This is a genomic window from Klebsiella sp. X1-16S-Nf21 (assembly GCF_002837615.1).
GTDB classification, from domain to species: domain Bacteria; phylum Pseudomonadota; class Gammaproteobacteria; order Enterobacterales; family Enterobacteriaceae; genus Klebsiella; species Klebsiella variicola.
Genome location: NZ_PJDK01000048.1, coordinates 1 through 41,767 on the forward strand (window position 1 = coordinate 1; position 41,767 = coordinate 41,767).

A 41,767-nucleotide genomic window follows, 5' to 3' on the forward strand; every position below is an offset into this window, starting at 1 on the left:
CAATCTCAGCGATGCGCTGGTGGACGAGATGGATCGCCAGCTGCGGGCGTTTATCGCGGAGGTTGAGCGGGAGAGCGGTCTGCAGGTGGCCCTGAAGCAGGTAAGCCACTATCCGGCGGCGCCGTTCGATGCTGAATGCCGGCAGGCCATTGCCGATACCGCTCAGCGGCTGGGCTATCCGGCGCGGCCGATCGTCTCCGGCGCCGGGCATGACGCAGTGTATATTAGCTACCTGGCGCCCACCGGGATGATTTTTATCCCCTGCAAGGACGGGATCAGCCATAACGAAATTGAGTATGCCTCGCCGGAGCACGTCGCCGCCGGGGCCAACGTGCTGCTGCAGGTGATGCTTCAGTACGCGCGGCCGGTGTAGACGGTCGTCCTCCCCGGCGACGCGTCTTCCAGCCGTTTATCATGCTGTCGCCCGGGTAAGGCGGTTACGCCGCCGCGACCCGGGACGGCGGATGACGGGGCGGTCAATCACGGCTCCCGCTCCCTGCGACAACCCGCTGGCGGCCAAATTTGCGCGAGCCCACCACGCACAGCACCACGCCCAGCGTAACCGCCAGCATCAAGGGGCTGACGGTTTCGTGCAACAGCGCCGCCGACAGGCCGAGCCCGAAGAACGGCTGCAATAGCTGGAGCTGGCCGACGGCGGCGATCCCGCCCGCGGCCAGCCCTTTGTACCAGAAGATGAAACCGATCAGCATGCTGAACAGCGACACATAGCCGAGCGCCGCCCAGGAGGAGGCCGATATGGCATGCCAGGACGCGGGCTGAACCATCAGCGAGGCGGGGAGCATCAACGGCAGGGCTATCACCAGCGCCCAGCAGATCACCTGCCAGCCGCCGAGCTCCCGCGTCAGCTTTGCCCCTTCCGCATAGCCGAGGCCGCAGGCGATAACCGCCGCCAGCATCAGCAGATCGCCGCTGAGTGAGGCCGCCGCACTTTGCGTCAGGGCGAATCCCACCACCAGCAGGCTGCCCAGCAGCGAAAAGATCCAGAAAGCCCGCCGCGGGCGTTCGCCGCCGCGCAGTACGCCGAAGAGGGCGGTCATCAGCGGCAGCAGGCCAATAAACACAATCGAATGCGCCGAGGTGATGTGCTGCAGGGCCAGCGCCGTGAGCAGGGGAAAGCCGATCACCACCCCTGATGAGACGATGATCAAGGGCACAAGCTGCGCCAGGCGCGGGCGTTTCTGGCGAAAGCCGACCAGCAGCGCGACGGCAAGCAGCCCGGCGATGGAGGCGCGCAGAAAGGTCAATAAGAACGGATCCATATCCTGCACCGCCAGCCGCGTCGCGGGCAGCGACCCGCTAAAAATAATCACCCCCAGTAAACCATGAAGCCATCCGGACCAGGGACCGGGCACCGATTTATCCATTGTTGAATCTACCACGTTAACCTCGCGTTATCAGATGTGCTGTGCCCGCTTGAGCATCGTCTGCGGCGATGGTAATGTGCCCAATCTAATACAATCAAATTATTGTCATAGATACATTTCACGATGAAAGCCCGATATAAAGCCGTTGTCGACCGATATGCCCAGGCGATCCGCAGCGGGCAACTGCCCGCAGGCACCCGTCTGCCGACGCACCGTACCCTTGCCGCCGGGGAGCGCATCTCGCTGGCCACCGCCACGCGCGTCTACCGTGAACTGGAAGAGATGGGGTTGGTCAGCGGCGAAACCGGCCGCGGCACCTTCGTGCGCGACCTCTCGCTGCCGCCGGGGCACGGGGTCGATCAGCAGGTGGTGGCCGCCGATGTCGTGGATCTCAATTTCAACTACCCTTCGCTGCCGGAGCAGGGCGATGCGCTGCGCGAGGCGCTCAGGCAGCTGGCGATGGCGGGCGATATTGACTCGCATCTGCGCTATCAGCCTCATGCCGGGCGGCTCGCCGAGCGCGAAATTATCGCCCGCCATTTGACCTGCCAGCACTTTACGCCGGATGCGGAAAATGTCCTGATCGTCAACGGCGCACAGCACGGGCTGGCAGTGACCGTCATGGGGCTGTTACGTCCGGGGGATGTGGTGGCGGTGGATGCGCTGACCTATTCGGGCTTCAAGGTTCTGGCGGCGCTGTATCATCTGGAGCTGGCGGCGATCCCCTGTCGACCGGAGGGGCCGGACCTGCAGGCGCTTCATACGCTGTGCCAGCAGCGGCGGGTGCGGGCGGTGTATACCATGCCGACGCTGCACAATCCGCTGGGCTGGGTGCTCAACACCGGGCAGCGGCAGGCGCTGGCCGATCTTGCGCGCCAACACGATCTGCTGATTATTGAAGATGCCGCCTACGCCCGGCTGGTGAGCCGTCCGCCGCCGCCGGTGATCAGCTATGCGCCGGAAAGAACGGTGTATGTCACCGGTTTTTCAAAAAATATCGCCACCGGACTGCGCGTGGGGGTGGTGATCTCTCCGCCGCGCTATCGCCCGGAGATTGAGCGCGCCATCCGCGCCACGACGTGGAATACGCCGACGCTGATAAGTTCGCTGATCTGCGCCTGGATTGAAGATGGCACGGTGGCCCGCTTTGAAATGCAGAAACGACAGGATGCGCGACAGCGGCAGCAGGTGGCCCGCGAGGTGCTTTGTGGGCTTCCCGTCGTCAGTCATCCCGATTCGTACTTTGTCTGGCTGCCTCTGGGTGAAGAGAGCCGGGCCGATCGACTGGCGAATGCGCTGATGGAACGCCGTATTTCGGTGTCGACCGCCGAGCCGTTCTGCGTCTCCGCCACGATCCCGCAGGCGCTGCGCATTGCGCTCGGATCGGTGCCTTTCGACAGTCTGCGCCAGGCGCTGCTCAGCGTGCGCGACGCCGTTGAGTATGAACAATACCGCTAACCCATCTGCTCCAGCTGGCCGCGCAGGACCTCCACCCCCTGGGCGATGGCGTCAGGGTTAATGGCGTGGAATCCCATGCGAAAGTAGTTATCCGGCGGCGCGGCGCTGAGAAAATGGCGCGCCCCGGGCTCAATCAGCACGCCGGCGTGGGCGGCGCGCCAGGTGAGCTGCTGGGTGTTGATCTGCGCCGGGGTCTGCAGCCAGAAGGCGTTAGCATGTTCGCTCCCCGCCAGCGCGCGACACGACGGCAGATAGCGCTGCAGGGCGGCGTGCAGGCGCTCCCAGCGCTGGGCGGAGTCGTAGTGGTAGCGCCGCAGATGGGTTTCATAATGGCCCTGGGCAAGGAAGTGGGCCATCTGGTACTGAATGTTGGTCGGCGGATGGCGATAGACCAGCCGGCGCAGGGCGCGCGCCTCGTCGATCAGGTCCGGGTCGGCGACCATAAACCCCAACCGCAGCCCCGGTGACAGCGCTTTTGACAGGCTGCTGACATACACCACCCGGCCGCTGCGATCGCTGGCCTTCAGCGCCGGCAGTGGGTTGAGGGTAAAGTTACTCTCCGAGTCATAATCATCTTCAATAATGACTGCGTCATGGCGGGCGGCATGCTCCAGCAGCTGGCGACGCCGCGCACTGCTCATGGTCACCCCGGTGGGCACCTGATGGCCGGGGGTGACATAGTAGTAATCGCAGGGACGCTCATTAAGCACGATCCCCTCTTCATCCACCGGGTGCGGCACCACCTCGGCGTCGGCGAGCAGAAAGGTGTTGATGGCTTCGCGAAAGCAGGGGTTTTCGACGCCAATGCGGGTGGTGGAAGAGAGCAGCAGTCGGGTCAGCAGGTAGAGCGCATTTTGCGAGCCAAGGGTGATGAGAATTTCATCCGGCGCGGCGACAATGCCGCGCTTGGGCAGCACCCGGGTGCGGATCTGCTCGATCAGCATCGGCACATCCTGGTCAATATGGTCGATGACCCACGCCGGGTCGCGCACCCCGCCGTGCAGCCAGTTCGCCGCCGAGCGCCAGGTGGCCAGCGGGAACTGCCGGGTATCGGGCTGGCCGTAGATAAACGGGTAGCGGTAGTGCATCCAGCCCGCCGGTTTGAGGATCGACTCCTGCTGGCTGGGGGTCATCTGCAGCCGGTCGCCCCAGCGTGGTGCAGCGGCTTCGCGCTGCGGTGCACTCTCGACGGCGGCAGGCGAAGCTTCATGATAGTCGGGATGCAGGTAGTAACCGCTTCGTGGGCGGCTAATCAGGTAGCCCTCGTTGACCAGACTTTCAAACACCAGCGCGGTGGTGTTGCGCGAGACGCGAAGCTGGCTGGCCAACTGGCGACAGGAGGGCAGCGGGGTGTCGGCGGCGAAGATCCCGCTGAGAATGGCATTCACCAGCGTCTCTCGCACCTGTTCCTGCAAACCGCGGCCAGGCTGAAAATCAACGTGTAACAGGTGACGGATCATACGGGGCTCCTCTGGCAATAACGCATTGCGACCACCCGTTACACTCAGCAAATTCCATACCACCCTGCCGCCATCTGACACAGCGATGCGGCCCATCTGGCTCTATACGGAATTGAAAAACGCTCCCACATTAAAAACGTATTCAGCCGCCGTGGACCGGAACGTCCCCGGCCACTATTTTGCAGAAACCTTTTCGCGTTCTGGAATGAACCCGTCTGGCCAATCCATCAGGGGTGAAATAATGAAAAAATCATTGGCATCAATGTGTCTGAGCGCTGTATTAACGGTCGCTTTTTCTTATCACGCCGTCGCGGCCGATCTTCCGGAAATAGAAAAATCCGGCACCTTGAAAGTGGCGACGGAAGATGATTATGCGCCGTTTAACTTTATGAATAATGGCCAGGCCGATGGCTTTAACAAAGATATGCTTGAGGAATTACGTAAGTACGCCAAATTCCATGTCGACCAGAGCATATTACCGTGGACCGGATTATTAGCGGCCGTCTCCACCGGGCAATACGATATGGCCTTAACCGGGGCGGTTATTACCGATGAGCGGCTGAAGGTTTTTGATTTCACCCCACCGTGGGCCTCCGCGCAGCACTATTTCGTCAAACGCGCTGGTGATACTTCGTTAAATACGATTGCCGATCTCAGCGGCAAAAAAGTGGGGTTACAGGCCGGGAGCGCGCTGCTGGCGCGTTTGCCGGAGCTGAAGGCGATGCTGGAGAAGACCGGCGGCAAGCTGGGACCGGTGGTGGAGTATCCCTCCTATCCGGAAGCCTACGCCGACCTGGCGAATAAGCGACTGGATTACGTGATTAACGTGGTGATCTCGGTAAACGATCTGGCGAAAGCCAAACCGAAGGTCTTCGCCAAAGGGCTGGCCGTCTCCGGACCGGGCTATATGGCGTGGCCGATCCCGAAAAACTCGCCGCAGCTGCTGGCCTATATGACCAAGTTTATGAACCACATGAAGGAGACCGGCAAGCTCGCCGAGCTGCAGAAAAAATGGTTTGGCGAAACCTATGACAATCTGCCGACCGAGGCGATCACCAGCCCGGAACAGTTTCACAAACTCGCCGGACTGTAATATTCCGCGGCGGGCGACCGCCGCCTGTTGCTGAGAAGGAGGGCCTCATGGATGCAATTTCCTGGCAGTTATTAATCGAAGGCGCATGGACGACCCTCTGGATTTCGGCCATCGCTATCGCCTTCGGGGTGGTGGCGGGCCTGCTGATCGCCCTGGTGAGGATGCTGCGCCTGCCGGTGATCGACCAGCTGCTGGTGGTCTATATCAGTCTGGCCCGCGCGACGCCGCTGGTGACGCTGGTGCTGTTTCTGTTTCTTTCGCTGCCCACGATGGGCATTAACCTCGACAAGAACGTGGCCGCGATTGTGGCGCTGACGCTTAACACCTCGGCGTTTAACGCTGAGATCTGGCGCAACGCTTTCCGCACCTTTCCGCGCGAACAGCGGGAGGCGGCGGAGTCGGTGGGAATGCGCCGCTGGACCTACTTCCGCTACATCATGCTGCCGCAGATGTGGATCGAGAGCCTGCCGGCGCTGGTCAATGAGATGTCCTTTTTGATCAAAGGTAGCCCGGCCATCGCCGTGATTGGCGTGGTGGATCTCACCCGGGTCACCAACCGTATCTCCTCGGTCACCTACGAGCCGCTGTCGCCGATCCTCGCCGCCGGCCTGCTGTATGTGGTGATCATCGGCTGTTTGTTGAAGCTGCAGGGTATCGCGGAACGTAAAGCCAGGCGTCTGGCGCGCTAGGAACGGGAGGCATTATGAATCAGTGGGGCGTTATCTGGTCGGTTCGCGATAGCTTTATTGCCGGGTTATTCGCGACCCTCGAACTGTTTATTACCGCCGCCCTGGCGGCGCTGATTATCGGTATTGCGCTGTGTTATTTTAGCGAATATCAAAAGAAAGTGATTAACCGGATTATTATTGGTTCCGTCAGCCTGATGCGTGCGATCCCTTTTTTGATCCTCGCTTATCTTCTGTATTACGGGCTGCCGCAGCTCGGTATTAGCATGGAGCCGTGGACCGCCGGTTTACTGGCCCTAATTATTTATCATGGCGCCTATTTTTTTGAAATATTGCGCAGCCAGCGGCGGGTATTTTCCGGCGGATATATTGAAGCGGCGATTGCTCAGGGCTTTTCGCGCTATGCCATTTTTCGGCGGATTATTTTACCCAATATCATCTCTTCCGCCTTACCGCTGATCGGCAATCAGCTGATTATTTGCCTGAAGGACACCGCTTTCCTGAGCATTATTACCGTTCAGGAGATCACCGCCGCCGCCAACAGCGTCCAGGCGACCTATTTTATTCCGTTTAACGCCTTTATCGTCGCCATTGGGCTTTACTGGGCGATCAGCATTCTGCTGGAGCTGCTGATTAAGCGCCTGACCGCCTGGGGAGCCAAAAGAGGAATGAGCCATGCCTGAGTCTATTGCCGTAAGCGTCAAAAACGTCTCCAAACAGTTCGATAATGTGGAAGTCCTGCGGGATATTAACCTGACGGTGGAGAAGGGGACCGTGGTGAGTATTCTCGGCTCGTCCGGGTCGGGAAAATCCACACTGCTGCGCTGTATGAACTGGCTGGAACAGCCGGACCGCGGCGAAATTCATATCGGCGGTCAGCGACTGGGGATTGATGAACAGCGCGGCCGGGCGATGTCGCACCGCCAGCTGGCCAAAATTCGCGAGCGGGTGGGGATGGTCTTTCAGAGTTTTAACCTGTGGCCGCATCTGACCGTTCAGCAAAACGTCAGCGAGGCGCTGCTGCACGTTAAGGGCATGAAACGAGACGAGGCGAAGGCCATTGCCATGCAGCAGCTGGAGAAAGTGGGCATGGCGCACAAAGCCGATGTTTACCCGATCACTCTCTCCGGCGGGCAGAAGCAGCGGGTGGCGATCGCCCGTTCGCTGGCGATGTCGCCCGAAGTTATTCTCTTCGATGAACCGACGTCGGCGCTGGATCCGGAGCTGGTTAATGAGGTGTTGGGGGTAATGAAAGCCCTCGCCGCCGAGGGTTACACCATGGTAGTGGTGACGCACGAAATGGATTTTGCCCGCCAGGTATCCAACGAGGTGGTGTTTCTGGAGAAGGGGCTGCTGATTGAGAAGGCGCCGCCGGAGAAGTTCTTCACTCAGCCTGACTCTGAACGCGTCAGGCAGTTTCTGCAAAGCAGCCGTTAGTCCGGCTTGCATCCCTTGCCGGCAGCGCCGGCAAGGGATGCGTCGGGTTTCGCTTAATCCCGATCGATGGCGAACGGCTGCCACGCCTGGCGCACCGGCATCACCTCCACCCGGTTAATGTTCATATGCGCCGGCAACGTGGCGATATAAAACATCTGCTCGGCGATATCGCGCGCGCTCAGTGGCGTGGTGCCGCGATAGAGCTTATCCGATGCCGCCTGGTCGCCTTTGGTACGCACCAGGGTAAATTCGGTCTCGGCAATCCCCGGCGCCAGATCGGTGACCCGCACGCCGGTGCCAAGCAGATCGCAGCGCAGGTTATAGCTGAACTGCTTCACAAACGCCTTGCTGGCGCCATACACATGGCTGCCGGGATAGGGCCACTGCCCGGCGATCGAGCCGATATTGATAATACTCGCCCCGGCGCCATGGCGTATCAGCGTCGGCAGCAGGGCGTGGGTCATCGTCACCAGACCGGTGACGTTGGTGTCGATCATCGTTTTCCAGTCCTCCAGCGCCACCTCCTGCGCCGGCAGCGGCGACAGCGCCAGCCCGGCGTTGTTGATCAGGGTGGTGACATCGGCGAAGGGGGCGGGGAGCGACGCCACGGCGGCAGCCACCGCCTCGCTGTCACGAACGTCAAGCTCAATAATATGCACCGGCACCTGGGCGGCGAGTCTGTCCTGCAAGGCCTTCAGTCGCGGATAGCGGCGCCCGCTCAGCACCAGCGACCAGCCCGCGTCGGCAAACACCTGCGCTGCCGCTTCGCCAAAACCCGAGGTCGCCCCGGTGATAAACACTACGTTGCTCGTTGCCATGTCATTCTCCTGTGCGGTTGTCCCTCCACTATAAAAACGCCGGACGGCAAGGCACAGGGCCAGACGGCGGACGCGGATGTGACACCGTGTCACATCGTTTTTCGCGCACTGGCTCTATCCGTTTTGCGTTGCCGCGGCCAATGATGAAGCCAACCACAACGACATGAGAGAGGGCAGGGTATGAAGCTGGCACTACAGAACGAGGTCGCGGTAAGCAATGATGAAGTTCGGCAGCTGGATCGCGCTTATGTGTTTCATTCATGGTCGATGCAGGGCAATCTCCATCCGCTGGTGATTGCCGGGGCGCAAGGCTGCGAGCTATGGGATTACGAGGGGAATACCTGGCTCGATTTCAGCAGCCAGCTGGTGAACGTCAACATTGGCTATCAGCACCCCCGGGTACTGGCGGCCATGAAGGCGCAGCTGGAGACCCTGGTCACCATCGCGCCCGCCACCGCCAACCTTGCCCGCGGCGAAGCGGCGAAGCGCATCGTCGACCTGGCGCCGGCGGGCTTCAGCAAGGTGTTCTTCACCAACGCTGGGGCAGATGCCAATGAGAACGCGATTCGCATGGCGCGGCTCTATACCGGGCGCGACAAGGTGCTGTCGGCCTATCGTTCCTATCATGGCAACACCGGCAGCGCGATTGCCGCCACCGGCGACTGGCGCCGGGTGCCGAATGAGTTCTCCCGCGGCCATGTGCACTTCTTCAACCCCTACCTTTACCGCAGCGAGTTCAACGCCGCGACCGAGGAAGAGGAGTGCCAGCGCGCGCTGGCGCATCTGCGGCGGATCATTGAATGCGAGGGGCCGACGGCCATCGCGGCGATCCTGCTGGAGTCCATCCCCGGCACCGCCGGGATCCTCGTGCCGCCGGCAGGCTATATGCAGGGTGTGCGCGCCCTGGCCGACGAGTTTGGCATCGTGCTGATCCTCGATGAGGTGATGGCCGGCTTTGGCCGTACCGGCAGCTGGTTCGCCTTCGAGCAGGATGGCGTGGTGCCGGATCTGGTGACCTTTGCCAAAGGGGTTAACGCGGGCTACGTGCCGGCGGGCGGGGTGCTGATTAGCGAGCCGATTGCCCGCTATTTTGACGACCACTTTTTTGCCGGCGGGCTGACCTACTCCGGCCATCCGCTGGCGATGGCGGCGATTGTCGCCACCATCGACGCGATGAAAGAGGAGAAGGTGGTTGAGAACGCGGCCTATATCGGCAACGAGGTGCTGCGCCCCGGTCTCGAGGCGCTGGCGGAGAAGCACGCCATTATCGGCGAGGTGCGTGGTCGCGGCCTGTTCCAGGCGCTGGAGCTGGTGAGCAGCCGTGAACAAAAAACGCCGCTGACTGCCGCCGACATGGCCGCGATCAAAGGGGCCTTAACCGAGGCCGGGCTGTTGGCCTTTGTGGTGGAGAACCGCATTCACGTGGTTCCGCCGTGCACCATTACTGCTGAGCAGGTGGCGCAAGGACTGGCGATTTTTGATGCGGTCTTTGCTCGCTTTGCCAGCCTGGCGAAGTAGGGGAGTGGCATCGGATAACGTTACCTGGCAGTACGCTTGCCGGGCCTAAACGCCAGCCGGACGGTGCCCTCTCCCTCCGGGAGAGGGCCAGGGTGAGGGGAAGCACTGCAGTGTGGTTGTTTATATTATCGGTGGCTTCAGCGCACATTGCGCTCCCGGTTAATTGTCTGCGTTATGTCACTCATGGCGCAGGGAGCGCACAGGGGGCGGCCAGTCGCCGCCGCCCCCTGTACCCCCGGGCTCCGGCCAGCAACATCGCCGCTGCGCGGTGCCTTCGACTTATCCCTGCAGGCTTCGGGTCGGGCCGAGGCAGCGTCCCTGCAAAACACGGCCCTCAGCCCGCATCCATGCGGGCTGCCCCGGCCTGCCGGGAACGTCTCAGCGATGTTGAGGCCGCCAGCACCGGCAGTTTCAGCAGCCCCAGGACCCGCGGTGATTTGGGTTTGTAGGCCGGGTAAGGCGTACGCCGCCACCCGGCGAAATCAAGGATACCGTGCCTGATATCTTGCCCGGCGGCGCTGCGCTTGCATGGGCCTAAGCGCCAGCCGGACGGTTCCCTCTCCCTTCGGGAGAGGGCCAGGGTGAGGGGAAGCACTGCAGTGTGGTTGTTTATGTTATCGGTGGCTTCAGCGTAGTTTGCGCTCCCGGTTAATTGTCTGCGTTATGTCACTCATGGCGCAGGGAGCGCACAGGGGGCGGCCAGTCGCCGCCGCCCCCTGTACCCCCGGGCTCCGGCCAGCAACATCGCCACTGCGTGGTGCCTTCGACTTATCCCTGCAGGCTTCGGGTCGGGCCGAGGCAGCATCCCTGCAAAACACGGCCCTCAGCCCGCATCCATGCGGGCTGCCCCGGCCTTCCGGGAACGTCTCAGCGATGTTGAGGCCGCCAGTACCGGCAGTTTCAGCAACAATGGTGAATAAATTAACGACAGGTCGCACGAATCCCAGGTCGGGTAAGCGGAGCGCCACCCGACAAAACAACGGCGCATCGGGCTAAGGCGCCGGGCAGCGGGGATAGGGTGCGCTCTGTTGCCCTCACCCCGGCCCTCTCCCACAGGGAGAGGGGGAAAACCGGCAGTTTCAGTCGCCGCAAGTGGGTAAATTAACGGCAGGCCGCACGGACCCCAGGTCGGGTAAGCGAAGCGCCACCCGACAAAACAGCGGCGCATCCGCTGACCTCACCTCATCCGGTGTTCTCCGTTGACCAGCGCTTCGCGATCGAAAAAGCGCTGGATCACACCCTCCGCCATAAACGCCGCCCGATCGGACATATGGGCGATGACGTCGGCATCGTGGCTCACCAGCAGATAGGTCATGCCGTGCTCCTGTTTCAGGCGGTTAAGCAGATTGAGAATTTCCGCCTGCACTGACATATCCAGCGCCGAGGTCGGCTCATCCAGCAGCAGGATCTGCGGGCGCAGCAGCAGGGCGCGGGCAATGGCTACGCGCTGCCGTTGCCCGCCGGAGAGCTGGTGTGGATAGCGGCGGACGGCGTCGGCGGCCAGACCCACCTGCTCAAGGGCGGTGGTCACCCTCGGGGCAACGTCGCGGATGCCGTGGATCTGCAGCGGCTCCGCCAGGGTGCGCCACAGAGTATGGTTGGGATGCAGCGAGGCGTACGGATCCTGAAACACCATCTGCACGTTGCGCCGCAGCGCGCCCTGAAAGCGGGCGCCCGGCGCGATGCCCTGGCCCAGCAGTTCTACGCTGCCGCGCCATTCGCGCTGTAATCCGGCGAGCACGCGCAAAATCGTCGATTTACCGCAGCCCGAGGCGCCGATCAGACTGAAGGTTTCCCCGGCGTCGACACAGAAACTGGCGGCAGAGACCGCCGTCTTCGCGCCGAATGTTACCTGCAAATCCTGAAGATTAACGATCGCCATGGGCCGTCTCCGTAAAGTCCTGGGTTCTGTCGAGGGTCGGCAGCATCTGGCCGTAGGTGTGCGCATTTGGCCGGCAGGTCCACAGGGTGCGGGTATAAGGGTGCGTCGCGCTCGGTAGCGCCCGCGCCGGCATCTCATCGACCTGTCTCCCCCGGTACATCACCAGCACGCGATCGCAATGCGCGGCCACCAGCGGCAGATCGTGGCTGATCAGTAGCATGGCCATCTGCCGCTGCGCGCACTGCTCCACCAGCAGCTCGAGGATCTGGTTGCGCAGGCGGGCGTCGAGGGCCGAAGTTGGCTCGTCGGCTATCAGCACCTTCGGGTTATTAAGCAGCGCGAGGGCGATCATCACCCGCTGCCCCATCCCGCCGGAGAGCTCGCCGGGATAGCGGCTGAGGACCGGCAGATCCAGACCGACGGCGGCGATGGCGTCTTTAACCGCCTCGGCGCGCCCACGGCGGCTGAGACGCTGATGCAGGGTTAACGCCTCTTCCAGCTGCGTCTGAATGGACTGCACAGGATTTAGCGCATAGCGCGGATCCTGCAGCACCATAGCGATATCGTTGCCGCGCAGCGCGCGCCAGCCGCGGGCGCTGAGGGTTAGCACATCGCGCCCCAGCACCTCCAGCCGTTCGGCGCTCACCACCCCGGGCTTGCGCACCAGGCCCATCAACGCCCGGGCGGTCATCGATTTGCCGGAGCCAGATTCGCCCACCAGCGCCAGCCGCTCGTTGCCGAGGGTGAAGCTGACGTTGTCCACCACCCGGGCGGTGGGGTAGTCGACGGCGAGTCCCTGGACGGTCAGTCGGATGTCAGTCATGTTGCGGCTCCAGAATATCGCGCAGGCCATCGCCCAGCAGGTTAAACGCCAGGCTGGCGAGCAGGATCGCCGCGCCGGGGATGGCAGCGATCCACCACTGGTCGAAAATCACCTGCATCCCGTCGGCAATCATCGCTCCCCACTCCGCCATCGGCGGGCGGGCGCCCAGGCCGAGAAAGCCGAGACCGGCGGCGGCGAGGATAATGCCCGCCAGATCGAGCGCCAGCCGGACAATCGCCGACGGCAGACACAGCGGCAGAATATGCCCAATCAGTAGCCGCCAGCCGCGGATGCCCAGCATCTCCGCCGCGGCGAGGTAGTCGCTATGGCGCAGGCGCTGAATTTCGCTGCGCGCCTGACGGGCGTAGGCCGGCCAGGTGGTCAGGGCTAACGCCAGCGCGCCGTTGACCAGCCCCGGGCCGAGCATCGCCACGAACGCGAAGGCGAGGATCAGGCGCGGCATCGACATCACCACGTCGGTAAACCGCATCAGTATCCGCTCCAGCCACCCGCCATAGTAACCGGAGAGGATACCTACCAGCAGCCCGACGGGCAGGGTAATGGCGGTCACCAGCGCCACCAGACCCAGCGCCGGGCGGGTGCCGTAGAGCAGGCGCGACAGCAGGTCGCGGCCGTAGCTGTCGGTGCCGAGCCAGTGTCCCGCCCCGGGCCCCTGCAGACGAGCGGCGGCATCCTGCCAGTTGGGATCGTGCGGCGCCAGCCACGGGGCGAACAGCGCGGTCAGTACCAGCAGGATCACCAGGGTCAGGCCGCTGAAGGCGGCGGGTGAGCGGCGCAGACGGCGTAAAAACAGATAAGTCGGCATCAGCGCACCCTCGGATCGGTTAACCGCACCAGCAGGTCGGTCAGGTTATTGATCAGCACAAAACTCACGCCAATCAGCAGCGTGCCGCCCATGATCGCCGTGGTATCCCCGGCGAACAGCGCGGTGGTGAGGTAGCGGCCGATCCCCGGCCACGAGAAGACGGTTTCGGTGAGCACCGCCCCTTCGAGCATGGAGGTCCAGGCGAGAGCGGTCACCGTCAGCAGAGTGCCGCGGATATTGGGCAGGACGTGGCGCAGCAAAATCGTCATCTCTCCGGCCCCTTTGGCCCGCGCCAGCAGAATGTACTCTTTGTTCATCTCGCTCAGGCAGGCGGAGCGGGTCAGGCGGGTGATGCTCGCCAGCGAGTAATAGGCCAGCACCAGCACCGGCAGCGCCAGATGGCCGATGGCATTTTTAAACGCCGCGGTATCGCCGGAGAGCCAGGTGTCGATCAGCGCAAAACCGCTGCGCGGCTCGACGGTATACTGATAAATATCGTCGAGTCGACCCGGGCCCGGCGCCCACTGCAGCCGGGCGTAAAACAGGGCCAGCATCAGCAGGCCGAGCCAGAAAATGGGCACCGAGTTGCCCAACAGGGTAAAGGTGCGCACCGCCAGATCCCACGGCGAACCGGCGTAACGGGCGCACAGCACCCCGGCGACGATGCCCAGTACCGCGCCGACGATCAGCGCCAGGGTCGCCAGCTCAAGGGTCGCCGGGAAGACCGCCAGCAGATCGTGGAGCACCGGCTGGCCGGTGGCGCTGGCGATGCCAAGATCGCCATGAGCCAGGTTGACCAGGTAGTGCCAGAACTGCACCGGCAGCGGCTGGTCGAGACCCAGCTGATGGCGAACCTGGTCATAGGTCGACTGGCTGGCATGGTCGCCGACGATCTGCAGTACGCGGTCGACGGGCGACAGCGCGGAGAGCGAGAAGGTGACCAGCAACAGCCCGAACAGCGTGAGCAGCAGCGTCAACAGCCCCTGCAGCAGGCGGGTAAGGTGAGTGGAAAACGATGGCATGGAAAATGGAAATTCCTGGTATATCAACATGATTCCCGGCGGCGCGACGCCCGCCGGGCCCGGGTGGCGAAACGGTCATCCGGGCAGGCGAGGCCGCCGGACCCGGTGACCAAAACCCGCTTACTTGGTGACGTTATCGTACCAGACCATATCGGCGTTCAGCCCCTGCTGATAGCCCTTCACGTTATCGCGCACCACGATCTGGGTTTTCCCCTGGTCAATAAAGACGTATGGCGAATGCTGCAGCAGGGATTCCTGCATCGTTTTGTACAGATCGAGGCGTTTCGCCGGGTCCGGCTCCGCCACCGCGGCGAGGGTGGCTTTATTCAGCTCAGGGATCTGCCAGCCGTTGAGCCCGGCCACGGTGCTGGACTTACCATCGTTCCAGGCAAAGGCGCTGGCGTTGGAATGCGCATCAAAGTAGTCCGGGATCCACAGGCGGATCGCCGCCTGATGCTGCTTCGCGCGTACCCGGGCATAAACCTGGCTGCCGGCGGCCGGCAGCAGATCCACTTTCACCCCGCCCTGGGCAAAGCTGGCCTGCAGCGACTGGGCGATGGTGATAAACGGCGGTTTGTTCTCCACGTCGAGGGTGAAGTGGGCATCCTTAATGCCCGCTTTATCGAGGATAGCCTTAGCTTTTTGCGGGTCGAAGGTGAACGGATTGGTTTCCAGCGCCCCCGGCAGGCCGGCCGGCAGGAAGCTTTGGTGAATAAAGTACTGGCCTTTCAGCAGGTTTTTGGTGATGCCCTCATAATCGACCAGCCAGCGCGCCGCCTCCCAGAAGGCCGGATTATTCAGCAGCGGGTTGGCGCTGTTGGCGGTATTAAACACCAGATAGTTCTGCTCGGCGGACGGGATGCTCAGCACCTTCACGCCGGGTTTATCCTGCAGGGCGGCAATCTGGTCAGCGCCGAGATCGCGGGCCACGTCGGCATCCCCCTGCTGGATCAGCAGGCGGCGGGAAGCCGGGTCGGGGACGTTTTTAATAATGATGCTCTTGATCTTCGGCGCGCCGGTGGGGGAGCTGGCGTTGGCTTCCAGCACGATGGCCTGATGCGGCTGGTAGACGCGCATTTTATAGGCCCCGCTGCCCGCCGAGTGCATCTTCAGCCAGTCGTTGCCGAAGTCATTATTTTTCGCGTTCGGCGCTACCTGTTTTTCATCAACGATGGAGGCGATAGGGGTGGAGAGAATATTCAGCGCCACCGCCGGGCTGACGTCGGCGGTCCAGTGCAGCGTCAGGGTATGGTCATCAATCTTTTTCAGCTGGCTGGCGATGTTGTCCGGCTGCCAGCCGAGCACGTTGAGAATAAACGCCGGCGATTTATTCAGCGTCACCGCACGGGTGTAAGAGAAAATCACATCTTCCGGGCGCAGCGGATTACCGGAGGCGAATTTAGCATCCGGCTTCAGTTTGATGGTCAGGGTTTTCGCCGCCGGATCGGCCTGCCAGCTTTCGGCGAGGATCGGTACGATTTTTTCAGGGTTGTTGCGGTCCGGCTGCACCAGACGCTGATAGAGGCTGGGGACCGTCTGAATGCTGGAGAGTTCGTTCGCTTCCGCCGGGTCGAGGCTGACGATATCGTCGAGACCCTGGGCGACCACCAGCGTGTTGGGCGGTGTAGCGGCATGCGCGGCGGCGGTGAGCGCCGTCAATACCAGTAAAGGCAACAGTTTTTTGGTCATGTGCAATCCCTGAAAAATGGTTGTTTTAATTTTTTATGCCTCGCTACGTTAGGCCGCTTGCCAAAAGGCGTAAAGTCAAAATAAGGATATCCTTATGCTAAAAATGCATATTCAAGAACGACAGGTTATTGCCGGCCGCGCAGAAGCGTCTTTCTCCGCTTCTGGCTTCTTGCTATAACAAATTGTCTATTGCAAGGAGGTGGGTGTGCCGGAAATCAATGAGTTTGGCCAGCAGGTGAACGACCTTGTTCCTGGCTGGCAGGGGGCGCAAGTCCTGCGGCGGACGGCGTTAAATGGCCGTTTTTGTCGACTGGAGCCGCTGGACGTTGACCGTCATGCGGCGGATCTGTTTGCCGCCTATGCGCTCGGCGACAACAGCGACTGGACGTGGCTGGCGTCTACGCGGCCGGAGAGCGTGGCGGCGACCGCCCACTGGATCGCGGGCAAGGTGAATGATGATGCTCTGGTGCCGTATGCGGTGGTTGACCTGCGTAGCGAGCAGGCGGTGGGCATCGTCAGCTATATGGCGATCGAGCGGGAAATGGGCACGGTTGAGATCGGCCATGTCACCTGGTCGCGACGGATGAAAAACACCCCGCTGGGTACCGAAGCGGTCTGGCTGTTGCTGAAGAACGGCTTTGACCATGGCTACCGTCGGCTGGAGTGGAAATGCGATTCGATGAATGTCGCCTCGCGCCGGGCCGCCGAGCGGCTGGGCTTTAGCTGGGAAGGACGTCTGCGGCAGAGGCTGGTGCGCAAAGGGCGGACGCGCGACAGCGATATGCTGTCCATCATCGACGGCGAGTGGCCTGCGCGCGATGCGGCGCTGCGGGCATGGCTGGCGGCGGAGAACTTTACTGCCGACGGGCAGCAGATCAAACGCCTTGAGTCATTTCGTTAGGCCTGTATGGTGAATGGGCAGAGTGCATCATGCCAACTGCCCATACAAAGGCTATTTCTCGATCATCTGAATAATTTGATCCCGGTTAATGGCATGTTCATTTCCCGCGATATCCTCATAGGTGATTAACCCATTATCGTCATCGACCTCGGGTTTTCCGTGGGTGATAATCATCTCACCATTTTTTTTCTCTAATACATAATTGCTGGAACACCCCGCAACGGTGAACGTTAATAATGCCAAACCGAATACTGCAACGAACTTTTTCATTGTGCTACCTGTTGTAAGAAAGCCACGGTGGGCCGCAGAATATGACAGACTAACCAGTTATCGAAAGTGGGTCATAATTAACACCGAATAAAGTATTAACATGGCGACTAACGTAATAACCACAATACGACGTTCAAGGGGCGTGGCCTTTTTCTTAGATTCATCATCTGGTTTTGTTAACATGATATTATCTCTGTTAGCCCTGTCAGTGCTCCCGATTCCGACACCGGCAGAGGTGAGTTCTCGGCAATATTGTCGGGATGAACGACTTGCTAGTTGTTATTTAATACCCAGAGTTAAAGTAACGATTCCAGTGATAACCATTAAAAGACCCGTTCAGGCATTTTGGCTAACACAACATTAAAAATCTCATTTTATGGCTGAAGCTGGCTATGCCTGCCGCAGACTCTGTTGCGCAGGAAGCACGCTTATTATTTTTTTTTCGCCTGTAACGGATAAAAATACCTGATATTATCAATGCTCCGGGGCTGGAAACGGCAAACCCCGGATGACGTTATTTAATGATCCTCACCAAAATATTAAACAGACGTATTTAATATGATGGGAACAGGCGTTCGCCGCTAAGTTAATATGATGCTATAGGTTCGTCGATTTACAGAATAAAGGTACCTTCAATAACCAGACAGGCTTCGCCTGATAGTTCAACACGTCCGTTATCTTTTATGTGGCAGAAGAGTTCTCCCTTACGGTTGCCACCTTGCTGGGCATGAAGGGTTTTTTTCGCCAGTTTTTCACTCCACAGCGGCGCCAGAAAAGTATGTGCCGAACCGGTGACCGGATCTTCGTTGACTCCCACCTGCGGACCGAACCAGCGAGAACGAAAATCGAAGGTCCGGGATGCGGCCGTGACCACCACGCCACGAGTGTTGAAGGCATTCAAGGCGTTAAAGTCGGGTTTGAGCGCGTCCAGCAGCGCTTCGTCATCAATGACGACAATAATATCGGAGGCTTGCCAGGTTTCACCTGCGTCTTCAGCCAGCCCCAGGGCCTTGAACAACCCTTGCGGCGCGGCGATGGGGGACGGAACAACCAGCGGAAAATCCAGGGTATATTTTCCGTCATGCAGCGTGACGTCCAGCGCGCCGCTGCGAGTGAAAAAACGCACCCGCTCGCGCGCTTGTTGATTGAGCAGCACGCTGGCCGCAGCCAGCGTGGCATGACCGCAGAGATCCACCTCGACGGCCGGGGTAAACCAGCGTAACCCGAAACCGTCAGGCTGCCTGACAACAAAGGCCGTTTCCGACAGGTTGTTTTCCGTCGCAATGCGCTGCAGCACGCTATCTTCAGGCCACGCCTCCAGCAAACAAACCGCGGCGGGATTGCCGGTAAAGGGGCCTTTTGAGAAAGCATCGACCTGATAAAAGCGAATGCGCTGCTGTGAATTATTTTTCATTCATCACCTCAAGGTCATTATAAACCGTATATCGTGTTACCCCCAGGGCCTGAGCCGCCTGCTGCACGCCCCCGCGCATCTTGAAAATACCTTTCGTATGCATTTCAGCGACAATTTTTAAACGCTGCGCTTTTTGTATTTTTTTACCCGGCACTGAATATTTATCAATGATTTCCTGAATTGACTGATCGATCAGCCCACCCAAATTAAGATCGACCGCCTCAGCGGCCTCCGATGGCGATGGCTGCAGCGCGTCAAGGCTTTTGCGTATTTGCTCATAAGGTGAGGGATCGACATTAATACAGAAGGCGATAAGCGGATATCCCTCTTCGCTGTAATAAATTGTCGATGCGCTATTGAGCGTTTTCCCTGAAGCGGTGACGGTTTTATAATCGCTTATGGTTCTCGGCTTGTTGTTATTCGTCTTCTGCAGCAGCAGCGCAAAACCGGTATCTTTTTCCGGACCGGCTAACAAATGATCGCCATTACCCCTGCCGCTAACATGTCCGTTAATGATTTTGATAATAGAATGTTCAGGGGTAGTGAGATTATGCAACACCACCTCCTGATTCGCTGATAATGTCCCCGCCATAGCGTCCATGGCTGCTTCAAGCGGCCCGGCAATCTGTGCAACCTGCTGTGTGTACTCTGATGTCATGGATGATCCTTTGCTTGCATCGTGATCAGGAAGCGATCCCGGAGCGCCATTTTACCATGGGAGATACGCTGACAGGATTAAATTATACGCATAATGTTTAATTATCAACAAAAAGTTGAATTTATAGTTTGGACAGCGTACCTTTTGCTGCAGAAAGCGTCAGCGCTCATGTCGGGTGCGTCTTTATGTTATGGAAATATAATGAGAATTTACGGCGTGATGGCCATTGCCGTTCTGCTGGTGGCCTGCGGAGTCATTCACCCCTTCGGCGACAAAACCGTCTATCAGTCCTATTCAGTATCCGATCGGCCGGGGCTGCAGTGGCGCTATGACTGCATACGCAGCGCCCTGAAGCCGCAAGGCTATGAGGTTGAGCGCATCTTCCCTGAGCAGAATGCGCCAAACTTCTTTGATATTTCGCAGTACGGCACACGAGTCGCCCAGATCGATATGTACCAGGTGGCTGGGGCGAGGACGATAAGTATCACCCTGATATCCGGTGCAAAACAGGTGAATGCTGCTGTTGATAGCATTATTCAGCCGTGCCTTGAGCGCTAAGGGATGCTGGAAAGGTGAGGAGTGTCCTTTCCGCATGGGAAAGGACAAGTGCGGCATAGACGATTAGCGGCGAACCGGCGCGTCGCCAGCGACATAATACGCCGCGGTGCTGCGCGGCAGCGGCTGGCGGCCGCGAATGGCGTCGGCCATCTTCTCGCCGATCATAATGGTGGTGGCGTTGAGGTTGCCGGTGATGATCTGCGGCATAATCGAGGCATCGACCACCCGCACGCCTTCCAGACCGTGGACGCGGCCCTCGCCATCGACCACCGCCATCTCGTCGTAACCCATCTTACAGGTCCCGCACGGGTGGAACGCGGTCTCGGCGTGGTTGCGCACAAACTCATCCAGCTCGGCATCGCTCTGGCATTCTGTTCCCGGACTGATTTCGCGGCCGCGATACTTATCCAGCGCCGGCTGGTTCATGATTTCGCGGGTAATGCGGATGGCGTCGCGGAACTCCTGCCAGTCCTGCTCATGGGACATATAGTTAAACAGGATCGCCGGATGGGCGTGCGGGTCGCGCGACTTCAGGCGCACGTGGCCGCGGCTGGGCGAACGCATTGAACCGACGTGGCACTGGAAGCCGTGCTCTTTCACCGCGTTGGAGCCATTGTAGTTAATCGCCACCGGCAGGAAGTGGTACTGAATGTTCGGCCAGGCGAACTCTGCGCGGCTGCGGATAAAACCGCCTGCTTCGAACTGGTTGCTGGCGCCGATGCCGGTGCCGCCGAACAGCCACTCGGCGCCGATCTTCGGCTGGTTCCACCACTGTAGCGCCGGGTAGAGCGACACCGGCTCTTTGCATTCATATTGCAGATACATCTCCAGATGGTCCTGCAGGTTCTCACCCACGCCGGGGAGATCGTGCACCACCGGGATATCGAACTGCCTGAGCAGCTCCGGGTTACCCACGCCGGAGCGCTGCAGGATCTGCGGCGAGGCAATCGCCCCGGCGCACAGCAGCACCTCTTTGTTGGCCGTCGCTTTTGACGGGATCGTGCTTTCTCCCTCCAGCCACTCGACGCCCACCGCGCGCTTGCCGGCAAAAATAATGTGATCGGTCAGCGCATGGGTGCGGATGGTCAGGTTCGGGCGCCCTCGCGCCTGGTCGAGATAGCCGCGGGCGGTACTGGCGCGACGGCCCTGCGGCGTCACGGTGCGGTCCATCGGGCCAAAGCCTTCCTGCTGGTAGCCGTTGAGATCGTCGGTACGCGGATAGCCCGCCTGCACCCCGGCTTCAACCATCGCCTCGAAGAGCGGATTATTGCCCGGCTTCGGTGTCGTCACGCTCACCGGGCCATCGCCGCCGTGGTAGTCGTTAGGCCCGATATCGCGGGTTTCCGCTTTCCGGTAGTAGGGCAGGCAGTCGAGATAGCTCCAGTGTTCCAGACCCGGCTCTTTGGCCCAGTTATCCAGATCCATCGCGTTACCGCGAATGTAGCACATGCCGTTGATCAGCGAGGAGCCGCCGAGCCCTTTGCCGCGTCCGCACTCCATGCGGCGATGGTTCATGTACGGCTCAGGTTCGGTTTCGTAGGCCCAGTTGTAGCGTTTGCCCTGCAGCGGGTAAGCCAGCGCGGCGGGCATCTGGGTGCGGAAGTCGAACCGGTAGTCCGGGCCGCCGGCTTCCAGCAGCAGGACGGTGGTGTTTGGATCTTCAGTCAGTCGTGTCGCCAGAACGTTGCCGGCGGAGCCGGCGCCAATAATGATGTAGTCAAATTGCAAAAAAACCTCCCGGTTAAAATATGGACTGGAATTTACCCATCTCAACCTGGATGGACTTCACCTGGGTGTAACTCTGCAGCGTCATGACGCCATTCTCGCGGCCAATGCCGGAGTGCTTATAGCCGCCAACCGGCATCTCCGCCGGGGATTCCCCCCAGCTGTTGATCCAGCAGATGCCGGCTTCCAGCTGGTGGATAAGACGGTGGGCACGGTTGAGGTTGGGCGTCACCACGCCGGCGGCGAGGCCGTATTCGGTGGCGTTGGCGCGGCGAATGACCTCCGCTTCGTCGGTATAGCTGAGGATCGACATAACCGGGCCGAAGATCTCTTCGCGCACGATAGTCATCTCGTCGCTACAGTCGGTAAACACCGTCGGGGCGACCCACGCGCCGTTATCGAAACCGTCGCCTTTCAGCGCCTCGCCGCCGCACAGCAGGCGCGCGCCTTCGCGTTTGCCGCTCTCGATATAGCGCAGAACGTTGTCGCGATGGGGGAAGCTGACCAGCGGGCCGAAGTTGGTGTCATCGGCAAACAGATCGCCGGGGCGGATGCGGCCCACGCGTTCGAGGATCTTGTGCTCGAATTCCGCCTTCTGTTTCGCCGGGACAAACACCCGGGTGCCGTTGGTGCACACCTGACCGGAGCTGTAGAAGTTGGCCATCATGGCGATATCGGCGGCGAGGTCGAGGTCGGCATCGTCCGCGATAATCAGCGGCGATTTACCGCCCAGCTCCATGGTGACCTCTTTCAGCGACGAGGCCGCGGAGTTGGCCATCACTTTTTTGCCGCTGGCGACGCCGCCGGTGAAGGAGATTTTGGCGATACCCGGATGTTCGGTCAGATACTGGCCGGTCTCCGCGCCGATCCCCGGCAGGACGTTAAACACCCCGTCCGGCAGGCCCGCTTCGCTGTAAATTTCCGCCAGCTTGAGGGCGGTGAGCGGGGTGACCTCGCTCGGTTTGAAAATCATCGCATTGCCGGCGGCCAGCGCTGGCGCCGATTTCCACAGGGCGATCTGGATCGGGTAGTTCCACGCGCCGATCCCGGCTACCACCCCCAGCGGTTCGCGACGGGTATAGACGAAGGAACTGTCGCGCAGCGGGATCTGGCTACCTTCCAGCGCCGGGATCAAGCCAGCGTAATACTCCAGCACGTCGGCGCCGGTGACGATATCGACGGCGGCGGTTTCGCTGAGGGGTTTCCCGGTATCCAGCGTCTCCAGCCGCGCCAGCTCATCGTTGCGCTGGCGCAGAAGGTCGACGGCGCGACGCAGGATGCGCGAGCGTTCCATGGCGGTCATCGCCGCCCAGATTTTTTGCCCACGCTGCGCGCTCTCGACGGCGCGGTCGACATCCTCGCGTCCGGCAGCCTGAACGGTCGCCAGCACCTCGCCAGTGGCAGGGTTGATGGTCTCGAAGGTGCGACCGCTGGTGGCCGATGTATAACCACCATTAATATAAAGCTGCTGTTCTGCCATTCGGGACATAACGCCTCCTCGGTTATGGGTTCGGTAAATGCTGACGAATAAAGTGGCTGGTCAGCGACTGCGCCAGCGTCTTATCCAGCGGTTTGCCGCTGAGCGCCGCCCGCAGCCACAGGCCGTCTATCAGCGCCGCCAGCCCGTAGCCGGCCTCCTGCGCCTGCTCGCGCGGCAGCTCGCGGCGGAATTCGTACACCAGGTTCGACAGCAGCCGACGGCTGCTGACCTGCTGTAACCGATAAAGCATCGGCTGGTGCATGCTGCTGGCCCAGAAGGCCAGCCAGGCCTTCATCGCCGCGCTGCTGATCTGCGTCTCATCAAAGTTGCCGCCGACAATCGCCTGCAGGCGCTGGCTGGCGCTGCCGTCCGGCAGGGCGTGCAGACGGTTGAGCACCGCGTCGCGCAGCTGGCTGGTGATGTCGCGCATGGTCGCCTCCAGCAGACCATTTTTATCTTTGAAATAGTGACTGATGATCCCCGTCGATACGCCCGCCCGTCGGGCGATCTGCGCGATGGTCGCATCATGCATTCCGACTTCATTTATAGCGTCCAGCGTGGCGTCGATCAGTTGCCTGCGCCGGATTGGCTGCATCCCCAGTTTGGGCATTTTTGCCACTCCATTCATCAGCGTTGGTTAACTATTAAAGCGGTTTTTGATTGGACGTTCAATATAAAATGTGTCTTAATTGTTACGTTATTGAATTTTAATAGTTACAAAAACAGTGGGGATACTGGATGACAGATCTTTCGCAAAACAGAGAAAAGGACAAAATCAATCCGGTGGTTTTTTATACCTCGGCCGGACTGATTTTGTTGTTTTCCCTGATGACGATCTTTTTTCGCGATTTTTCTGCCGAGTGGATTGGGCGCACCCTCAACTGGGTGTCGAAAACCTTCGGCTGGTACTATCTGCTGGCGGCGACGCTGTATATCGTCTTTGTCGTCTGCATTGCCTGCTCGCGCTTCGGCTCGGTGAAGCTCGGCCCGGAGCAGTCCAAGCCCGAGTTCAGCTTGCTGAGCTGGGCGGCGATGCTGTTTGCCGCCGGGATCGGTATCGACCTGATGTTCTTCTCGGTCGCCGAGCCGGTGACGCAATATATGCAGCCGCCGGAAGGGGCGGGGCAGACCATCGAGGCGGCGCGCCAGGCGATGGTCTGGACGCTGTTTCACTATGGCTTAACCGGTTGGTCAATGTATGCCCTGATGGGCATGGCGCTGGGATACTTTAGCTATCGTTATAATTTGCCGCTCACCATCCGCTCGGCGCTGTACCCGATTTTTGGCAAACGGATCAATGGGCCCATCGGCCACAGCGTCGATATTGCGGCGGTGATCGGCACCATCTTCGGCATCGCCACCACCCTCGGTATCGGCGTCGTGCAGCTCAACTACGGTCTGAGCGTGCTGTTCGATATTCCGGACTCGCTGGCGGCGAAAGCGGCCCTGATTGCGCTGTCGGTGATCATCGCCACCATCTCGGTCACCTCCGGGGTGGACAAGGGCATCCGCGTGCTCTCCGAGCTGAACGTCGCCCTCGCGCTGGGGCTGATCCTGTTCGTGCTGTTCATGGGCGATACCTCCTTCCTGCTCAATGCGTTAGTGCTGAACGTCGGCGACTACGTCAATCGCTTTATGGGGATGACGCTGAACAGCTTCGCCTTCGACCGGCCGGTGGAATGGATGAATAACTGGACGCTCTTTTTCTGGGCGTGGTGGGTGGCCTGGTCGCCGTTTGTGGGCCTGTTCCTGGCGCGCATTTCGCGCGGGCGCACCATCCGCCAGTTTGTGATGGGCACCCTGATTATTCCCTTCACCTTTACCCTGCTGTGGCTATCGGTGTTCGGCAACAGCGCGCTGTATGAGATTATTCACGGCGACGCGGCCTTTGCCGAGGAGGCGATGGTCCACCCGGAACGCGGATTCTACAGCCTGCTGGCGCAGTACCCGGCGTTTACCTTTAGCGCGTCGGTGGCGACCATTACCGGTCTGCTGTTCTACGTCACCTCCGCCGACTCCGGCGCGCTGGTGCTGGGGAACTTCACCTCGAAGCTGAAGGACATCAACAGCGACGCCCCGAACTGGCTGCGCATCTTCTGGTCGGTGGCCATCGGTCTGTTGACCCTCGGGATGCTGATGACCAACGGCATCTCGGCGCTGCAGAACACCACGGTGATCATGGGTCTGCCGTTCAGCTTTGTGATTTTCTTCGTGATGGCCGGACTGTATAAATCCCTGAAAGTGGAAGATTACCGCCGGGTCAGCGCCAGTCGCGACACCGCCCCGCGTCCGATGGGCCTCCAGGATCGTCTGAGCTGGAAGAAGCGCCTGTCGCGGCTGATGAATTACCCGGGCACGCGTTATACCAAACAGATGATGGAGACGGTGTGCTACCCGGCGATGGAAGAGGTAGCCCAGGAGCTGCGGCTGCGCGGCGCCGCGGTGGAACTGAAGAGCCTGCCGCCGGAAGAGGGCGAGAACCTGGGCCACCTCGATCTGCTGGTGCACATGGGCGACGAGCAGAACTTTATCTACAAGATCTGGCCGCAGCAGTACTCGGTGCCGGGCTTTACCTATCGGGCGCGCAGCGGGAAATCCACCTATTACCGGCTGGAGACCTTCCTGCTGGAGGGCAGTCAGGGTAACGACCTGATGGACTACAGCAAAGAGCAGGTGATCACCGATATTCTCGACCAGTACGAACGGCACCTGAACTTTATCCATCTGCACAGGGAAGCGCCGGGGAACAGCGTGATGTTCCCGGATGGCTAATCAGGGGATCCCCCGTCGGGAAAAGGCTGACGGGGGCGACGGGCGGTTACGGGTAGTTAAAGGCGTCCGGATGGTTGTCGAGGCTACCGCTGAGGGCGGCAAACAGCACGGTTTTGCCATCGATGGACAGGGCATCGCTGACGTTAAGCCAGGTCAGCTTCTCCTGGTCGGTTTTTTCATCGACCACCGAGTACACGCCCGACATCTGTTGGCTTTTCTCGGACCAGATCACCGCGATACGTTCATGACCGCAGTCGTGGGGTTTGCAGGCGCTTAACACCTGCCAGGATTCGCTACCCAGCTTCACCGTCTGCGCCGGTGAACCGGTGCCGCCGGTGGTTACCCAGGCGGGCAGCTGATGGCCTTTGACCATCTGGTTAAACGACGCCCGGGTGGCGGCATCGTGGGCCAGACTGTTCAACGTGACATCGCCTTGCGCCATGACGCTGGCGGAGGCGGCTAAGGTGATGATAGCGGTAAGCGCTTTAAACATGTTTCCTCCTGGACTTATTCCGTCCTCATAACAAGCCTCTTTATAGTGAGCGTAGGGAATGATTAATGCAAACTCTGACATATTTTCTGTGAATGATTAGAAGCGGTGCGCGCATGGACGTTACGCTAAGCGATATGCCATGATGCGGATTGATTTATTTTCCAAATATATGCCCTTGTGATAAAGCAGTCAGCGAAATGGCATAGTTATTCAGGCGATATAGCATGGCGTATGTGAATCATCTACTGACGTTTATTGAGAGTAATCCGGCGCTGGCGGTGGGGTTTAATCTTATTCTGCTGCTGGTCTCCGGCATATTTGCCCATCTTTTATGCAAGTTCTTGCTGATTAAAGTGGTGCGTAAGGTCTTCTTTAGTAGCCACAAACAGGATGTGCCGCTGGAGAAGGATCGACGCATCGCCGAAAAACTGTCCAATTTCATTCCGGTTATTATCGTCTATTACGTCCTGCAGTTTATGCCGGCGATGCCGGCATCGCTGGTGACGGCGATTAATACCATCTGCGGGATCTTGTTTTTTATTTTTATGTCGGTGTTTTTCAACGAGATGCTGGATATTGTCAACAGCTCTTATCTGCGAAAGACCAAACGTAAAAATCATTCCATTAAGGGCTATATCCAGATAGGCAAAATCTTAGTTCACATCCTGGCGGCGATTATGATCCTCGCCGTGATGTCGAACAAATCGCCGATCATTATTATCTCCAGTCTGGGGGCCGTGGCGGCAGTGCTGATGATCGTGTTCCAGCATACCCTGCTGTCGCTGGTGGCGAACGTTCAGTTGTCGTCTAACGACGTGCTCCAGCTGGGGGACTGGATTGAAATGCCTGACAAGAACCTCAGCGGTGAAGTGACGGACATCGCGCTGCACACCATTACCATCCGCAACTGGGACAATACGATCTCCCGCATCCCGACGAAGAATTTCCTCACCGAGACCTATACCAACTGGCAGGCGATGTTCTCCTCCGGGGCGCGGCGGATCATGCGCAGTATCGCCATCGATCAGCACTCGGTGCGTTTTCTCGACCAGGAGATGCTCTCCTCGATGCTAACCATCCGCGGGGTGAGTGAGCCTTTGGGCACGCTGCTTGACGGCCGGGATCCCGGCGGCGTGGCCGACCGCTGGTTTGTCGATAACGGGCTGACCAACCTGACCCTGTTTCGCCACTATCTGATGCACTATCTCGCCGAGCGACCGGATATTATTAAGGAGATGTACATTGTGGCGAGAACGCTGAAACCGTCGCCGTCGGGCATCCCGCTGGAGATTTACTGCTTCACCTCCTCGACGCTGTGGAAAGACTACGAAAACACCCAGTCGGCGATATTTGAGTACATTACCGCGGTGGCCGGACAGTTTTCCCTGCGACTTTATCAGTATCCCGCCGGGCACGATTTCTGGCGTCTCTCCCAGGAGCACGCCGCCCGGACGGGCCTGCCGCCTTCGGCCGAAGGCTAAGCGCTGATTTGCTGGCGCCAGAGGGCGATCTCCTCCCCCAGCCAGGCGATGAACCGGGCGACTTCCGGCCGGTTCTCCGCCTGCGGGGAGACGGTTAGCCAGTAGTGCCAGGGGTAGGGGACGGTGACGGCGGTGAGCTGCACAAGCTCGCCGCGGGCTATCGCCCCCGCCACCAGCGAGCGCCGCTCCAGCGCTACGCCGGCCCCCAGGCGGACCGCCTCCAGCACCAGATTGGAGTCGTTCAGACGCAGGCCCGCGGGGACGATCGGCTTTTCCAGTCCCGCCTGGCTGCACCAGGCATGCCAGGACTCCATGGAAAAAATAATATCGCTGGCGGCGATCGCCTGCGGGGTGGTCGGCAGGTCGCCGCTGCGATAGTGCGGCGCGGCCACCACCAGTTGTTCATCGGCAAACAGATGCCGGCTTTCCATCCCCTCCCAGTCGCCTTGCCCCATGCGAATGGCCAGATCAATACCCTCCTGTTGCAGGTTAACCACCGCCAGGCTGGTCAGCAGGCGCACCGCGATCTGCGGATGCCGCGCCTGAAAGCGCGCCAGCCGCGGCAGCAGCCAGTGGCAGCCAAAGGAGGGGAGCGTCGCCAGGGTCACTTCCAGGGTGCGGGGTTTGATCTGCACCATGCGCGTGGCGTCGGCGATGTGCTGTAACGCCTCGCGGATTTGCAGGGCATAGAGCCGTCCTTCTTCCGTGATGCGCACCCCGCGGCCGTGGCGGATAAAGAGCGTGACGCCGACCAGCGCTTCCAGCTGTTTGATGTGCTGGCTGACCGCCGAATGGGTCACGCTCAACTCGTGGGCGGCCTGCGTCACGCTGCCGAGGCGCGCCACCGCCTCAAAGCTGCGCAGGCTGGCGACAGGGGGAAAATCTGCCATGGTGGTTTCTCTGTCAGTGAGTCGATACGTTAACGTTACTACCGGGTTAGCGGCTTTTAAAGCCGCTGCAAACAAGCTGAAAAGGAGCCAAATGCTGCCTCAGTCGGTATAGCACAAGGGGAACTGGAGGGCTACCGCGAATCGCCAATCTGTTAGTTTGACTAACCATTGCGGTAAGTATCCCGTGATATTCGCGGCCTCGGTTTTCCAGTAAGGTAAAGCCGCAACCCCTTTATCGCAGGCAGGAGTGACGATGAAACTCATTGGTATGATGGATTCACCTTATGTAAGACGCGTGGCGGTTTCTCTGGCGCTCTATGGCGTGGAATTCGAGAGCCTGCCGCTCTCGGTCTTTAGCGGCTTTGACGAATTTTCCCGTATTAATCCGGTGGTCAAGGCGCCGACGGTGGTGCTCGATAACGGGACGCAACTGATGGACTCCACCCTGATCCTCCACTATTTCGAAACGACCAATCCCACCGGGCGCCGGCTGCTTCCCGCGCATCCCGAGGCGCTGGCCCGCGATCTGCACCTGCTGGGGGTGATCCTCGCCGCCAGTGAAAAAGCGGTCCAGCATGTTTATGAGCACCGTCTGCGGCCGGAAGAGAAGCAGCATCAGCCGTGGATAGCCCGGGTGACCGGCCAACTGCTCGCCGCCTGTCGGGAATGGGACGCCCGGCTGGCAGACCGCGCCGCCGCCGCGCAGCCGGATCAGGTGCTGGTCACCAGCACGGTGGTCTGGTCCTTTATCCAGTTGATGATCCCGGCGGTGGTGTCGGCAGCGGCGTTTCCTCATATCCGCGCGCTGGCGGAGAAGGGGGAGGCGCTGCCGGTATTTCAACAGTATCCGCTGGTTTAACGGCAGGGATGGAGAGGGGCGCCGCAGCGTGGCGCCCTGAAGCAGGAGAGGATCACCAGCCGACAAACCCGCCGTCGACCACCAGGTCTACGCCGGTGCAGAACGAGGCGGCGTCGCTGGCGAGGAACAGCGCCGGGCCGGCCATCTCTTCCACCTTCGCCATTCGCTGCATCGGCGTCTGGCTTTCAAACTCGCGGGTCTGGTGCACCATCTCCGGACGGGTATTCATCGGCGTGGCGGTATATCCCGGGCTGATGGAATTGACGCGGATCCCTTTGCCCACCCACTCCATCGCCAGGCTTTTCGACAGATGGATCACGCCGGCTTTAGAGCAGTTGTAATGTGCCTGGTCGAGGCCGCGGTTAACGATAATCCCCGACATCGAGGCGATATTAATAATCGACCCGCCGCCGGACTCCAGCATCAGTTCCGCTTCAGCTTTGCAGGAGTTCCATACGCCGGTGAGATTGATATCGATCACCCGCTGCCATTGCTCGCTCTCCATCTCCAGCGCCGGATTGGCGTTGGCGATCCCGGCGGCGTTGACGGCGATGTCGAGGCGGCCAAAGCGGTTTTTGGCCAGCGCGACGGCGGCGCGCAGGTCGGCAATCTGGCGGACATCGCCGGTATAAGAACAAGCCTGACCGCCGATGGATTCAATATGGCTGACCGTTTCCGCCAGCCCGCCGTCGTCGCGAAGATCAAAACAGACTACCCGCGCACCCGCGCTGGCGAGGCTGCAGGCGATGGTCTGGCCGATACCGCTGCCGGCGCCGGTGACGAAGGCGACGCGCCCCTGCAGGTTAAACAGCTGCTGTGCAAAATCTTTACCGATCATAATGTTTACTCTCTTCAATATAGTGTCGAACGTCGGGAGCCCTTTTTCCCGAATGGCGGCGCGTAGCGCCTTATCCGGGCAACCTTTCGGCGGTGTTACGTAGCCCCGGTAAGCGTAACGCCACCGGGGGGCCGTCCCGGCGTGGTGGCGCCAATGCGGGACGCCTTATTCGGGCGATGGGGCCCGCTAACCCGCGGGGAATTACGACATAATCAAACCGCCATCGATATTGATGGTCTGCCCGGTGAGGTAGCGTGCGTCGTCGGAGGCGAGGAAGGCCACCAGCCCGGCCACGTCTTCCGGTTTACCGGCGCGTTTCATCGGAATGCCCTCGACCCACTCGGCCATCAGTTCGCCCTTGCCGTAGCGCTTCTGCTCGGTGCTGAGAATTTCGCCCCACACGCGATCGTTGTAATCCCACATTTCGCTTTCAATAATGCCCGGGCAGAAGGCGTTGACGGTGATATTCCACGGCGCCAGCTCGTGAGCCAGGCTTTGGGTAATGCCGATCACGCCCATTTTGCTGGCGGCATAATGCGGCGTGTAGATAAAGCCCTGTCGCCCCTGGCCGGAAGAGGTATTGATCAGGCTGCCGTGATTCTGTTTCACCATATATTTGGCCGCCTCGCGGCAGCACAGCCACACGCCGGTGGTGTTGACCGCCAGCACTTTTTCGAAATCGGCTTTTGGCATCCGGTCGTAGTAATCGATGGTGATCACTCCGGCGTTCTGAATGGAGACGTCAATGGTGCCGAAGCGCGCGGCGGCCTGCTCATACAGCGACTGCACCTGGGCTTCATCGGTGACATCGACCTGCAGCGATAAAATATCCGCCTGATAGCGCTGACGCAGGGTTTCGGCGGTCTCGTGAACGCGCTCGGCGTTGGAGACCATCACCAGATTCGCGCCGTCGCGGGCAAAGCGCTCCGCAATACCTGCGCCGATGCCGCGGCAGGCGCCGGTGATCACCACCGTTTTGTTCTGGAAATCTCGTTGCATATTTTTTCCCTTTCGCTGAGCCGGGCACCAGGCCCGGCGGAAGATGTGAATCGTTGCCGGTTAGCTGGAGGTGGCGCCGTTGGGGGGGATGGCGGCCAGTTTCTCCTCGTGGCGGCGCATCAGGATGACCTTGCTCTGCAACTTCTGCTGGAACTGGTCGACGACCACAGCGGTGACGATCACCACGCCTTTAATCACCATCTGCCAGAAGTCGCTAACGCCCATCATCACCATGCCGTCGGCAAGGAAGACGATGACGAAGGCGCCGATAATGGACCCGGTCACCCGACCACGGCCGCCGGCCAGCGCGGTACCGCCGAGCACGGTGGCGCCGATGGCGTCCATCTCAAACATGTTGCCGGTCATCGGGTGCGCGGTTTGCAGCTGTGATGCGACGATCAGGCCGACAAACGCCGCGCACAGGCCGGAGAAGGCATAGACGAATATTTTCGCTTTCACGATCGGCACGCCGGCGAGGCGGGCGGCAGACTCATTGCCGCCGATGGCGTAGATGTAGCGGCCAAGCGGCGTTTTGGTGGTCAGCCAGTAGCCCAGCACGAGGAAGCCGATCATCAGCCAGATCGGCAGATAGACGCCGAGCAGGGTGCCGGAGCCGAGGGTGGCGAAACCGGTGTTGCCCAGCGCTTCCATGCCATTGAGATTCGGGTAGGTGCTCCCGTCGTTAAACAGCAGCGCGGAGCCGCGGGCGACGTACATCATGCCTAAGGTGCAGATAAACGGCGCCACGCCGAAGCGGGTGATCACCGCGCCGTTGACCAGACCGACCAGCACGCCGAAGATCGCCACGCAGAGGATCACCTCCGGGACATTAAAGAAGAGGATATCGCCGTTCCACAGCGGCAGGCCGTTGGTCAGCAGCGCGCCCGCCACCATGCCGCAGATCCCCGCCACCGCGCCGACGGACAGGTCAATGCCGCCGGTGAGAATGACCAGCGTCATGCCGATGGCCAGCAGGCCGGTGATCGCCACGTGCTGGGTCATGATCAGCAGGTTAGAGGCGGTCAGGAAGTTGGGTACCATCACGCTGAAGAACGCGATCACCAGCAGGAGGGCGATAAAGGTGCGGGCCTTCAGCAGGTACATATAAATCATATATTTCTGGTTCATGATGGATTCCAGCCTGATTAATCTTGAGGTGTTGAAGCCGCGATTAACTGTTCGCGGGTCACCGCGTGACGCGGTAGATCGGCGGTAATGCGGCCATCGGCCATCACCAGGATGCGGTCGGCAAGGGCCATCACCTCATCCAGCTCCGAAGATGAGAACATCACCGCCAGCCCCTGCTGGGCCATTTTGCCGATCAGGTGATAGACGTCGGTTTTCGCGCCGACGTCGATGCCGCGCGTCGGTTCGTCGAGGAACACCACCTGCGGCTGGGTCATCAGCGCTTTACCCAGCACCACTTTTTGTTGATTGCCGCCGCTCAGCGAGGTGATGGGCAATGTGGCGTCGCTGACCTTGATCGCCAGCTGCTGGATCATCTCTTTCACGCAGGACTCTTCTTTCTGCGGATTCAACCAGCGCCAGGCGCGGCGGAACCCCTGCAGGCTGAAATCAGAGAGCGTCATGTTGGCCTGAATCGACATCATCTGCACCACGCCTTCGCCCTGACGGTCCTCCGGCACCAGCGCCAGCCCCTTTTTCAGGCGCTGTTGAAAGCGAGATTTGCCGATGCTTTCGCCGTTAAGATGCACCTCGCCGCGCTGGCAGGGCATCAAGCCCACCAGGCCTTTAAACAGCTCGGTGCGCCCGGCGCCCAGCAGGCCGTAAATACCGATCACTTCGCCTTTGCTGAGGGTGAAGGTGACGTCATTAAGTTTGTAGCCGCCGCTCGGATGCAGCGCGGTCAGCCCTTTGACGTCAAGCACTGCGTCGCCTTTCGGCGCCGGTTGATAATCAAAGTGTTTTTTCTTATCACCGACCATCTGCTCGATGATCCACGGAACGCTGGCGTCGCTGACGTGACGCTCGCTGATAAAACGACCGTCGCGGAAAATGGTGATGTTGTCGCCAATCTCCATCAGCTCTTCGAGGCGATGCGAGATATAGATGATGGTCACGCCGCGGCGTTTAAGCTGCGCGATCACCTTGAACAGCACTTTGACCTCAGACTGGCTGAGCGCCGAGGTGGGCTCGTCCATGATCAGCACCCGGGTGTCTTTCGACAGGGCGCGGGCAATCTCGACTAACTGCTGGTGGCCGATACCGAGTTCACCCAGCGGAGCATAAGGATCGACATCCAGCTCCAGCCGTTCCAGCAGCGATTTGGCCAGCGCGTACTGGTATTTTTCGTTAATGCGTCCTTTCTGAAAGAATTCATTCGCCATGAAGATGTTGTCCATCACATTCATATTGGGGAATAAATTCAGTTCCTGAAAAATAATACTGATGCCCAGTTTTTCTGCCTGATGCGTCGACTGTAATGAAACCGCTTCGCCATCGAGAATAATTTGCCCGGAAGAGGGCGTTTCCACACCGGCAAGCATTTTCATCATGGTGGATTTACCCGCACCATTTTCTCCGATCAGCACGTTGACCTTATTTCGATAGACCCGGTAATTGACATTATCCAGGGCGGTCACGCCGGGATAGACGCGCGAAAGGCCGCGGGTTTCGATAATCACTTCGGACTCAACGGGCTGGAGAGCGACGAGATCGTGCGGCGCCATATTATTGTCCCCCCGCATGAATGATTTTCGCCGGGGTAATTTCCGGGAGAGTTTGCGGAATATCCCAGGCCGAGAAGACGCCGTACACCTCCACGCTATCGCCGGTTTTGACGTTGGCTGTCTGAATCATTTTGACCGCCTGACTGTTGATATTCTTGCTGTACTCGCCGAACAGCACCTGGTCATTAAAGTCCTGATAGCTGGCGCCGCTGTAGCCGTCGCGCAGCTGGGTGCCGCGCAGGGTAGGGCCAATCTGCACCGTCACCTTGCCGACGCTGGCGTCGGACAGGGTCATTTTGCCGCTGCGCGAGGCGGTATCGAGTTTGCTGACGGTGCCTGAAACCTTGACGTAGAAGATGCAGGGGTTTTCATCCTGCGCACGGTAGCCGAGGGTTTTACAGGCGCTATCAATGTCTTTTGCCGCCTTGAGCGCGCTCATCAGTTCCGCCGCCGGACGCGCTTTCGTCACCACCTGCGGTACGATGCTCTGCTGCCAGGTTTTATCCATATTCGCCATATGCGGGTTGGGCGGGGATTTCAGGTCTGCCAGCTCCTGCTGCGAGACGATGCGACAGCCCCCTAGCGCCAGTACGGCCAGCGTCAGACAGGTTTTCTTAAACATAATGCTCTCCTCTGCGCCCCCGCAGGGGCGCAACCACCCGAACTCAGGACTTAATGTTGAAATCCTGGACTTTATCGGCGTTATCCTGGGTAATCAGAATGCCGCGGAACATCACGCGCTGCTTCGCCGGCTTCTCGCCTTTTTGCAGGTAGTTATCCAGATCGGTGACGCCCTGAGCGGCGATGGCCTGCGCCTGCAGCATCACGGTTGCCTGCAGGGTGCCGGCTTTCACGGCGTCGCGCTCATCGTTGCTGCCGTCGATGCCGACGACGATCACATCGCTACGGTTGGCTGCTTTCAGCGCCGCAATCGCGCCGAGGGCTACCGGCCCGTTGCCACAGATGACGCCTTTCACGTCGGGGTGAGCCTGCAGGATGCTGTCCATGATGCGTTTGCCGTCGATCAGGGTGCCTTTGGCATCCTGTTTCGCCACGCTGACCATATCCGGATACTGGTCAATGACCTGATGGAAAGATTTAGAACGGGTGACGCAGTTATTATCGGCGAGGTTGCAGGTCAGCTCGGCGTATTTGCCTTTCTCCGCCATTTTTTCCACGAAGACGTTGGCGACCTCAGAGCCGGCCTGGAAGTTATTGTGGGTAATTTGTTCCAGCGCCACATCATCAACCGGAATTTCGCGGTTAATTAAGACCACCGGAATGCCGGCTTTTTTGGCTTTTTCAATGGCGGCGACGCTGGCGGTGGAATCAGCGTTATCGAGAATAATGCCCTGCACTTTTTTACCAATCGCGGTGTCGATAAGCTCATTCTGCTTTTTGACATCTTCGCCATGGGACAGCACGGTAGTTTTATAGCCGAGCGCCTGGGCTTTTTCGCTGGCGCCTTTGGCTTCCGAGGCGTAATACGGGTTATCCAGCGAGTTGACCATGATCATAATGGTGCCTTTCTCCGCGGCGTGCGCGGCAAAGGAGAAGGCGGTCAGGGTAGCAGCGGTTAAAAGGGTTATACGTAATTTCATGACTCTGTTCCTGTATTTTTATATTCGAACAAATGAGCCCCTGAGCGGGCAGGCTTTTACGGTCTGAAATTTCCCCTGATGTATTCGGGGATAGCGATATCGTTATGGGCCGGGTTTCTCCTGTGATAAGTGAATGCGTGTCGTCGCGCAGTCTGGCGGTCAGGCTGGCGAGTCCGGTTTCCATAATGTTCGGTCGACCGCATGGCGCCACTCCTGCCAGCGCGTTTGTAAACGCTGGTGGCGGGCCATGTCGGGCTGAAAGGTGCTGTGTTCGGTTAAGAAGGCTTGCAGATCGGCGGTCGACCCCGGATGGAGCGCTTTGCGCGCCAGCAACGCCGCGCCGATGGCGGACAGCTCCGGCACGTCGCTGCGCATCACCGGGCAGCCGAGCAGATCGGCCTGGTATTGCATCAGCCAGTCATTGTTGGTCGGCCCGCCGTCCACCATCAACGCCGTCAGGGTGAACTCCTCATGCTGACGCATCGCCACCACCACGTCGGCTATCTGATAGGTGATGGACTCCAGCGCCGCACGGATCAGATGCGCGCGTTTCACCCCGCGACTCAGGCCGCAAATCACGCCGCGGGCGCTGTCGTCCCACCAGGGGGCGCCAAGACCGGTCAGCGCCGGCACGAAGTAGACCCCGAGGGTTGAGTCGACGGAGGCGGGGAGGGTATTCAGCTCATGGGCCAGCTCGGCGGCAGAGAGTTCGCTCAGGCCGGTGCTGTCCGCCATCCAGGCGACGGCATCGCCGGTGTGAGGAATATTCCCTTCCAGGCCCCACACCAGCTGGTCGCCATCGTGCCAGGCGACAGTGGTCGCCAGCGCGTCGATATCGCACTTCGCCGATTTGACCGGGGCCATGACCGAAGAGCCGGTGCCGTAGGTGGCTTTGACGCAGCCTGCCTCGCCGAGCGCGTGGCCGAACAGTGCCGCGTGGGAGTCGCCGATCATCGCCATGATCGGAATACCGTCCGGAATGGCGGCCAGTCCTTTGGTATGGCCGAAGAGGCCGCTCGACGGTTTAATGTCCGGCAACGCCGCGCGCGGAATGCCGAACAGCGTCAGCATCTCGTCGTCCCACTCGCCGCGGTGCAGGTTCAGCAGCTGGGTGCGGGCGGCATTGGAGTAGTCGCAGCAGAAGGCTTCTCCAGCGGTCAGATTCCACAGCAGCCAGCTGTCGATGGTGCCGAGGCAAATCTCACCGCGTTCGGCACGCAGGTGGCCATCGACAGTCGCATCCAGCAGCCAGCGCATTTTGGAGGCCGAGAACAGCGGGGCGATTGGCAGGCCGGTGGCACGCTTAATGTGCTGTTCCTGGCGATCGTGACGCAGTGTGTCGCAGAACGCGGCGCTGCGGGTGCATTGCCAGGTGATCGCCGCGTTAATCGGTTCACCGCTGTCGCGATACCAGCCGATGGCGGTTTCCCGCTGGTTGCTGATGGCCAGCGCGGCGACGTTTTCCGCGCCAACGTGAGCCACCGCGCTGGCGATCACCGCCAGCGAGGCGGTAACCAGCGCTTCGCCCGATTGCTCCACCCAGCCGTCGCGCGGCGTTTGGATCGCCAGCGGCTGCGAGAATTTGACGATAACTTTGCCCCGGCTGTCCAGCACCACCGCTTTGGCGTTGGTGGTGCCTTCATCCAGGGCAATGATGAACTCTTTTGCTGTCGCCTGCATCGTGCTCTCCTCGGTCACTCGGTGTCCTGGAACCGCGAAGACGAGGAATATCTCCCACCGTCTCCTGCGTCTGTGCAGGCCATGTTGTGACATTTCGTTATCATCTTTTTAATCACTGAATATATATTCGATAGTGATTATTTATTTGATACCTTAAGCCACAAACCCGGTGACGGGCTACCGGAAAAATCATCAATTGTGCTGGCAATCACATTTCGCCGATCGGTGAAAGCGGCAGTTGGCGGCTGGAGTGGTTGATTAACTGATTGAATTTAAATGTATTAACAGAGCCAGCCCTGAAGCTAAAAAAGCACGTCAGGGCGGCAGTGAGGAAAAGCAGCGCGGCAGGTTAGTCGCTAACCAGCATGCGAGCGGTAGGATAATCGGTGATTAAAACATCAATGTAGCCGCCGGTGAGGGCGCCTTTGATGGCCGCGACTTTATCGGTACCGCCGGCCAGCGCGACCACGTTCGGGCATTTTTTGACCTTCTCCAGCGCCATACCGATCACCGGATCTTCATCATCGCGTAACACCGGATGGCCGTTTTTGTCGTAGTAGTGCAGGCAGATATCACCCACCGCGCCGCGCGCCGCCAGCACCTGCAGCATATCTTCGTGATAGTAGTTACCGGAGGTTTTCAGCAGTTGAGAGGGTTCGAGAATGCCGATGCCGACGATGGCGATATCCACTTCATCAAAGCGCGACACCACGTCAGCGACGTCTTTGCTGGCCAGCAGCCGGTTGCGCTCCTCCATGGATCCCTCGATGCTCTGTGACGGCAGCAGCCAGGCGTCGCAATTCAGGCGCTGGGCGAGGGTCTGGGTAAGAATCGTCGCCTGCACGTTACCGTTTGGCCCGACGCCGCCCAGCAGCTGGATCACGCCGCTGGCTTTCAGGTTTTGCGCATGAACTTCATCGACCATCGCGCGAATGGTTGAGCTCCACGAGGAGACGCCAATCAGATCTTTTGGCCGCAGCCGGGTTTCCAGATAGTGGGCGGCAGCGGAGCCAATCGCCCGCTTGATGGTATGATCGCTGGCCTCTTCCTCGGTATCCACCACCACCGCCTGCTTAAGGCCGTAGCGATCCTCAAGCCCTTTTTCGAGCTTCAGAAAGATGTTGGACGGCTGAACGACGCTGATCTTGACGACGCCTTCTTTCTGGCAGCGGGTAATGGCGCGGGAGACAAATGACTGAGACAGCGAGAGAAGTTGGGCGATATCAGACTGCTTTCGTCCTTCCAGATAGTAAAGCGTGGCAATCTTAACCAATAGCCGTTGTTCATCCTGCTTAGCCATATTAATCCTCGAAAATCATTTATCGCCTTTCTTCAGGCGGTTAGCTGCAGCCATTATCGTAGTGACTTTTATCATACGCGAAAAAAAATCAGACTTAAGTGTGACAGGCGTCTAACTTTTGCCAATCCTCAAAATCGACTATGGACAAAAACAAAACAGCCAGGCCATAATCGAATAAAGAATCATTATTGAATATATATTCAAGGCGATTTCGAGTCAATGTGTTTATCCGGGCTTCGCCTGGAGCGGGAGGCAGAATGTTCCTGAGTAGGGCGCTGTGGCAGAAGGCTTACCACCCGGCATGGGGATATCTGGTTTTTTTAGTCCTTGCTGGAATAAATATTCCATGCTGAAAATAAATTCAGAGGTGTGAAATGAATCCCTACAGATATGATATTCAGACGCTGGAGCGTAAAGCCCGCGCGGTGCGGCGCCATATTGTGCGCTTAAACGCCAATAGTCCGGCCGGCGGCCACACCGGGGCTGACCTTTCGCAGGTCGAACTGTTAACCGCGCTCTATTTCCGCGTCCTTAACGTCGCGCCGGACCGGCTCGACGACCCGCAGCGCGATATCTACATCCAGTCGAAAGGCCACGCGGTGGGCTGCTACTACTGCGTCCTGGCGGAAGCGGGATTCTTCCCGGTCGAGTGGCTGGAGACCTACCAGCATGCCAACTCCCATCTCCCTGGCCACCCGGTGCGGCAGAAAACGCCGGGCATCGAGCTCAACACCGGCGCGCTGGGTCACGGTTTGCCTGTTGCGGTGGGGCTGGCGCTGGCCGCGAAGAAAAGCAACAGCACCCGCCGCATTTTTTTGATCACCGGCGACGGCGAACTGGCGGAAGGCAGTAACTGGGAAGCCGCCCTGGCGGCGGCGCACTACGGTCTGGATAACCTGGTCATTATTAATGATAAGAACAACCTCCAGCTGGCCGGGCCGACGCGCGAAATCATGAATACCGATCCGCTGGCCGATAAATGGCGCGCCTTCGGTATGGAAGTCAGCGAGTGCCAGGGTAACGACATGGCCTCGGTGGTCGCGGCCATCGAGGGGCTACAGCAGAACGGTAAACCGAACGTTATTATTGCCAACACCACGAAAGGCGCGGGGATCTCCTTTATCCAGGGGCGCCCGGAGTGGCACCACCGGGTGCCGAAAGGCGAAGAGATCGCTCTGGCGCTGGAGGAACTGAAAGATGAGTAATACAGAACACCTGGCTAACGTCATGGTCGAGGCCTTTATCGCCGCCGTGGAAAGCGGCGTCGATCTGGTGCCGGTGGTGGCCGACTCCACGTCGACGGCTAAAATCGCCCCCTTTATTAAGCAGTTTCCCGGTCGGCTGGTGAACGTCGGCATCGCTGAGCAGAGCATGGTCGGCACCGCCGCCGGTCTGGCGCTGGGCGGCAAAGTGGCGGTGACCTGTAACGCCGCGCCGTTTCTTATCTCGCGGGCCAATGAGCAAATCAAAGTGGATGTCTGCTACAACAACACCAACGTCAAGCTGTTCGGCCTTAACGCCGGAGCCAGCTACGGCCCGCTGGCCAGCACCCACCATGCCATTGACGATCTGGCGGTGATGCGCGGCTTTGGCAATATCCAGATCTTCGCCCCCTCCACGCCGCGCGAATGTCGGCAGATCATCGACTATGCTCTTGCTTATCAGGGCCCGGTCTATATTCGTCTCGATGGCAAGGCGCTGCCGGAGCTGCTTGACGAGTCGTATCGCTTTGTTCCCGGCGCCGTGTTGACCCTGCGCGAAGGCGAGGACGTCGCGCTGGTGGCCACCGGTTCGACGGTGCATGAAGTGGTGGAGGCGGCGCAGCAGCTTGCCGACCTCGGTATCCAGGCGAAAGTGGTCAGCGTGCCGTCGATCCGCCCCTGCGATACCGCGGCGCTGCTGGCGGCGCTCCGGCCGTGTGGTTCGGTGATCACCGTCGAAGAGCATAACGTCAACGGCGGGCTGGGTAGCCTGGTGGCGGAGGTGCTGGCGGAAGCGGGGGTGGGCATTGCCCTGCAGCGGTTGGGGATCCCGGACGGGGAGTACGCCGCCGCCGCCGATCGCGGCTGGATGCGCCAGTACCACGGGTTTGATGCCGCCGCCATCGTTGCCCTGGTGCAAAAAAGAGACTGATGGCCTGAACGCCCGTCGCGTGAAGCGCGGGCGTTTACTGCTGCAATGCGCAAAGCGTGATGACCTGCTCCTCCGACGCTATCCAGTGCAAGAGATAGCGTTGCTCCGCAAACTTAAGCGCTAAGGTGCTTGCCGTTATGTCCACGATCTGAAAATCGGCGAACCCCAGCGCGCGCTGATTTGCCGCAGGCGTCGCCTTAAACCCACTCTCTTTTGCCGAAAACGCCAGCGTCAGCGCCAGCGGGAAGGGCAGGCCGCTGCGCAGCAGCGCTGTTTTTTCCGCCGGACTGATAATGCTGTCCTCCAGCTCCGCCGCCATCTGGGGGGTAAACCGGCGCTCAATATCGACGCCCACCGGCCGATCGGCGATCACCGCCAGCGCGCGCTGGGCGCAGTGGCTGATGCTACCGAACCAGGGCGTGGGCCACAGCGGCTGGCGCTGGTCGCCGATGGCGGGAGGCTGTTTCTCCCCCACCTCGCGCAGGGCGTATACCGCGGCGATGCGTCCGGCCAGGTGTTCCGCCTGCCGCTTGCGGCCCCAGCCGGTCAGGCTGGCGTGATAGGGCAGCCAGAACAGATCTTCAGGCTGGAAAGTCGCCGGGTCGAAATCGATCTGCTGCAGCGTATAGCCGGCCAGCGGCAAAGCGGTGCGATGGTGGCGCATAGGGTAAGGTTACCGCGGTTGTCCCCGCCCTTTGTCCAGCAAGGGCGGGGGAGGGAGAAGCCGCTATCAGAAGTGGGTGTTGACGCTCAGGTACCAGGTGCGGCCCGATTCGTTATAGGTCTCGGCGCCGGCGCCGTACATCGTGCCGGTGGCGCCCCCGGTGGTCTGGGCGTTGCCCGCGCGCCAGTGGCGCTTGTCGAAGACGTTATCCACGCCGCCGGTCAGACTGACATATTTGGTGACGTCCCAGGTCGCGCTCAGGCC

40 protein-coding genes are annotated in these 41,767 nt (G+C 59.9%); 14 read left to right on the plus strand and 26 right to left on the minus strand.

Annotated elements, in window-relative coordinates; translation table 11 throughout:
- Positions 1–373 (plus strand): M20/M25/M40 family metallo-hydrolase (locus CW267_RS19915; RefSeq protein WP_133124746.1); only part of this gene is annotated, 373 nt, incomplete at its 5' end.
- A 103-nt stretch (positions 374–476) separates the two neighbouring features.
- On the opposite strand, the gene CW267_RS19920 is transcribed toward CW267_RS19915, so the two are convergent.
- Complete coding sequence (locus CW267_RS19920) at positions 477–1,385, minus strand: DMT family transporter (protein WP_038422793.1); 909 nt, start codon at positions 1,383–1,385, stop codon at positions 477–479.
- 123 nt (positions 1,386–1,508) lie between these two features.
- Between CW267_RS19920 and CW267_RS19925 the strand changes: the two genes are divergently transcribed.
- A complete protein-coding gene (locus tag CW267_RS19925) occupies positions 1,509–2,843 on the plus strand; it encodes a PLP-dependent aminotransferase family protein (protein WP_047666039.1) in 1,335 nt (444 codons plus the stop codon).
- On the opposite strand, the gene CW267_RS19930 is transcribed toward CW267_RS19925, so the two are convergent.
- The gene (locus tag CW267_RS19930) at positions 2,840–4,303 is read right to left on the minus strand and encodes a PLP-dependent aminotransferase family protein (protein WP_004176948.1); all 1,464 of its coding nucleotides are present in this window, start codon (positions 4,301–4,303) and stop codon (positions 2,840–2,842) included. The two genes, CW267_RS19925 and CW267_RS19930, sit on opposite strands and share 4 nt — an antisense overlap.
- A 241-nt stretch (positions 4,304–4,544) precedes the next feature.
- Between CW267_RS19930 and CW267_RS19935 the strand changes: the two genes are divergently transcribed.
- The 4 genes from CW267_RS19935 to CW267_RS19950 are packed head-to-tail and all read left to right on the plus strand — an operon-like array spanning position 4,545 to position 7,519.
- On the plus strand, positions 4,545–5,396 hold the full coding sequence (locus CW267_RS19935; protein ID WP_002893184.1) for a transporter substrate-binding domain-containing protein: 852 nt from the start codon (positions 4,545–4,547) through the stop codon (positions 5,394–5,396).
- A 47-nt stretch (positions 5,397–5,443) separates the two neighbouring features.
- Positions 5,444–6,085 carry an amino acid ABC transporter permease gene (locus tag CW267_RS19940; protein ID WP_004142522.1) on the plus strand — a complete coding sequence of 214 codons (642 nt, stop codon included), beginning with the start codon at positions 5,444–5,446 and terminating at the stop codon, positions 6,083–6,085.
- 14 nt (positions 6,086–6,099) lie between these two features.
- Positions 6,100–6,765 (plus strand): amino acid ABC transporter permease, encoded by a 666-nt coding sequence (locus CW267_RS19945; protein ID WP_072045871.1) that lies wholly within the window; start codon positions 6,100–6,102, stop codon positions 6,763–6,765.
- Entirely contained in the window at positions 6,758–7,519 is a 762-nt protein-coding gene (locus tag CW267_RS19950) for an amino acid ABC transporter ATP-binding protein (protein WP_008805553.1), read from the plus strand. Before CW267_RS19945 ends, CW267_RS19950 begins: the two co-directional genes overlap by 8 nt.
- Positions 7,520–7,572: 53 nt before the next feature.
- Here CW267_RS19950 and CW267_RS19955 read toward each other — a convergent pair whose 3' ends face one another.
- Positions 7,573–8,337, minus strand: a complete 765-nt coding sequence (locus tag CW267_RS19955; RefSeq protein ID WP_008805554.1) for an SDR family NAD(P)-dependent oxidoreductase — start codon at positions 8,335–8,337, stop codon at positions 7,573–7,575.
- Positions 8,338–8,517: 180 nt separating this feature from the next.
- Here CW267_RS19955 and CW267_RS19960 point away from each other — a divergent pair, with 180 nt between their 5' ends.
- Entirely contained in the window at positions 8,518–9,855 is a 1,338-nt protein-coding gene (locus tag CW267_RS19960) for an aspartate aminotransferase family protein (protein WP_008805555.1), read from the plus strand.
- Between the two features lie 1,177 nt (positions 9,856–11,032).
- Here the strand turns inward: CW267_RS19960 and CW267_RS19975 are convergent.
- From CW267_RS19975 to CW267_RS19995, 5 genes are all read right to left on the minus strand, one after another.
- On the minus strand, positions 11,033–11,737 hold the full coding sequence (locus tag CW267_RS19975) for an ABC transporter ATP-binding protein (protein ID WP_008805556.1): 705 nt from the start codon (positions 11,735–11,737) through the stop codon (positions 11,033–11,035).
- The gene (locus CW267_RS19980; RefSeq protein ID WP_023297191.1) at positions 11,724–12,560 is read right to left on the minus strand and encodes an ABC transporter ATP-binding protein; all 837 of its coding nucleotides are present in this window, start codon (positions 12,558–12,560) and stop codon (positions 11,724–11,726) included. The genes CW267_RS19975 and CW267_RS19980 overlap by 14 nt, the downstream gene beginning before the upstream one ends.
- Complete coding sequence (locus CW267_RS19985; protein WP_008805558.1) at positions 12,553–13,386, minus strand: ABC transporter permease; 834 nt, start codon at positions 13,384–13,386, stop codon at positions 12,553–12,555. The genes CW267_RS19980 and CW267_RS19985 overlap by 8 nt, the downstream gene beginning before the upstream one ends.
- Entirely contained in the window at positions 13,386–14,408 is a 1,023-nt protein-coding gene (locus CW267_RS19990; protein ID WP_008805559.1) for an ABC transporter permease, read from the minus strand. Before CW267_RS19990 ends, CW267_RS19985 begins: the two co-directional genes overlap by 1 nt.
- Positions 14,409–14,528: 120 nt before the next feature.
- Entirely contained in the window at positions 14,529–16,097 is a 1,569-nt protein-coding gene (locus CW267_RS19995) for an ABC transporter substrate-binding protein (RefSeq protein ID WP_008805560.1), read from the minus strand.
- A gap of 205 nt (positions 16,098–16,302) precedes the next feature.
- On the opposite strand from CW267_RS19995, the gene CW267_RS20000 reads away from it, so the two are divergent.
- Positions 16,303–16,998 carry a GNAT family N-acetyltransferase gene (locus tag CW267_RS20000; protein ID WP_012968739.1) on the plus strand — a complete coding sequence of 232 codons (696 nt, stop codon included), beginning with the start codon at positions 16,303–16,305 and terminating at the stop codon, positions 16,996–16,998.
- A 51-nt stretch (positions 16,999–17,049) separates the two neighbouring features.
- On the opposite strand, the gene CW267_RS20005 is transcribed toward CW267_RS20000, so the two are convergent.
- From CW267_RS20005 to CW267_RS20015, 3 genes are all read right to left on the minus strand, one after another.
- Complete coding sequence (locus CW267_RS20005; protein WP_022064792.1) at positions 17,050–17,268, minus strand: YgdI/YgdR family lipoprotein; 219 nt, start codon at positions 17,266–17,268, stop codon at positions 17,050–17,052.
- A gap of 613 nt (positions 17,269–17,881) precedes the next feature.
- Entirely contained in the window at positions 17,882–18,682 is an 801-nt protein-coding gene (locus CW267_RS20010; RefSeq protein ID WP_022064793.1) for a PhzF family phenazine biosynthesis protein, read from the minus strand.
- On the minus strand, positions 18,672–19,340 hold the full coding sequence (locus CW267_RS20015; RefSeq protein ID WP_022064794.1) for a transcriptional regulator: 669 nt from the start codon (positions 19,338–19,340) through the stop codon (positions 18,672–18,674). The genes CW267_RS20010 and CW267_RS20015 overlap by 11 nt, the downstream gene beginning before the upstream one ends.
- Positions 19,341–19,541: 201 nt before the next feature.
- Between CW267_RS20015 and CW267_RS20020 the strand changes: the two genes are divergently transcribed.
- Positions 19,542–19,898: a hypothetical protein gene (locus CW267_RS20020; RefSeq protein WP_012542503.1), complete on the plus strand. Its 357-nt coding sequence runs from the start codon at positions 19,542–19,544 to the stop codon at positions 19,896–19,898.
- A gap of 63 nt (positions 19,899–19,961) precedes the next feature.
- Here the strand turns inward: CW267_RS20020 and betA are convergent, their stop codons facing one another.
- Genes betA through betI form a run of 3 tightly spaced genes read right to left on the minus strand, consistent with a single transcriptional unit; the run spans position 19,962 to position 23,713 of the window.
- Positions 19,962–21,626 (minus strand): choline dehydrogenase, encoded by a 1,665-nt coding sequence (gene betA, locus CW267_RS20025; RefSeq protein WP_022064795.1) that lies wholly within the window; start codon positions 21,624–21,626, stop codon positions 19,962–19,964.
- A 13-nt stretch (positions 21,627–21,639) separates the two neighbouring features.
- Positions 21,640–23,112 carry a betaine-aldehyde dehydrogenase gene (gene betB, locus CW267_RS20030; protein ID WP_012542501.1) on the minus strand — a complete coding sequence of 491 codons (1,473 nt, stop codon included), beginning with the start codon at positions 23,110–23,112 and terminating at the stop codon, positions 21,640–21,642.
- A 13-nt stretch (positions 23,113–23,125) separates the two neighbouring features.
- The gene (gene betI / locus CW267_RS20035) at positions 23,126–23,713 is read right to left on the minus strand and encodes a transcriptional regulator BetI (RefSeq protein ID WP_004151671.1); all 588 of its coding nucleotides are present in this window, start codon (positions 23,711–23,713) and stop codon (positions 23,126–23,128) included.
- A 128-nt stretch (positions 23,714–23,841) separates the two neighbouring features.
- Between betI and betT the strand changes: the two genes are divergently transcribed.
- Positions 23,842–25,875 carry a choline BCCT transporter BetT gene (gene betT / locus CW267_RS20045; RefSeq protein WP_008805564.1) on the plus strand — a complete coding sequence of 678 codons (2,034 nt, stop codon included), beginning with the start codon at positions 23,842–23,844 and terminating at the stop codon, positions 25,873–25,875.
- 46 nt (positions 25,876–25,921) lie between these two features.
- On the opposite strand, the gene ivy is transcribed toward betT, so the two are convergent.
- Positions 25,922–26,368, minus strand: coding sequence for an Ivy family C-type lysozyme inhibitor (gene ivy / locus CW267_RS20050; RefSeq protein WP_008805565.1), 447 nt, complete (start codon positions 26,366–26,368; stop codon positions 25,922–25,924).
- A 224-nt stretch (positions 26,369–26,592) separates the two neighbouring features.
- Between ivy and CW267_RS31725 the strand changes: the two genes are divergently transcribed.
- Positions 26,593–27,849 (plus strand): mechanosensitive ion channel family protein, encoded by a 1,257-nt coding sequence (locus CW267_RS31725; RefSeq protein WP_008805566.1) that lies wholly within the window; start codon positions 26,593–26,595, stop codon positions 27,847–27,849.
- Here the strand turns inward: CW267_RS31725 and CW267_RS20060 are convergent.
- Positions 27,846–28,739: a LysR substrate-binding domain-containing protein gene (locus CW267_RS20060; protein ID WP_023322206.1), complete on the minus strand. Its 894-nt coding sequence runs from the start codon at positions 28,737–28,739 to the stop codon at positions 27,846–27,848. The genes CW267_RS31725 and CW267_RS20060 overlap by 4 nt on opposite strands.
- 253 nt (positions 28,740–28,992) lie before the next feature.
- On the opposite strand from CW267_RS20060, the gene CW267_RS20065 reads away from it, so the two are divergent.
- Positions 28,993–29,598, plus strand: a complete 606-nt coding sequence (locus CW267_RS20065; RefSeq protein WP_023287352.1) for a glutathione S-transferase — start codon at positions 28,993–28,995, stop codon at positions 29,596–29,598.
- A 52-nt stretch (positions 29,599–29,650) separates the two neighbouring features.
- Here CW267_RS20065 and CW267_RS20070 read toward each other — a convergent pair whose 3' ends face one another.
- From CW267_RS20070 to CW267_RS20105, 8 genes are all read right to left on the minus strand, one after another.
- A complete protein-coding gene (locus tag CW267_RS20070) occupies positions 29,651–30,436 on the minus strand; it encodes an SDR family oxidoreductase (protein WP_100781597.1) in 786 nt (261 codons plus the stop codon).
- 201 nt (positions 30,437–30,637) lie between these two features.
- Positions 30,638–31,435, minus strand: coding sequence for an SDR family oxidoreductase (locus CW267_RS20075; RefSeq protein ID WP_004191416.1), 798 nt, complete (start codon positions 31,433–31,435; stop codon positions 30,638–30,640).
- 60 nt (positions 31,436–31,495) lie between these two features.
- On the minus strand, positions 31,496–32,563 hold the full coding sequence (locus tag CW267_RS20080) for an ABC transporter permease (RefSeq protein ID WP_002893591.1): 1,068 nt from the start codon (positions 32,561–32,563) through the stop codon (positions 31,496–31,498).
- A 17-nt stretch (positions 32,564–32,580) separates the two neighbouring features.
- Positions 32,581–34,125, minus strand: coding sequence for a sugar ABC transporter ATP-binding protein (locus CW267_RS20085; protein ID WP_023339764.1), 1,545 nt, complete (start codon positions 34,123–34,125; stop codon positions 32,581–32,583).
- A gap of 1 nt (position 34,126) precedes the next feature.
- On the minus strand, positions 34,127–34,747 hold the full coding sequence (locus CW267_RS20090; RefSeq protein ID WP_004176927.1) for a DUF2291 family protein: 621 nt from the start codon (positions 34,745–34,747) through the stop codon (positions 34,127–34,129).
- Positions 34,748–34,790: 43 nt separating this feature from the next.
- On the minus strand, positions 34,791–35,726 hold the full coding sequence (locus tag CW267_RS20095; RefSeq protein ID WP_004176926.1) for a D-ribose ABC transporter substrate-binding protein: 936 nt from the start codon (positions 35,724–35,726) through the stop codon (positions 34,791–34,793).
- Between the two features lie 159 nt (positions 35,727–35,885).
- Positions 35,886–37,406 (minus strand): FGGY family carbohydrate kinase, encoded by a 1,521-nt coding sequence (locus CW267_RS20100; protein WP_023322208.1) that lies wholly within the window; start codon positions 37,404–37,406, stop codon positions 35,886–35,888.
- Positions 37,407–37,755: 349 nt separating this feature from the next.
- Positions 37,756–38,706, minus strand: coding sequence for a sugar-binding transcriptional regulator (locus CW267_RS20105; protein ID WP_002893602.1), 951 nt, complete (start codon positions 38,704–38,706; stop codon positions 37,756–37,758).
- Positions 38,707–39,080: 374 nt separating this feature from the next.
- Between CW267_RS20105 and CW267_RS20115 the strand changes: the two genes are divergently transcribed.
- Positions 39,081–39,911, plus strand: a complete 831-nt coding sequence (locus CW267_RS20115; RefSeq protein ID WP_008805574.1) for a transketolase — start codon at positions 39,081–39,083, stop codon at positions 39,909–39,911.
- Complete coding sequence (locus CW267_RS20120) at positions 39,904–40,839, plus strand: transketolase family protein (RefSeq protein ID WP_008805575.1); 936 nt, start codon at positions 39,904–39,906, stop codon at positions 40,837–40,839. Before CW267_RS20115 ends, CW267_RS20120 begins: the two co-directional genes overlap by 8 nt.
- 34 nt (positions 40,840–40,873) lie before the next feature.
- Here CW267_RS20120 and entD read toward each other — a convergent pair whose 3' ends face one another.
- Together entD and CW267_RS20130 are read right to left on the minus strand one after the other, a co-directional pair.
- A complete protein-coding gene (gene entD / locus CW267_RS20125; RefSeq protein WP_063106229.1) occupies positions 40,874–41,503 on the minus strand; it encodes an enterobactin synthase subunit EntD in 630 nt (209 codons plus the stop codon).
- 66 nt (positions 41,504–41,569) lie between these two features.
- Positions 41,570–41,767: TonB-dependent receptor (locus CW267_RS20130; RefSeq protein ID WP_133124747.1), on the minus strand; the 198-nt coding region annotated here is incomplete at its 5' end.

Bases quoted from the DNA above. Each gene is read 5' to 3' on its own strand.
- CW267_RS19920 (WP_038422793.1), bottom strand. From the start codon at position 1,385: ATGGATAAATCGGTGCCCGGTCCCTGGTCCGGATGGCTTCATGGTTTA.
- CW267_RS19925 (WP_047666039.1), top strand. From the start codon at position 1,509: ATGAAAGCCCGATATAAAGCCGTTGTCGACCGATATGCCCAGGCGATC.
- CW267_RS19930 (WP_004176948.1), bottom strand. From the start codon at position 4,303: ATGATCCGTCACCTGTTACACGTTGATTTTCAGCCTGGCCGCGGTTTG.
- CW267_RS19935 (WP_002893184.1), top strand. From the start codon at position 4,545: ATGAAAAAATCATTGGCATCAATGTGTCTGAGCGCTGTATTAACGGTC.
- CW267_RS19940 (WP_004142522.1), top strand. From the start codon at position 5,444: ATGGATGCAATTTCCTGGCAGTTATTAATCGAAGGCGCATGGACGACC.
- CW267_RS19945 (WP_072045871.1), top strand. From the start codon at position 6,100: ATGAATCAGTGGGGCGTTATCTGGTCGGTTCGCGATAGCTTTATTGCC.
- CW267_RS19950 (WP_008805553.1), top strand. From the start codon at position 6,758: ATGCCTGAGTCTATTGCCGTAAGCGTCAAAAACGTCTCCAAACAGTTC.
- CW267_RS19955 (WP_008805554.1), bottom strand. From the start codon at position 8,337: ATGGCAACGAGCAACGTAGTGTTTATCACCGGGGCGACCTCGGGTTTT.
- CW267_RS19960 (WP_008805555.1), top strand. From the start codon at position 8,518: ATGAAGCTGGCACTACAGAACGAGGTCGCGGTAAGCAATGATGAAGTT.
- CW267_RS19975 (WP_008805556.1), bottom strand. From the start codon at position 11,737: ATGGCGATCGTTAATCTTCAGGATTTGCAGGTAACATTCGGCGCGAAG.
- CW267_RS19980 (WP_023297191.1), bottom strand. From the start codon at position 12,560: ATGACTGACATCCGACTGACCGTCCAGGGACTCGCCGTCGACTACCCC.
- CW267_RS19985 (WP_008805558.1), bottom strand. From the start codon at position 13,386: ATGCCGACTTATCTGTTTTTACGCCGTCTGCGCCGCTCACCCGCCGCC.
- CW267_RS19990 (WP_008805559.1), bottom strand. From the start codon at position 14,408: ATGCCATCGTTTTCCACTCACCTTACCCGCCTGCTGCAGGGGCTGTTG.
- CW267_RS19995 (WP_008805560.1), bottom strand. From the start codon at position 16,097: ATGACCAAAAAACTGTTGCCTTTACTGGTATTGACGGCGCTCACCGCC.
- CW267_RS20005 (WP_022064792.1), bottom strand. From the start codon at position 17,268: ATGAAAAAGTTCGTTGCAGTATTCGGTTTGGCATTATTAACGTTCACC.
- CW267_RS20010 (WP_022064793.1), bottom strand. From the start codon at position 18,682: ATGAAAAATAATTCACAGCAGCGCATTCGCTTTTATCAGGTCGATGCT.
- CW267_RS20015 (WP_022064794.1), bottom strand. From the start codon at position 19,340: ATGACATCAGAGTACACACAGCAGGTTGCACAGATTGCCGGGCCGCTT.
- CW267_RS20020 (WP_012542503.1), top strand. From the start codon at position 19,542: ATGAGAATTTACGGCGTGATGGCCATTGCCGTTCTGCTGGTGGCCTGC.
- betB (WP_012542501.1), bottom strand. From the start codon at position 23,112: ATGTCCCGAATGGCAGAACAGCAGCTTTATATTAATGGTGGTTATACA.
- betI (WP_004151671.1), bottom strand. From the start codon at position 23,713: ATGCCCAAACTGGGGATGCAGCCAATCCGGCGCAGGCAACTGATCGAC.
- betT (WP_008805564.1), top strand. From the start codon at position 23,842: ATGACAGATCTTTCGCAAAACAGAGAAAAGGACAAAATCAATCCGGTG.
- ivy (WP_008805565.1), bottom strand. From the start codon at position 26,368: ATGTTTAAAGCGCTTACCGCTATCATCACCTTAGCCGCCTCCGCCAGC.
- CW267_RS31725 (WP_008805566.1), top strand. From the start codon at position 26,593: ATGGCGTATGTGAATCATCTACTGACGTTTATTGAGAGTAATCCGGCG.
- CW267_RS20060 (WP_023322206.1), bottom strand. From the start codon at position 28,739: ATGGCAGATTTTCCCCCTGTCGCCAGCCTGCGCAGCTTTGAGGCGGTG.
- CW267_RS20065 (WP_023287352.1), top strand. From the start codon at position 28,993: ATGAAACTCATTGGTATGATGGATTCACCTTATGTAAGACGCGTGGCG.
- CW267_RS20070 (WP_100781597.1), bottom strand. From the start codon at position 30,436: ATGATCGGTAAAGATTTTGCACAGCAGCTGTTTAACCTGCAGGGGCGC.
- CW267_RS20075 (WP_004191416.1), bottom strand. From the start codon at position 31,435: ATGCAACGAGATTTCCAGAACAAAACGGTGGTGATCACCGGCGCCTGC.
- CW267_RS20080 (WP_002893591.1), bottom strand. From the start codon at position 32,563: ATGAACCAGAAATATATGATTTATATGTACCTGCTGAAGGCCCGCACC.
- CW267_RS20085 (WP_023339764.1), bottom strand. From the start codon at position 34,125: ATGGCGCCGCACGATCTCGTCGCTCTCCAGCCCGTTGAGTCCGAAGTG.
- CW267_RS20090 (WP_004176927.1), bottom strand. From the start codon at position 34,747: ATGTTTAAGAAAACCTGTCTGACGCTGGCCGTACTGGCGCTAGGGGGC.
- CW267_RS20095 (WP_004176926.1), bottom strand. From the start codon at position 35,726: ATGAAATTACGTATAACCCTTTTAACCGCTGCTACCCTGACCGCCTTC.
- CW267_RS20100 (WP_023322208.1), bottom strand. From the start codon at position 37,406: ATGCAGGCGACAGCAAAAGAGTTCATCATTGCCCTGGATGAAGGCACC.
- CW267_RS20105 (WP_002893602.1), bottom strand. From the start codon at position 38,706: ATGGCTAAGCAGGATGAACAACGGCTATTGGTTAAGATTGCCACGCTT.
- CW267_RS20115 (WP_008805574.1), top strand. From the start codon at position 39,081: ATGAATCCCTACAGATATGATATTCAGACGCTGGAGCGTAAAGCCCGC.
- CW267_RS20120 (WP_008805575.1), top strand. From the start codon at position 39,904: ATGAGTAATACAGAACACCTGGCTAACGTCATGGTCGAGGCCTTTATC.
- entD (WP_063106229.1), bottom strand. From the start codon at position 41,503: ATGCGCCACCATCGCACCGCTTTGCCGCTGGCCGGCTATACGCTGCAG.